The sequence below is a fragment of the Escherichia sp. MOD1-EC6162 genome, assembly GCF_002965125.1.
In the GTDB taxonomy this organism is placed as follows: Bacteria; Pseudomonadota; Gammaproteobacteria; order Enterobacterales; family Enterobacteriaceae; genus Escherichia; species Escherichia marmotae.
Window position 1 is genome coordinate 1 of record NZ_PTSB01000034.1, and the last position, 45,795, is coordinate 45,795.

Consider the following 45,795-nt stretch of genomic DNA (forward strand, 5'->3'; position numbering starts at 1 on the left):
AATTAAAAAACTTAAAACCATTAAATAAATAAAAAACCACTAACTCTATGTGAAATAAATCAAAATTTCTCACTGCAATACTCCTTAGGATGTATAGCAAAAGGAGAAACAGATATACCTCACTCGCAGCCCTTTCTCCCAACTGAAAATAAATGATTACCAACTTGCAACATTCATTGCAAATTGATAACAATACATACCTTCAGGATACGACTTATTATGTTCGGCAATGATATTTTCACCCGGGTAAAACGTTCAGAAAATAAAAAAATGGCGGAAATCGCGCAATTTCTACATGAAAATGATTTGAGCGTTGACACAACAGTCGAAGTATTTATTACCGTAACCCGCAATGAAAAACTTATCGCTTGCGGTGGAATTGCCGGAAATATTATTAAGTGCGTGGCTATCAGTGAATCTGTTCGCGGTGAAGGACTGGCGCTGACATTAGCCACCGAACTAATAAACCTCGCCTATGAACGGCACTGCACACATCTGTTTATTTATACCAAAACCGAATACGAAGCGCTGTTCCGCCAGTGCGGTTTCTCCACGCTGACCAGCGTACCAGGCGTGATGGTACTGATGGAAAACAGTGCCACGCGGCTGAAACGCTATGCTGAATCGCTGAAAAAATTTCGTCATGAAGGGAAGAAGATTGGCTGCATAGTGATGAACGCCAATCCCTTTACTAACGGCCACCGTTATCTGATTCAACAAGCCGCAGCACAGTGCGACTGGCTGCATCTATTTTTAGTCAAAGAAGATTCTTCGCGCTTTCCCTATGAAGACCGGCTGGATTTGGTGTTGAAAGGCACCGCTGATATTCCGCGCCTGACAGTGCATCGCGGTTCCGAGTACATCATTTCCCGCGCCACGTTCCCTTGCTACTTCATTAAAGAACAGAGCGTCATTAACCATTGTTACACCGAAATTGATCTGAAGATTTTCCGTCAGTACCTCGCTCCTGCGCTTGGCGTAACCCACCGCTTTGTCGGTACTGAACCGTATTGTCGCGTGACCGCCCAGTACAACCAGGATATGCGCTACTGGCTGGAAACACCGACTATCTCAGCACCGCCCATCGAACTGGTTGAAATTGAGCGACTGCGTTACCAGGAGATGCCGATATCCGCTTCACGGGTGCGCCAACTACTGGTGAAAAACGATCTCACGGCTATCGCGCCGCTGGTCCCGGCAGCCACGCTGCATTACTTGCAGAATCTGCTTGAACACTCCCGCCACGACGCGGCAGTTCGTCAAAAGACCCCCGCATAAAAAACAGGTGAAAAATGAAAATAAACCAGCCCGCCGTTGCAGGCACCCTAGAGTCTGGGGATGTGATGATACGCATCGCCCCACTCGATACGCAGGATATCGACCTGCAAATCAACAGCAGCGTTGAGAAACAGTTTGGCGATGCAATTCGTAGCACCATTCTGGACGTTCTTGCCCGCTATAACGTGCGCGGCGTACAGCTAAATGTCGATGACAAAGGCGCACTGGACTGCATTTTACGTGCACGACTGGAAGCTCTGCTGGCGCGCGCCAGCGGTATCCCGGCTCTGCCATGGGAGGATTGCCAATGATTTCCGCTTCGTTGCAACAACGTAAAACCCGCACCCGCCGCAGCATGTTGTTCGTACCTGGCGCTAATGCCGCGATGGTCAGCAACTCTTTCATCTACCCGGCTGATGCCCTGATGTTCGATCTCGAAGACTCCGTGGCACTGCGCGAAAAAGACACCGCTCGCCGCATGGTCTACCACGCGCTGCAACACCCACTGTATCGCGATATCGAAACCATCGTGCGTGTTAACGCGCTGGATTCTGAATGGGGCGTTAACGACCTGGAAGCTGTCGTTCGCGGCGGCGCAGACGTTGTACGTCTGCCGAAAACCGATACCGCTCAGGACGTTCTGGATATCGAGAAAGAAATCCTGCGCATTGAAAAAGCCTGCGGTCGTGAACCGGGTAGTACCGGTCTGCTGGCAGCGATTGAATCTCCGCTGGGCATTACCCGCGCGGTAGAAATCGCTCACGCTTCCGAGCGCTTAATCGGTATCGCGCTGGGCGCAGAGGACTATGTGCGCAACCTGCGTACAGAACGCTCCCCGGAAGGAACTGAGCTGTTGTTTGCTCGCTGCTCCATTTTGCAGGCCGCGCGCTCTGCCGGTATTCAGGCGTTTGACACCGTCTATTCCGACGCCAACAACGAAGCCGGATTCCTGCAAGAAGCTGCCCACATCAAGCAACTGGGCTTTGATGGCAAATCGCTGATCAACCCGCGTCAGATTGATCTGCTGCACAACCTCTACGCACCAACCCAGAAAGAAGTGGATCACGCACGCCGCGTCGTAGAAGCCGCTGAAGCCGCTGCTCGCGAAGGCCTCGGTGTGGTTTCTCTGAACGGCAAGATGGTTGACGGTCCGGTTATCGATCGCGCCCGTCTGGTGCTCTCCCGCGCAGAACTTTCCGGCATCCGCGAAGAATAAGGCAATCAAAATGACGCATAAAATTGAACAATCTCAACGACAAGAACGGGTAGCGGCCTGGAATCGTCACGCTGAATGCGATCTTGCCGCTTTCCAGAACTCACCGAAACAAACTTATCAGGCAGAAAAAGCGCGCGATCGCAAACTGTGCGCCAACCTGGAAGAAGCGATTCGTCGTTCTGGTTTGCAAGATGGCATGACCGTCTCTTTCCACCACGCTTTCCGCGGTGGTGACCTGACCGTCAACATGGTGATGGACGTCATCGCGAAAATGGGCTTTAAAAACCTGACCCTGGCATCCAGTTCCCTGAGTGATTGCCACGCGCCACTGGTAGAACATATTCGTCAGGGCGTGGTAACCCGTATTTATACTTCCGGTCTGCGCGGCCCACTGGCAGAAGAAATCTCCCGTGGCCTGCTGGCTGAACCAGTGCAAATCCACTCCCACGGCGGTCGTGTGCATTTGGTGCAGAGCGGTGAACTGAACATCGATGTGGCCTTCCTCGGCGTCCCATCCTGTGATGAGTTCGGTAATGCCAACGGCTACACTGGCAAAGCCTGCTGCGGCTCCCTCGGCTATGCGATGGTCGATGCCGACAATGCAAAACAGGTCGTGATGCTCACCGAAGAGCTGCTGCCTTATCCGCATAACCCGGCAAGCATTGAACAGGATCAGGTTGATCTGATCGTCAAAGTTGATCGTGTTGGTGATGCCGCGAAAATCGGCGCTGGCGCGACCCGTATGACCACGAACCCGCGCGAACTGCTGATTGCCCGCAGCGCCGCGGACGTGATTGTCAACTCCGGCTACTTCAAAGAAGGTTTCTCCATGCAAACCGGCACCGGCGGCGCATCGCTGGCGGTAACGCGTTTCCTGGAAGACAAAATGCGTAGCCGTGACATTCGCGCCGATTTCGCCCTCGGCGGCATCACCGCCACGATGGTTGATCTGCATGAAAAAGGTCTGATCCGCAAACTGTTGGACGTACAGAGCTTTGACAGCCACGCCGCACAATCACTGGCCCGTAACCCGAATCACATCGAAATCAGCGCCAACCAGTATGCCAACTGGGGTTCTAAAGGTGCATCAGTTGATCGTCTCGATGTAGTGGTACTGAGCGCGCTGGAAATTGACACCCAGTTCAACGTTAACGTGCTGACTGGTTCTGACGGCGTACTGCGCGGTGCTTCCGGCGGTCACTGCGATACCGCAATTGCCTCTGCGCTTTCCATCATCGTCGCGCCACTGGTTCGCGGTCGTATTCCAACTCTGGTGGATAACGTGCTGACCTGCATTACCCCTGGCTCCAGCGTCGATATTCTGGTCACCGACCACGGTATCGCTGTTAACCCGGCACGTCCGGAACTGGCAGAACGTCTGCAGGAAGCGGGAATTAAAGTGGTTTCCATTGAGTGGCTGCGTGAACGTGCGCGTCTGCTGACCGGTGAACCACAGCCGATTGAATTCACCGACCGCGTCGTTGCCGTCGTGCGTTACCGCGATGGCTCGGTGATTGATGTTGTACATCAGGTGAAGGAATAAGCCATGCACCTGCTCCCTGAACTCGCCAGCCACCATGCGGTTTCGATTCCCGAGTTGCTCATCAGCCGGGATGAAAGGCAAGCACGGCAACACGCCTGGCTCAAGCGCCATCCTGTTCCACTGGTCTCCTTTACCGTGGTTGCGCCTGGGCCGATTAAAGACAGCGAGGTCACACGCCGTATTTTTAATCATGGCGTAACTGCCCTGCATGCCTTAGCCGCAAAACAGGGCTGGCAAATTCAGGAGCAGGCTGCACTGGTTTCTGCCAGCGGGCCGGAGGGCATGTTGAGCATTGCCGCCCCGGCTCGCGACCTCAAGCTCGCGACCATTGAGCTTGAGCATAGTCATCCTCTCGGGCGTTTGTGGGATATCGATGTGCTGACGCCCGAAGGCGAAATTCTCTCCCGCCGCAATTATTCACTACCGCCTCGCCGCTGCCTGTTGTGCGAACAAAGCGCGGCTGTTTGCGCGCGTGGGAAAACCCATCAACTGACCGATTTACTCAACCGCATGGAGGCGCTGCTGAACGATGTCGATGCCTGCAACGTCAACTAAAACCACAAAGCTTGCTGCGTCATTAATCGATGACTACGCCCTGCTGGGCTGGCGCGCCATGCTGACTGAAGTCAATCTGTCACCAAAACCTGGCCTGGTGGATCGCATTAACTGCGGTGCGCACAAAGATATGGCGCTGGAAGATTTCCACCGTAGCGCACTGGCAATTCAGGGCTGGTTACCGCGTTTCATTGAATTTGGTGCCTGTAGCGCAGAAATGGCACCGGAAGCGGTACTCAACGGATTACGCCCAATTGGTATGGCCTGCGAAGGCGATATGTTCCGCGCCACTGCGGGCGTAAACACCCATAAAGGCAGCATTTTTTCTTTAGGGCTACTGTGTGCGGCGATTGGTCGTTTGCATCAGCTCAACCAGCCGGTAACGCCCAAAACCGTTTGTGCGACGGCGGCAAGTTTCTGCCGCGGTCTGACCGATCGCGAACTACGTACCAATAATCAACAACTGACGGCAGGTCAACGGTTGTATCAACAACTTGGCCTAACCGGCGCGCGCGGCGAAGCCGAAGCGGGTTATCCGCTGGTGATCAACCACGCCCTGCCGCACTACCTCACTCTGCTGGATCAGGGGTTAGATCCTGAACTGGCATTGCTCGATACCTTACTGCTGCTGATGGCGATGAACGGCGATACCAACGTTGCATCACGCGGTGGCGAAGGGGGGCTGCGCTGGCTACAACGCCAGGCGCAAACACTATTGCAAAAAGGGGGCATCCGAACCCCCGCCGATCTCGATTATCTCCGGCAGTTCGACAGGGAGTGTATCGAACGAAATCTCAGCCCAGGCGGCAGCGCCGACCTGCTGATTCTTACCTGGTTTTTAGCACAGATTTAAAAATTTAAACACTTGATAAATTTGGAAATATTAATTTTCGGAGAACCCGTATGTCTTTAGCAAAAGATAAGATATGGAAATTATTGGCCCCACTGGTGGTGATGGGCGTCATGTTTCTTATCCCTGTACCCGACGGTATGCCGCCGCAGGCATGGCATTACTTCGCCGTGTTTGTGGCAATGATTGTCGGTATGATCCTCGAGCCAATTCCGGCAACAGCAATCAGTTTTATTGCAGTAACTATTTGCGTTATTGGCAGTAATTATCTGCTCTTTGACGCCAAAGAATTAGCTAACCCCGCTTTTAATGCCCAAAAACAGGCGCTGAAATGGGGACTGGCTGGTTTTTCCAGTACCACTGTCTGGTTGGTATTTGGCGCATTTATCTTTGCATTAGGGTATGAAGTTTCCGGATTAGGTCGTCGTATCGCCCTTTTCCTGGTGAAATTCATGGGGAAACGCACGCTGACGTTGGGTTATGCGATTGTCATCATCGATATTCTGCTGGCACCATTTACACCGTCTAACACCGCACGTACAGGTGGGACCGTTTTCCCGGTCATTAAAAACCTGCCGCCACTGTTTAAATCATTCCCGAACGATCCGTCTGCACGTCGTATTGGCGGTTATTTAATGTGGATGATGGTCATCAGTACCAGTCTGAGTTCCTCCATGTTTGTCACCGGTGCTGCACCGAACGTGCTGGGTCTGGAGTTTGTCAGCAAAATTGCCGGTATCCAGATTAGCTGGTTGCAGTGGTTCCTCTGCTTCCTGCCAGTTGGCGTTATCTTACTTATCATTGCGCCGTGGCTTTCCTATGTACTGTACAAACCGGAAGTCACTCATAGTGAAGAAGTGGCAACCTGGGCGGGTGACGAACTGAAAACAATGGGTCGCCTGACTCGCAGAGAGTGGACGCTGATTGGTCTTGTTCTGCTTAGTTTGGGTTTATGGGTATTTGGTAGTGAAGTCATTAACGCCACTGCTGTTGGCCTGCTGGCGGTTTCGCTGATGCTGGCGCTGCACGTTGTGCCGTGGAAAGACATTACCCGCTATAACAGCGCATGGAACACGCTGGTTAACCTGGCAACACTGGTTGTCATGGCTAATGGCCTGACCCGTTCTGGCTTTATCGACTGGTTTGCCAACACCATGAGTACGCACCTGGAAGGTTTCTCACCAAACGCGACAGTGATTGTACTGGTTCTGGTGTTCTACTTTGCGCACTACCTGTTTGCCAGCCTGTCTGCGCATACCGCAACCATGCTGCCGGTGATTCTGGCCGTCGGTAAAGGTATTCCGGGCGTACCGATGGAACAACTGTGTATCCTGCTGGTTCTGTCTATCGGTATCATGGGCTGCCTGACTCCATATGCAACTGGCCCAGGAGTTATTATTTACGGCTGCGGCTATGTGAAATCGAAAGATTACTGGCGTCTGGGTGCCATCTTCGGGGTCATTTACATCGCCATGTTGCTGTTGGTTGGCTGGCCAATTCTGGCAATGTGGAACTAATACGTTCGCCAAACGCTGAATAAATCATCACGCCCGCCAGGTAAGCCCACCCGGCGGGCTTTTTTATGATTTAATAGATAGTATTCAGTGTATGTATGAGTCCCACACCCATTATGAAAGCATTCTGGCGTAACGCCGCTTTACTGACGGCTTCTCTGCTCCCCTTCTCTTCAGCTAACGCCGTGGCGTTACAGGCAAAACAGTACGGCGATTTTGATCGCTATGTGCTGGCTCTTTCCTGGCAAACCGGATTTTGCCAAAGCCAGCACGATCGCAATCGTAACGAACGCGATGAATGTCGTCTGCAAACCGAAACGACCAACAAAGCTGATTTCTTGACCGTACACGGCCTGTGGCCTGGGTTGCCAAAGTCGGTTGCGGCACGCGGTGTTGATGAACGCCGCTGGATGCGCTTTGGCTGCGCCACCCGCCCAATCCCAAACTTGCCAGAGGCACGCGCCAGCCGAATGTGTTCGTCACCGGAAACGGGGTTGTCGCTGGAAACGGCAGCTAAACTAAGTGAAGTGATGCCCGGCGCGGGTGGACGTTCCTGCCTGGAACGTTACGAATATGCGAAACACGGCGCCTGTTTTGGTTTTGATCCGGACGCTTACTTCGGCACGATGGTGCGTCTGAATCAAGAAATCAAAGAAAGCGACGCTGGAAAATTTCTCGCTGAAAACTATGGTAAAACCGTGAGTCGAAATGACTTTGACGCCGCCTTCGCTAAAAGCTGGGGGAAAGAGAACGTCAAAGCGGTCAAGTTAACGTGTCAGGGTAATCCGGCATATTTGACTGAAATCCAGATTTCACTCAAAGCTGACGCCATCAACGCACCGCTTTCCGCAAACTCATTCTTGCCACAACCACATCCCGGTAACTGTGGCAAAGCCTTTGTGATTGATAAAGCGGGCTATCAATAATCTGACAGGCAAAACACTGTGGTGCGTTTTTCATGAAACATGGCGATTAAGATTTCTACAATAATGCGCTGCATTGAGGAATTCCCTGAATGTGACGTAAATCACTTCAAAGTGTGAGCAACAGCCAGTATCATCATATGAGTTAAACCCTCGCCGCCTGACGGTGAGGGTTTTCTTTTGGGTATGTTTATCTGCGACACTCGCAGTACCGACGACATGGAGTAAAAATGTCCAGACCAACTATCATCATTAACGACCTGGATGCCGAACGCATCGATATTCTGCTGGAGCAACCCGCCTACGCCGGTTTGCCAGTCGCTGACGCGTTAAACGCAGAGTTGGATCGCGCCCAAATGTGTTCGCCAGAAGATATGCCACACGATGTGGTGACGATGAACAGCCGGGTTAAATTCCGCAATCTTAGCGATGGCGAAGTGCGTGTGCGCACGCTGGTGTATCCGGCCAAAATGACCGACAGCAATACTCAGCTTTCCGTTATGGCTCCGGTTGGAGCCGCACTGCTGGGGCTGCGCGTTGGCGACACCATTCACTGGGAACTTCCGGGCGGCGTTACCACCCACCTTGAAGTGCTGGAACTCGAATACCAGCCAGAAGCCGCTGGCGAATACCTGCTTTAATCCCATCTGCACAAGCGTTAAATCGCTTTGCTCAGAGGATGCGTCCGCATCCTCTTTCCGCTCAAATATCAACCAGATTTATCATTTTGCTCTTCCCCGCTACGTTCTAATCTGAACAGGTTATCAACCTGCGGACTCCATTATGAGTGAAGCTCTTGGTATTACAGCGTTTTATATTTTCATCGCAGCAATAATTGTTGTAGCGGTGCTATACCTTGAGCAACACTGGTAGTGCCAACACGAATACATTTTAAGCATCAATATTTAATAGATATAAAATCAACGTCGCAAATCACAGATCTAAAATCAATAATATGATGTTATGTATGCATGCATGCAACAGCAAGGAGAGAATGCTTATGTACAAAACAATCATTATGCCAGTAGACGTATTTGAAATGGAATTAAGCGACAAAGCCGTTCGTCACGCTGAATTTCTCGCCCAGGATGATGGTGTAATTCATTTACTCCATGTATTACCAGGCGCTGCAAGCCTTAGTCTGCACCGTTTTGCTGCCGATGTGCGTCGTTTCGAAGAGCATTTGCAACATGAGGCGGAAGAGCGCCTGCAGACAATGGTGGGTCATTTCACTATTGATCCCTCCCGTATCAAACCACATGTCCGTTTTGGTAGCGTGAGAGATGAGGTGAATGAATTAGCCAAAGAACTGAATGCGGATGTTGTGGTTATCGGTTCGCGTAATCCATCAATTTCAACCCATCTGTTAGGTTCTAACGCTTCCAGCGTGATCCGCCACGCCCATCTGCCTGTATTAGTCGTTCGTTAACAAATTAACGTATTTATGGTGCCCTGCCCGGAGCCATCCCGGCAGGGTTTTCTATAACGAAAAAAAGCCGCCAGGTTTGACCCCGGCGGCTAAACAATTGCAGGTGAATCTTACTTCTTCTTATGCAGTTTTGGTGCGAATCAGGTAGTCAAAGGCACTCAGAGAGGCTTTGGCACCTTCGCCAGTGGCGATGATGATCTGTTTGTACGGAACCGTTGTACAGTCACCGGCTGCAAACACACCTTTGACGTTGGTTTCGCATTTCGCATCGATGATGATTTCACCCATGCGGTTACGTTCTACTGCGCCTTCCAGCCAGTTGGTGTTCGGCAGCAGACCAATCTGAACGAAAATACCGGCCAGTTCGATATTGTGAATATCGCCGCTCACGCGATCACGGTATTCCAGACCAACAACTTTGCTACCGTCGCCTTTTACTTCAGTGGTTTGCGCATTCAGAATGATGTCGACGTTTTTCAGACTGCGCAGTTTGTCCTGCAGAACCTGGTCGGCTTTCATTTCTGGCGCAAACTCAAGCAGGGTAACGTGTTCAACAATACCCGCCAGATCAATCGCGGCTTCCACGCCGGAGTTGCCGCCGCCAATCACCGCTACACGTTTGCCTTTAAACAGCGGGCCGTCGCAGTGCGGGCAGTAGGTTACGCCTTTGGTGCGATACTGATCTTCACCCGGAACGTTCATGTTGCGCCATTTTGCGCCGGTCGCCACGATAATGCTGCGGGCTTTCAGTACCGCGCCGGAAGCTGTTTCAATCTGATGCAGACCGCCTTCAACCGCGGCCGGGATCAGCTTGCTCGCGCTCTGGCTGTCGATCACATCAACATCGTATTCATCAACGTGAACTTTCAGCGCACCAGCCAGTTTCTGGCCTTCGGTTTTCGGCACGGAGATGTAGTTTTCAATGTCAACGGTATCGAGGATCTGACCACCGAAACGTTCGCCCATCAGACCAGTACGGATACCCTTACGTGCGGAGTAAATTGCCGCCGCAGCACCCGCCGGGCCAGAACCAACGATCAGCACATCATAAGCGTCACGCTTGTTCAGCTCTTCTGCCGCACGTTTTTCAGCGCCAGTATCAATCTTCGCAACGATTTCAGTCAGCGTCATACGCCCCTGACCAAACTCTTTACCATTCACGAATACGGCCGGAACGCCCATCACGTTACGATCGGTGATTTCGTTCTGGAACGTACCACCGTCAATCGCCGTGTGTTTAATGCGCGGGTTCAGTACGCTCATCAGGTTCAGCGCCTGCACCACGTCCGGACAGTTATGGCAGGAAAGCGAATAATAAGTTTCAAATTCAAAATCACCGTCAATGTCGCGGATCTGCTCCAGCAGAGACTGCGCTTCTTTCGACGGATGACCACCGGTCCACAGCAGAGCCAGTACCAGCGAGGTAAATTCATGGCCCAGCGGAGAGCCTGCAAAACGCGGCCCCTGGTTAGAACCTGGGTTGGTGATCAGGAAAGACGGCTTACGCACCGGCAAGCTGTTATCTTCTTTAAAGGTGACTTTGTCTGACAGTTCTGCGATCTCAGCCAACAGTTCCTTGATTTCTGCCGATTTAGCGCTGTCATCCAGCGTGGCAATTAACTCAACAGGCTTGGTCAATTTCTCAAGGTAAGCCTTGAGTTGAGTTTTCATATTTGTGTCGAGCATGTTTATCTCCTGGGCTTTAAACATCATCATGCAAGCGGCCTCTGCGGCTACCTGGATGCAGCTTGCATCATGGTGCGGGGAAGAAAATCGGGTGCCGCAGCACCCGATTAATTAGGTGAATTTCCGAAGTATTTCGCGTCAGAGCAAGGCGGCTAGCCTGTGAACCCCCGGAGCTTACACAAGTAAGTGACCGGGGTGAGCGAGCGACGCCAACACTGCTATGGCGTGAAAGACGAAGAAAATTTAGATTTTACCAACCAGGTCCAGGGATGGAGCCAGAGTTGCTTCACCTTCTTTCCATTTAGCCGGGCAAACTTCACCTGGGTGAGAAGCCACGTACTGTGCTGCTTTGATTTTACGCAGCAGGTCAGATGCGTCACGGCCAATGCCTTCAGCGGTAACTTCGATAGCCTGGATGATACCCTGCGGGTCAACAACGAAGGTAGCACGGTCAGCCAGACCTTCATCTTCACGCATGTTGTCGAAGTTACGGGTCAGGGCGCCAGTCGGGTCACCGATCATTGCATATTTAATTTTAGCGATGGTTTCAGAGCTGCTGTGCCATGCTTTGTGGGTGAAGTGAGTATCGGTAGATACTGCGTATACATCTACACCCAGTTTCTGCAGTTCTTCGTAGTGGTCAGCAACGTCGCCCAGTTCGGTCGGGCATACGAAAGTAAAGTCAGCCGGGTAGAAGAAGAAGACGCTCCAGCGGCCTTCGGTGTCTTTCTCGGTGATTTCGATGAATTCGCCGTTTTTGAATGCCTGGTTTTTAAAAGGTTTAATTTTGGTGTTAATCAAGGACATCTATACTTCCTCCGTGTTTTCGATGAGATGTAAGGTAACCAATTTTTGCCGATTCGGCTAATGCGTTTCCATTATCAAATCGATAAGTTTTACCTTACAACCTTCGTAAGACAACTTTGTGAACTTTGCATCGCCAGTGGCGATAAAAAGTAAAATGGGTCCCCTTTCCAGGTGACCGCATAACCTGAACTACCCTTTGGTATCTTCAGCGCCTGTTCAACAGGCTACGGTGTTGCGATGATAATCGCAACGACGAGAGGGATTACAACACCCTCATAAACAAAGGGCAATCACCTGAGATAAGGTCTTAACTATGACAGTGATAGGTTAAGCCTTTTATTGTGTATTTGCACTGAACGAAAAGGACAAGACAATGTTAAAAAAGATAATTTTTTTTACCCTGCTCCCAGGAATTGCTTACGCCGAAGAGCTTCCTGCGCCCGTTAAAGCGATTGAAAAACAGGGAATTACGATTATTAAATCGTTCGATGCGCCAGGCGGTATGAAAGGTTATCTGGGGAAATATCAGGATATGGGGGTCACTATCTACCTTACGCCAGACGGTAAGCATGCCATCTCTGGCTATATGTACAACGAAAAGGGAGAAAACCTCAGTAACGCTCTTATTGAAAAAGAGATTTACGCACCTGCCGGACGCGAAATGTGGCAGCGTATGGAACAATCAAACTGGTTACTTGACGGTAAAAAAGACGCGCCGGTCGTGGTTTATGTTTTTGCCGATCCTTTCTGCCCGTATTGCAAACAATTCTGGCAACAAGCACGCCCATGGGTTGATGCCGGTAAAGTTCAGATTCGTACTCTGCTGGTTGGCGTGATAAAACCAGAAAGCCCGGCCACCGCGGCGGCAATCCTCGCGTCTAAAGATCCGGCAAAAACGTGGCAAGAGTATGAGGCATCTGGCGGCAAGTTAAAGCTGAACCTCTCAGGGAGCATCACACCTGAACAGATGAAGATTCTCAGTGCCAACGAGACGTTGATGGACGAACTGGGCGCAAATGTTACCCCTGCTATTTATTACATGAGTCCAGAAAACACATTACAGCAGGCTGTCGGATTACCAGATCAAAAAACATTTAATATCATTATGGGAAATAAATAACCTTCATTCTATGGATAACTGGAATATTTATCTCTTTTCAGTTATCCAAAAAATCGCAAGTATTGTTCACCCCTCTCATATCAGCTATGCTATTTTAGAAAAACTTAATCGTGAATTAAGTAAAATAACATAATATATAAAAATACATAAAGCCATATCATTGACTTGATGAATATTATGAGAACAAGCATATGAATGGAGTGCATCATGGCTAATCTTTACGACTTAAAAAAATTCGATTTAAACTTGCTTGTCATTTTTGAGTGCATCTACCAACATCTTAGTATTAGCAAGGCCGCAGAATCATTATATATAACGCCTTCTGCGGTAAGCCAGTCTTTACAACGTCTACGGGCGCAATTTAATGACCCCTTATTTATTCGCTCCGGTAAAGGAATTGCACCAACAACGACAGGATTAAATCTGCATCATCATCTTGAGAAAAATCTCAAAAACCTTGAGCAAACCATCAACATTGTCAATAAATCCGAGCTGAAGAAAAAATTTATTATTTATGGTCCGCAACTTATCTCGTCAACCAACAGTAGTCTTTTGATCGGATGCCTACGACAAGACACATCGGTAGAAATTGAACATCATGACATTATGATGTCAGCAGAAAGCGCCGAAAATTTATTGGCTTATCGCAAAGCAGATCTGGTTATTACATTAATACCAGTCATCAGTCGCTCGGTGAGCTGTGTACCTTTTCAATCGATACGCAACACGCTTATCTGTAGTGCATCTCATCCGAGAATAACGGAATACAGTAGCCGCGAAGACATTCTTGATGAAGAGTTTACTTTTCTGACATCAAAAGCATCTGGCCTTGAAGATTTTCAGATGGAAATAGAAGCGATTCTGGCAAACCGAAAAATAGCATTCCGTAGTTCTTCTCTGTTTACTATTATCAATACTATTGCGGTAACCGATTTACTGGGTATTGTTCCCTTTGAACTATATCGTTGTCATCAGAAAAACCTGCAATTAAAACAAATAAAACTAAAACATAACCTCCCCTCTAATACACTTTATATTTCCTATAATAAATCATCATTAAACAATCTGGCGTTCTCTCGATTTATTGATCGCTTAAATGACAGCTTATCCTGAAAACCTATCAATAAGAACAATATTCATCATAAAAAAATTCACCTAGTGAATATAAAATAAGATATTTCATTTAAGTTTATTAATATTATAATCAGCAAACTATTGCACTTTCTCCCGGTCATGTTAAGAGAGCGTTTACAGATGTCCATTTATAAAATTCCGCTTCCTCTCAATATTCTGGAAGCAGCACAAGACCGTATCACCTGGACACTTAATACACTGCCCCGCGTATGCGTCTCTTTTTCTGGTGGTAAAGATTCTGGCTTAATGCTTCATTTGACCGCAGGTCTGGCCAGGAAAATAGGAAAAAAAATACACGTCCTGTTTATCGACTGGGAAGCACAGTTTTCTTGTACTATTGACTATGTTCAATCGCTACGGGAACAATATGCGGATGTCATCGAAACGTTTTATTGGGTGGCTCTACCGTTAACAACACAAAATTCATTATCCCAATATCAACCTGAATGGCAGTGCTGGCAACCTGATACTGAATGGGTTCGACAGCCACCAGAAGATGCGATAACCGACCCGGCATTTTTCTCGTTTTATCAATCGGGTATGACGTTTGAACATTTCGTGCGTGAATTTGCCGAATGGTTTTCACAACAACGACCAGCCGCAATGATGGTCGGGATCCGTGCCGACGAGTCTTATAATCGTTTCGTCGCCATTGCCAGTTTAAATAAACAACGTTTTGCTGACGATAAGCCGTGGACCACCGCCGCGCCAGGCGGTCATTGTTGGTACATTTACCCCATTTACGACTGGAAAGTCGCTGATATCTGGACCTGGTACGCTAAAGGCCAAAACCTCTGTAATCCGCTGTATAACCTGATGTACCAGGCTGGCGTCCCTCTGCGTCAAATGCGAATTTGCGAACCTTTTGGTCCAGAGCAACGGCAAGGTTTGTGGCTATATCATGTTCTTGAACCTGATCGATGGGCCGCAATGTGCGCCCGGGTCAGTGGCGTAAAAAGCGGTGGAATTTACGCTGGTCACAATAATCAATTCTATGGCCACAGGAAGATCCTAAAACCTGACCATTTAGACTGGCAGGAATATGCCTTATTACTGCTTAACAGCATGCCAGAAAAAACGGCTGATCATTATCGCAATAAAATTGCTGTTTATTTGCACTGGTATCAAAAAAAAGGAATCGAAATTCCTCAGACTCAACAAGGAGATATTGGCTCAAAAGACGTCCCCTCCTGGCGACGTATCTGCAAGGTATTACTCAACAATGATTATTGGTGCCGGGCGTTATCATTCAGCCCTACAAAAGCTAAAAATTATCAACGTTATAACGAACGGATGAAAGAAAAACGTCAGGAGTGGGGAATATTATGCAACAGCGATTAACTCAGGATTTAACGCAATTTCTCGCCAGTTTAGCGGAAGAAGATCGCATTAAGGCGATCAATGAGATCCGGATGGCGATACATCAAGTGAGTCCATTTCGCGACGAGCCGGTGGATTGTGTGTTATGGGTTAAAAATAGCCAACTCGTGCCAAACGATTACAATCCCAATAATGTGGCACCGCCAGAGAAGAAGCTATTAAAAAAATCCATTGAAATTGATGGTTTTACCCAACCGATTGTAGTAACCAACACCAGAGCTAATACGCTTGAAATTGTTGATGGTTTCCACCGCCATGAAATTGGTAAAGGCTCTAACACGTTAAAAACGCGCTTAAAAGGGTATTTACCGGTTACCTGTCTGGAAAGGGATCGTAACGAACGCATCGCTGCAACGATTCGCCACAACCGCGCGCGTGGCCGCCACCAAATCACAGCAATGTCAGAAATCGTTCGTGAACTCAGCCAGTTGGGATGGAACGATAATAAAATCAGTATAGAACTGGGTATGGACAGCGACGAAGTGCTACGCCTCAAGCAAATAAACGGCCTGCAAGAGTTGTTTGCCGACCGTAGATATTCCCGTGCCTGGACGGTGAAATAATTACAACTGGCGCAGGCGTTCAGCCGCCGCCAGCAGCGTCGATTCCTTTTTGGCAAAACAGAGACGAATCAGTTTATGCGGGAAGGGATCGGCACAAAACACCGACAGAGGGATCGCCGCTACACCATGCTCCTGCGTTAACCACTGACAGAACTCGACATCATTTAACGTAGAAACGGCGCTGTAATCCACCAGCAAAAAGTAAGTGCCTTCACAGGGTAAGATCTCCAGTCTGCTCTCTCGTAATGCATTCACAAGAATATCGCGCTTCTGGCGATAAAAGTCCGGTAACGCAAGATAATGTTCAGGTTCCTCCCGCAGCATATCGGCAAGCGCCAGTTGTGTGGGAGTATTGACCGAAAAAGTCAAATACTGATGCACCTTGCGGATCTCGGCGCTGATGGGCGCTGGCGCAACGCAATACCCCACTTTCCAGCCAGTCATATGATAGGTCTTGCCAAACGATGACACCGCCACCGCCCGCTCACGCAGTTGCGGATGCGCCAGTACACTGGCATGGCCCTGCTGTGAAAAATTGATGTGCTCGTAGACCTCATCGCTAATGACAAAAATCTCGCGCTCGGCAATCGCCTGCCACAAGGCTGCAAAATCAGTCTGCTGCCAGACAGTGGCGCTGGGATTATGCGGCGTATTGAGGATCACCAACCGGGTACGCTCGCTCAGTAACGCAGCAAACTCTTGCCAGTCAACGCGAAAATACGGCGGTTGCAGCGCGATGCGTTTCACAACCCCACCCGCTAGCGCGATGGCGGGTGCGTAACTGTCATAGCTGGGATCAAAACAGATAACCTCATCGCCACTACGTACCAACGCGGTAATCGCCGCATATAACGCCTCCGTCGCTCCTGCTGTTACGGTGATGTCATGTTCAGCATCCGGTTGATAGCCATACAGCCGTGCGGTTTTCTCAGCAATCGCCTCGCGCAATGCCTGCACGCCGGTCATTGGCGCGTATTGATTTGCGCCCTGAGCAACGTGATACGCCAACCGCTCCTGCAAATAGCGCGGGCCATCAAAATCAGGAAAACCTTGCGACAGATTAATCGCCTGGTGCTGCTGCGCCAACGCGCTCATCCGGGTAAAAATAGTCGTGCCTAGTTGTGGAAGTTTGCTTTGTGGAATCAGAGGGTTATTTGTCATTTTTATCATGCCTGACGAAGTTGCGTGTTGAAGGCACTATAACACGATGTTAGTATTTGGCAATCAAGACGTTTAGATGTCTAAATAAAACAATAAGGACAACACAACATGCCTCACAATCCTATCCGCGTCGTCGTCGGCCCTGCTAACTACTTTTCTCATCCCGGAAGCCTGAATCACCTGCATGATTTTTTCACCAACGAACAGCTTGCTCGTGCCGTGTGGATTTATGGCGAACGTGCCATTGCTGCGGCAGAAACAAAACTTCCACCAGCGTTTGAGCTGCCCGGCGCAAAACATATTTTGTTTCGTGGTCATTGCAGCGAAAACGATGTGCAACAACTGGCGGCTGAGTCTGGTGACAATCGCAGCGTCGTGATTGGCGTCGGCGGCGGCGCACTGCTCGACACCGCGAAAGCCCTCGCCCGCCGTCTGGGTCTGCCGTTTGTTGCCGTTCCGACGATCGCCGCTACCTGCGCTGCCTGGACACCGCTCTCCGTCTGGTATAACGACGCCGGACAGGCGCTACATTATGAGATTTTCGACGACACCAATTTTATGGTGCTGGTGGAACCAGAGATTATCCTCAATGCACCGCAAGAATATCTGCTGGCGGGTATCGGTGACACGCTGGCGAAATGGTATGAAGCGGTGGTGCTGGCACCGCAACCGGAAACATTGCCGCTGACTGTGCGTCTGGGGCTCAATAGCGCACAGGCCATCCGCGACGTATTGTTAAGCAGTAGCGAACAGGCTCTTGCCGATCAGCAAAACAAGCAGTTAACGCAGTCATTTTGCGATGTGGTGGATGCGATTATCGCCGGTGGAGGTATGGTAGGAGGTCTGGGCGATCGTTTTACGCGTGTGGCGGCAGCTCATGCCGTGCATAACGGTCTGACCGTGCTGCCGCAAACCGAGAAATTTCTCCACGGCACCAAAGTTGCTTACGGCATTCTGGTACAAAGCGCCTTGCTGGGACAGGATGACGTGCTGGCGCAATTAACCGGGGCATATAAGCGTTTTCATCTACCGACCACGCTGGCGGAACTGGAAGTGGATATCAATAATCAGGCGGAAATCGACAAAGTGATTGCCCATACTTTGCGTCCGGTGGAGTCCATTCATTATCTGCCGGTCACGCTGACACCTGATACGTTGCGTGCAGCGTTCGAAAAAGTGGAATCATTTACCGTCTGACATGCAGATTTAGCAACAGCGCGCGCCGCCTTTGCCACCGTAGCGCGCGTCCTGCCGCTCGCGGAAAAACTCTTCATAAGTCATCGGCGTCTGATCAGGATGATTGACCCGCATATGTTCGACATAGTTATCGTAATCGGGCATGCCAATCATCAGCTTCGCCGCCTGACCTAAATATTTTCCGGCTTTTGCCAGTGAATCAAACATCAATACCTCCGGTAATCAGATTGCTGAGATATTGCCGGATGCGGCGTGAACACCTTATCCTGTCTACAAATGTTGCAGCGCATCAGGCAATTTTGCGTTTGTCATCAGCCTTACGCTCTCCCAAAAGAGAGAGCGTAATAGTGATAATTTAGTGCGCGCCTTTCGCCTGCGCCACGATCTCCTCAACATTTTCCGGCATCGGCTCATACGGCGTTTCTTTCGCCGTCGGCTTCGACTCTTTCAATGCCGCCAGTGCCGTCTTAATCGAGAACAGCGCCAGGACCACCACAACCACCATAAAGAAGATGGTCAGTCCGGCATCCAGACGGTTGTTGAACACCAGTTGCGCCAGTTGTGACTCGGTATACTGCGACGGAATATTACCGCTGTCGATCATTGCCTGGAACTTGTTCGCAATTGCCAGGAAGCCGACCTTCGCATCCGGGCTAAACGCTTTCTGCCAGCCTGCGGTCAGGGTACAAATCAGCAACCAGGCCGTTGGCACCAGTGCCACCCAGGCATAACGTTGACGTTTCATCTTGAACAGCACCACGGCACAAAGCATCAGCGCCATCCCCGCCAGCATCTGGTTAGCAATACCAAACAGCGGCCACAGGGTATTAATGCCGCCCAGCGGATCGACCACGCCCTGATGCAGGAAGTAACCCCAGGCCAGTACGCACAGCGCCGTCGCCAGCAGGTTAGCAGGCAGTGAATCCGTCCGTTTCAGACCAGGAGAAACCACGCCCAGCAGATCCTGCAACATAAAGCGCGCAGCACGCGTACCCGCATCTACCGCCGTCAGAATAAACAGCGCTTCAAACAGAATGGCAAAATGATACCAGAACGCCACATCCATCATGCCGCCCAGCGCGCCGTGCAGGATGTAGGCCATCCCTACCGCCAGCGTTGGCGCACCGCCCGCACGAGAAATGATCGACTGTTCACCGACTTCACTGGCAATCTGGTTTAACGTATCCGGGGTAATTGCAAAGCCCCAGCTACTCACCACTTGCGCTGCAGAAGCCACCACATCTGCCGTACCTGCCGGAGCCAGCACCGCCATCGGGCTGTTCATGGCGAAGTACACGCCCGGATCGATGATACAGGCGGAAACCAGCGCCATAATCGCCACGAAGGATTCCATCAACATCCCGCCGTAACCGATAAAGCACGCCTGACCTTCGTTCGCCAGCATCTTTGGCGTGGTGCCGGAAGAGATCAGCGCATGGAAGCCAGACACTGCACCACAGGCGATGGTGATAAACAGGAACGGGAACAGGTTACCGGTCCATACCGGGCCAGTACCATCGATAAATTTGGTCAGCGCCGGCATGGTCAGCGTGGGGCGCATAATCAGAATTCCCACCGCCAGACCAACGATAGTCCCGATTTTCAGGAAGGTAGAGAGGTAGTCACGCGGAGCCAACAGCAGCCATACCGGCAGCACTGCCGCCACAAAACCGTAGCCCACCAGCATCCAGGTCAACTGCACGCCCGTAAAGTCAAAGTACGGTGCCCAGGTCGGACTTTCTGCCACCCAGCCGCCAGAAATGATGGCGAAAATCAGGAACACCAGACCGATGATCGACACTTCACCAATGCGACCTGGACGCAGGTAGCGCAGGTAGATCCCCATAAAAAGCGCCAGCGGAATAGTGAACGCAACGGTGTACGTTCCCCACGGACTATGGGTCAGGGCTTTCACCACGATCATCGCCAGCACCGCCAGAATGATCACCATGATCATAAAGCAGGCCACCAGCGCAATCACCCCGGCGGTTGGTCCCATTTCTTCTTTGACCAGTTCACCCAACGAGCGACCATCGCGGCGCGTGGAAACAAACAGCACCATGAAGTCCTGCACCGCACCGGCGAGAACCACCCCGGCAAGCAGCCAGATCATCCCCGGCAGGTAGCCCATCTGCGCCGCCAGCACCGGCCCGACCAGTGGGCCTGCGCCGGCAATGGCCGCAAAATGGTGACCGAACAGCACTTTTTTGTCCGTCGGCACATAGTCCAGACCGTCGTTATGGCGCACGGCTGGCGTCATACGAGTCGGGTCAACCGCCAGCACTTTTTTGGCGATAAACAGACCGTAAAAACGATAAGCGATGAGATAGATACAGACCGACGCCACCACAATCCACAGCGCGTTAATCTGTTCCCCACGATTTAAAGCAATGTATCCCAGAGCGAATGCTCCCATCACAGAGAGCACTGTCCAGACGAGGTATTTCCCTGACTTGTTCATAATTGTTATCCGTGTACGTATCCATAGAGATGTTACATTTTGTTTCTATAACATCTTTGCAAAATTTAACAACACGATAACCAAACAAATAAGAGTTAAAACCAATAATTAACTTCACAATGTTAACTCGATCACTCCATTAACCGAGTTTTCCTGCAATCTCATTTTATTCTGTCGGGTTCATCCCAAAACCGCCGTACCCAGCCGACAGGTGCAGCAACGCCGTCCCTGTTCATCGAAAACGACAATCTCCCAGCTCTGATTTTGTCGCCCAAGATACAGCGGCTGACAGACGCCGCGCACCTTTCCCTGCGAGACAGGGCGATGATGGGTGGCATTAAGTTCCGTCCCCACCACGCACTGCCCGTCGCGAGTCATCATAAATCCAGCCATCGATCCCAACGTTTCTGCCAGCGCCGCCGACGCGCCGCCGTGCAGCAGACCAAACGGCTGATGAGTACGGGTATCGACCGGCATTTCGGCTTCCAGCACATCATCACCCAGACGGGTGTAAACAATTCCCAGATGCGCCACCATCGTGTTATCGCTGGTAGCGTTCAGTTCATCCAGGGTCAAATGACGTTTCCAGATCACAGTTATGCTCCCAGCGTTGAGCCGCCATCCACCACGATATCCTGTAGCGTGATATGGCTGGCGAGATCGGAGGCGAGGAACAAAATCGTGTTGGCGATCTCCTGCGGACGGGCGATTTTCCCCAGTGGAATGCCAAGCTTAAACTGCTCACCAAAGCCGCGAATACGCTGCTCTTCCGCGTCATCGCTCACCCACAGCGTGCGTTGCATGTCGGTGTCGGTGGAACCCGGCGAAACCACGTTGCAACGTACTCCACTACCTGCCAGTTCCAGCCCGACGCTCAACGCCAGACTTTTCAGCGCCGCTTTCGACGCGCCATAAGCACTCATACCAATACGCGGCGTGTGTGCGGCATCGGACGCTACCGTAACAATCGCTCCCCCCCGCTGACGGCGAAACTGATTCATGGTCTGTTGAAACAGGTTAAACGCACCGCCGACGTTGACCGCAAAAGTCTGCTGCCAGTCCTCTTTACTCAGTTGGTCTGTCGCGCCCATGCGCAAAATTCCTGCCGCATTGACCAGCACGTCCAGGCGCTGCGTTTCGCCTAACAGCCGCTGGCAGACTTGCGCCACCTGCCCGGCATCAGCAACATCCAGCACTTCAGTCGCAAAGGGATAATGCTCCAGCGTGAATGCCCGATCAAAGCCTGTGACTTTTGCTCCCGCTTCAACAAACGCCAGCGCCGTGGCATAGCCGATGCCTTTCCCCGCGCCGGTTACCCAGACATTTTTGCCGCTGAAATTCATTATTTCACCTCGCGAGAGAGTAGCTTCCACCAGGCGTCGATGGTCGGATTTTTCGCCAGCATGACAAAATCGATATCGCCATGCACTTTGCGCCAGCGCGCCGCCAGCGCCATCATGCGCACCGAATCCAGACCGTAGTCGATCAGGTTGTCGTCATCAAACGGTTCATCAGATTCATCCAGCAACGGCAGAACCACCTCGCGCAGCTCCGCTTTACTGGCAGGGATCGGTGCTGGCAGTAACTCTTCAGTCATCACCACCCGACCGGAACGCCCGGCAACATATTTCAGCGACATCAAATGCTCGTCACGGCTGAAATCGGCCAACGCATCAGCCACCATAAACGGTTTAATATCGCGCATAAACGCGTCGGTCGCAGTGGTCATACAACCGATGTGCGCATACACTCCGGTAATAATCAGTTGGTTACGTCCGCTCTCTTTAAGCATTTGCTCCAGCGGGGAACGATGAAACGCGCTGTAGCGCCACTTCACCAGCACTGTATCGTCAGCATCTGGCGTCAGGCGATCCACCACCTTTTGTTGTTCCGGCGAACGCGTCAGGCCCGGCCCCCACATATCATTCAGCAGCGCCCGATCTTCATCGCTCTGCTCTTTTGGCTGGGCAGTGTAATAAACCGGAATATTGTGTTGCTTACAGTAGTCACGCAGGGCGGCAATATTAGCGATCACCTGCTCCATCATCGGGCAGTTATCGCCCCAGAAGCTGACAAAATAGTCTTGCATATCATGGATTAATAGCGCAGCACGTTGCGGTTCAAAGGCCCAGTCGACTTTATTTTGCGGAATATCGTGAGACTCCGGCAGTGCGTAAGCCTGTAATTTTGGAATAGCCATCGTGTTCTCTCCTTCAGGCTGATGCGCGTGACGCCAGCCACTGACGTAATTGTTTTTTATCGACTTTCCCGACCGCCGTCAGCGGAAGTGAATCCACACACTCCACGCGATCCGGTAATTTAAATTCGGCAATACCCTGTTCACGCAGGAAACGACGCACCTGCACCGCACGCAGCGGCTCTTTTACCACCAGATAAGCGCAGCTTTTTTCGCCCATCAGCTCATCTTCCATGCTCACCAGCGCGGCATAGATCACCACCGGATGGCGCAGTAACAGGTTTTCGATCTCTTCGGCAGCGATCTTCTCACCGCCACGGTTGATCTGATCTTTCTCGCGCCCCTGCACAGTGATGTAACCGTCTGGATCTATGGAGATCAGATCACCGGAACAGTAAAAACCGTTGGCGTCAAAGGCACTGGCATTGTGGTGCGGGCTTTTGTAATAACCGCGGAAGGTGTACGGCCCACGCGTCATCAGACGCCCGACTTCCCCTTGTGGCAATGGATTTCCGTCGGCATCGGCAACCCACACTTCATCGTCCGGAGACATTGGGTAGCCCTGGGTATGGATAATTTTCTCCGCGCTATCATCAAGACGGGTGTAGTTCACCAGCCCTTCCGCCATGCCAAACACCTGCTGCAACTGGCAGCCAATCTCTGCGGGAATACGCGCCGCCAACGTGGCAGAAAGACGCGCGCCGCCGACCTGTAACAGTTTTAACGAGGCGAGTTGCGCCCGGCTTTCGCCCTCGCTCAATGCCTGTAACCACAGGCTGACTGCCGGTGGCACCAGTGCGGTAACGTTAACCTGATGTTTGGCAATCAATGGGAAACAGAGCGTGGCGCTGGGATCGTCCGCCAGAACCACAGTGCCGCCTGCGAGAAAAACCCCCAGCGATCCAGGCGAACTCATGACGTAATTGTGAGCCGCCGGAATCGCGCACAGGTAGCGTGTCTGTTGCGTGAACTGACAAATCTCGACGCTACGGCGCACACTGTAGTAATAGTCATTATGGGTACGCGGGATCAACTTCGGCGTGCCGGTCGTGCCGCCGGAAAGCTGGAAATACGCCACTTCATCGGCAGGCGACGGCGTGGCAGTAAAACCGTCTGCCGGGTGGTTAATCGCATCCTGCAAATTGTGCTCGCCGCTGTCGTTCAGCAGTTGCACCACGCGAATGGAGGAATGCTCTGCAACAAATGTATTGAGGAAATCATCCCCGCTAAACAGCGCATGTTGGCGATCGGCAATCAGTAATGCCGGTTCAATCTGGCTGGCATAGGCGTTCAGTTCGCTACGCTGATGGCTGAACAGCGCCAGCACCGGCGCAACGCCCAGTTTCAGCAACGCGAAAAAGGTAATGTAAAGTTCAGCGACGTTACCTAAGTGTACCAGCGCGGTTTCACCAGGTTTAATGCCCTGACGGCGCAAACTACACGCGAGGTTATCAGCCGCTTGATTCAACTGGCGATAACTCAACTGCCGCTCGCCGTCGATAACCGCGACGCTGTCACTCTCAGCATGTCGCGTCAGAATGTCAGTTAGTGGCAAATCCTGCCAGTAGCCTTTTTCCCGATAGCGACGGGCAAATTCTTCCGGCCAGCGGGTGAATGGAATGCTCATCCTCACTCCTTAATGCAATCCAAAAACATTCAACATGGTAGAAAGTTTGACGCCCGTTTCGCGCCACTCCCCCAGCGGTGACGACGCAGGCACAATCCCCGCACCGGCAAACAGACGCACCTGATTTTCCCGCAGCTTCGCGCAGCGGATGGTCACCACCCACTCGCCGTTACCTTCGCTGTCGCACCAGCCAACAATGCCGCCAAACAGTTCGCGGTCGAACGGCTCCAGTTCAGCAATAACCTGGGTCGCGGCCTGATGCGGGAAACCGCTCAGCGCGGGGGTCGGATGCAGCAGACAGGCCAGCGTCAGTGCGTTTTCTTGCAAATTCGCTTTACCTTCAAAGGGCGTTGCGAGATGCCACAGCGTCGGCGTGGTGATCAATTGTGGAGAGGAGGGAACGTGTAACTCACTGCTGCGCTCGCGCAGTACCTCTTTCATCGCCTGGGTCACCAGTTCATGTTCATGGCGATCTTTTTCCGACGCCAGCAGACGATTACCCGCTTCGCGATCGAGCACTTCATCCGGCTGACGACGCGCGGAACCGGCTAACGGAATCGAGCTAAAACGCTCGCCATCTTTACGCAGCAGCAGTTCCGGGCTGGCTCCGAGCAGGACGCCACCATCGGCCAGCGGCACATGGAAGTTGTAACTAACTGGGTTTTGCGCGATCAACCGTTCCAGCAGTACGCCGCTGTCGATGGCGGCATCGGTGGTGATATCAATCAACCGTGACAACACCACTTTGTCGACTTGCGGTGTGGCAGTAAGTACGGCGGCGCGGGCAACCATCTGTTCAAACGTGGCTTGTTCCGGAATTGCCTGCCGTTCCACCACATTCAGCGACTGGCTGCGGGTAAAACGGCGCGCAGAAGCTTGTTTTTCCTGGCGGGAGAATGGCTGCCAGGATTCGGGAATATACAGCGATGAAGGTTGACGTGGATCGAAGGGGATTGCCCCGACCATCACTGGATTTTTAATGCCCTGCGATTTGGCATTAGCAAACAGGGCGGTGAGTCTTTGCTGGAAGGGACTGTCTGGCGAATCCCCGTTCACAGCCGGTTCATCAAAGCGGGCGAAACATCCTGACGTCGTAAAACTGCGGTACGGCGACATAAAGAAAAAGCGATTGGGCGCAAGTGTTGCCATGGTCTGCTGTACTTCCTCAGCCAGTGACGTATCCATATCATCCTCCACAAAATGATAAAGGCTTTAATAATGATTATCATTTATATTTTCGGTCGCTAACCTAAAAGCAAACAGCCACTATGTCAACTCTTGCCGCAACACAATCTACGACTCGGGCTTGCATCTGCTTGTCGTTATAATGAAAATGAGAAGCATTAACTTCACTAATAACAGGACGCTGATTCGTGAGACTCGCCCCGCTCTACCGTAAGACCCTTTTCTTAGCAGGACTTTTGCTTTCAGGAATATCCGCAGTGCAGGCCGCCGACTGGCCGCGTCAGGTGACTGACAGCCGCGGCAGCCATACGCTGGAAAGCCAGCCACAGCGCATCGTCTCAACCAGCGTCACGCTGACGGGGTCGCTGCTGGCGATAGACGCTCCGGTGATTGCCAGTGGTGCAACTACGCCGAATAACCGCGTCGCGGACGACCAGGGATTCTTGCGCCAGTGGAGCGATGTTGCGAAGGAACGCAAACTGCAGCGCCTCTATATCGGAGAACCGAACGCCGAAGCGGTAGCCGCACAAATGCCGGATCTGATTTTGATTAGCGCAACCGGCGGCGATTCTGCAATGCCACTGTACGATCAGCTTTCCACCATCGCGCCGACGTTAATTATCAATTACGACGACAAAAGCTGGCAGTCGCTGTTAACGCAACTTGGCGAAATTACCGGGCATGAGAAACAAGCGGCAGAGCGGATTGCGCAGTTTGATAAGCAACTGGCGGCAGCGAAAGAGCAAATCAAATTACCGCCGCAGCCGGTCACTGCCATTGTCTATACCGCCGCTGCACACAGTGCCAATCTCTGGACGCCGGAATCAGCACAAGGGCAGATGCTGGAACAACTCGGCTTTACGCTGGCGAAACTGCCAGCGGGCTTAAACGCCAGTCAAAGTCAGGGCAAACGCCATGACATCATTCAGCTTGGTGGAGAAAATCTGGCTGCCGGGTTAAACGGTGAGTCGCTGTTCCTGTTCGCCGGCGATCAGAAAGATGCCGATGCAATTTATGCTAATCCGCTGCTCGCGCACCTGCCTGCAGTACAGAACAAGCAGGTTTATGCACTGGGAACCGAGACGTTCCGTCTGGATTACTACAGCGCCATGCAAGTGCTGGAACGACTTAAGGCGCTGTTCTAAGCATTAACTGTCGGACGCTGCCGCTTGTGGTGGCGTCTGGCGAAAACGGCGCAACTCCACCAGCACCAGCAACAACAATACACCGATAATCAACAAGCCAAAGCCACTGACGCTGGCGGATGTAACCGGTGTCATCATCGCCCCCAGACCGCCCAGCAACGCCGCACCAATCGCATCGCCCGTCACGTTCTGCGCCGTCCACAAACCGTTAATCCGCCCTAACATCGCTTCCGGAGTTTGCGTTTGCAGCATTGTATATTGCAGCAACGAACTGACCGCGCTCAGCCAGCCGAACAGCGCCAGACAAACCACGCCCGGAATCCACATTGGCATCAGGCCAAACAAACCAATGGCGAGAAATGAACCTAATGTGGAAAGCAGCATTAACAATCCTGGCCGCACGCTATGCGCCAGTTTCCCGCTAGTCAACGCCCCGATTGCCGCACCGAGCGGAATTGCCGCATAGAGAAAGCCAATCTGCGCCGCCGACATCTGCCAGTTGATTGCCAGCGCCGGATACAGTACCCGCACCGCACTCGCCATCGTCAACAACCCACCCAACAGCGCAATGCCGCCCACCAGCGGGCTGGCGAGCAGAAAACGAAAGGCTGCCAGAAGCGATTTCAGCGGATGCTCACGCGGCTGCGGTGGCGGCGGCAGTGCCGGAAGACTTAACAGAGGCAGTAAAGTGATGAACGTTCCTGCCGCCGCCAGCCCGTAGTTCCAGGCGACGCCGCCAGTCGCCAGCAGTAAGCCACCCATCATGGGCGAAATTACCGATCCCAGGCGCACGGTCAACATGGTAATCGCCCCGGCCTGCATTAAGTTTTCCCGCCCAACTAGCGCAGGCGTTGCCGCCAGCAGCGCCGTAACGCCCAGCGAGGCAAAAAAACCATCCCATAAACCGAGTAAATAGATTGCCAATAGTGATGACTCCGGCAACAGCGCGTTCAGACACAGACCAATAAAGCCAATGCCACAGGTGCCGCGCGCCAGCAAAATCACTTTTTTGCGCTCATAACGATCCGCCAGCACACCACCGACCATCAGACCGACAAACATCGCGCCGCCGGTCAGCGTCACTGAAAGCCCAACCTGCCAGGTGGAATTCGTCATCATCTGGATCTGCACCGGCACCGCGACGCCGAGCAACCCCAGAGAAACAATTGAGATAAAACGAGCGAGGAATACTGCGCGAAACGCCGGGTGCGTTTTCAACAGGCTGAGGTTAAGCAGCCAGGATTGTTTATTCATTACAATGCCTTGCCATCAAATATTTTAAATACCTATTCTTAGGCTGCACATGCTAACATATCCAAATAAGATCGATAACGATAATTAATTTCATTATCATGGAAGTTCGTATGTCTGGTTCTGTTGCCGTGACACGCGCCATTGCCGTGCCCGGATTGCTGTTATTACTGATTATCGCGACGGCATTAAGCCTGCTCATTGGGGCAAAATCACTCCCCGCCTCCGTGGTCCTGGAGGCACTCTCCGGCACCTGCCAGAGCGCCGACTGCACCATCGTGCTCGACGCCCGACTGCCGCGCACCCTTGCCGGATTGCTGGCGGGCGGAGCGCTTGGCCTTGCCGGGGCGTTAATGCAAACCCTCACCCGAAACCCGCTTGCCGATCCCGGTTTGCTTGGCGTGAACGCCGGAGCCAGCTTTGCCATTGTGCTCGGCGCAGCGCTGTTTGGTTACTCTTCCGCCCAGGAACAACTGGCGATGGCTTTCGCTGGCGCGCTGGTGGCCTCGTTGATTGTTGCCTTTACCGGCAGCCAGGGCGGCGGGCAGTTAAGTCCGGTGCGTTTAACCCTGGCGGGCGTGGCGCTGGCGGCGGTACTGGAAGGGCTGACCAGCGGCATCGCCCTGCTTAATCCTGACGTCTACGATCAGTTGCGTTTCTGGCAAGCCGGTTCACTGGATATTCGCAACCTCCATACCTTAAAAGTGGTGCTGCTCCCGGTGCTGATCGCCGGAGCAACCGCACTCTTACTGAGTCGTGCGTTGAATAGTTTAAGTCTGGGAAACGACACCGCGACAGCGCTGGGTAGCCGCGTAGCGCGCACACAGTTGATTGGTCTGCTGGCGATTACCGTGCTTTGCGGTAGTGCGACGGCAGTGGTGGGTCCAATTGCCTTTATTGGCCTGATGATGCCGCATATGGCACGCTGGTTGGTAGGAGCAGATCATCGCTGGTCACTCCCCGTTACACTACTCGCCACGCCTGTCCTGCTGCTGTTTGCCGATATCATCGGGCGTGTGATTGTGCCCGGCGAGCTGCGCGTTTCCGTGGTCAGCGCCTTTATTGGCGCACCGGTATTAATCTTCCTCGTCCGACGTAAAACGCGAGGTGGCGCATGATTTACGTCTCTCGCAGATTACTCATAACCTGTTTGTTGCTGATTACCGCCTGTATCGTGGCGGGCATCTGGGGATTACGCAGTGGTGCTGTGACACTGGAAACATCGCAGGTATTCGCCGCGCTGATGGATGATGCTCCCCGCAGTATGACAATGGTCGTCACCGAATGGCGCTTACCGCGCGTGCTGATGGCGCTGTTAATTGGCGCGGCGCTGGGCGTCAGCGGCGCTATTTTTCAGTCGCTGATGCGTAACCCACTCGGCAGCCCTGACGTGATGGGCTTTAACACCGGGGCGTGGAGCGGCGTGCTGGTGGCGATGGTACTGTTTGGTCAGGACCTGACGGCTATCGCCCTGGCAGCAATGGCGGGTGGCATTGTCACTTCACTACTGGTCTGGCTGCTCGCCTGGCGTAACGGTATCGACACCTTTCGCCTGATTATTATCGGTATCGGCGTTCGCGCCATGCTGGTGGCCTTTAATACCTGGCTATTGCTTAAAGCCTCATTAGAGACGGCGCTAACGGCGGGTTTGTGGAATGCCGGCTCGCTCAACGGCCTGACATGGGCGAAAACCTGGCCTTCCGCGCCAATCATTATTTTGATGTTAATTGCCGCAGCCTTGCTGGTAAGGCGGATGCGCTTGCTGGAGATGGGCGATGATACCGCCTGCGCGCTGGGCGTCAGCGTCGAACGCTCGCGTCTGTTAATGATGCTGGTGGCGGTGGTGCTTACCGCTGCTGCAACTGCACTGGCGGGGCCGATCTCCTTTATTGCGCTGGTCGCGCCGCATATTGCCCGACGCATTAGCGGCACCGCTCGCTGGGGGCTGACCCAGGCGGCGCTATGTGGCGCGCTGTTACTGCTGGCAGCAGACCTCTGCGCTCAGCAACTGTTTATGCCGTATCAACTTCCGGTTGGCGTCGTCACCGTCAGCCTCGGCGGTATTTACCTTATCGTCTTGTTAATTCAGGAGTCTCGCAAAAAATGACCGAATCAGTAGCCCGTTTGCGCGGCGAGCAGTTAACCCTGGGATATGGCAAATATACCGTTGCGGAAAATCTGACCGTAGAGATCCCTGACGGTCATTTCACGGCGATTATCGGGCCAAACGGCTGCGGTAAATCCACGTTGCTGCGCACGTTAAGCCGTCTGATGACACCCGCTCACGGGCATGTCTGGCTGGATGGCGAACAGATTCAACGTTTCGCCAGTAAAGAGGTCGCACGCCGGATTGGTCTGCTGGCGCAAAACGCTACCACGCCGGGCGACATCACCGTTCAGGAGCTGGTAGCGCGTGGGCGCTATCCGCATCAGCCGTTGTTTACCCGCTGGCGGAAAGAAGATGAAGAGGCGGTTACAAAAGCGATGCAGGCCACGGGAATTACTCATCTGGCGAATCAAAGCGTGGATACCCTCTCCGGCGGGCAACGACAGCGAGCGTGGATCGCGATGGTGCTGGCCCAGGAAACGGCGATTATGTTGCTCGATGAGCCAACGACCTGGCTGGATATCAGTCATCAGATTGATTTGCTGGAGTTGCTCAGTGAACTAAACCGCGAGAAAGGCTATACGCTGGCTACGGTGCTGCACGATCTCAACCAGGCCTGTCGTTACGCCAGCCATTTGATTGCGCTGCGAGAAGGAAAAATTATCGCCCAGGGTGCGCCTAAGGAGATTGTCACTGCCGAATTAATTGAGCGTATCTATGGTTTGCGCTGCATGATTATTGATGATCCCGTGGCAGGAACACCATTGGTGGTGCCGCTCGGACGAACGGCACCTTCAACCGCGAAGATTTAAACTAAGTGGCCTTCCATCATGGCATCCTGTTTTCTGGATGCCATTGCATGGCGCAAAAGCACGCTGCCACACGCAACCATACCGCCGACCAACGCGGCAAGGATCACAATAATCGCTTTGCCAGGACCGTCTTTTTTCACCGGCAAACTCGGACGCAACTGATATTTAAACGGCGTAAAATTGACATCGCTGACATTTGCTTTTGTTAATTGCTCAACAAGATACTGGCGATTACGTAAATCACCGTTCAGTTCGGCAACATCGGTGACCGCTTTTTCAATTTCCAGTTTACGCTCAATACCGTCTGCGCCGAGAGAAATAGAGAACTCAGGGTCGTCTTTTACTGCCTGACCATTACTGTAAACGGGTTTTTTAATTCCTGCCGCATTAGCAATATCGAGTGAGTAATTGAGGCGCTGAATGTTTGCATCAAGATGGTTTCTGGTTTTAATCCGATCCTGGGCCAGTTTTTCTTTTTCGAACTGGGTTTTAATTTCCAGTTTATTACGCACATTTTCTAGCGACTCTTTCACCACCAACGTAGAGATATAATCGATATACCCTGCCAGAACGGTCTGGGCTTCTTCACTGGTGGGCGCGGTAAAACTTAGCGTCCAGGAAGTATAAAGTGTCGGCTCATCTTTTTTCTTACTGGCATTGTCATCAACCGCTTTCATTTTTTCGCTCAATGCGACAATAGCGCGATGCAAATCCAGTTCGTCGATTTTCGCCTCTTTTAGTTGGTCCATAACATAAGGTGATGAACGCAGATACTCTTCCAGTAAGCTAACCGACTGAAACTTTTTAATAAAAAGATTGAAAACACCGCCGCGGTCGATATTGACATCGAGATCCAGCACGCGGAGTTTAGTGAAAGTTTTCTCCAGGTCTTGCCACTGAACAGCCTCTGCGGGGGTGATGACAGCCGAACTGGTCCATTTTTGCGGCAGGATGAAAGAGATAAGTAAACCTGCGCAGGCAAACGCAAAAACGACTGCCATGACCGTTTTTTTTGCCTGCCATAAAATGTCGATTAGATTAAGTAAATCAATTTCATTATTACTGGGCGACGCCAGGTGATAATCGGGAAAATGAGAGTCACTTCCCTGCTTAATATTCAGTGATGACATGCGGTATAACCTGAAAATGAGTCCAATATGAGTAAATCTCCATAGCGCTCACTTTACCAGTTGGTGAGAATTATCCGAAGCTGAAGTTTGTAAATTACACGCACGAACGCAATATTTGGAGCATTTTCAGTCAATCCACTCAGGGGGTATTAATATGATAAATAATAAAATCCATAATTATTTATCATAATTATGGATTTGTATTTAAGATAAAGTTATTTATTTAGTATCGTATGAATTATTGGCCCGATTTTTTCAAACGTCATTGGCGATATAATATCCACGTGCGCGCAATCCTGGCGATAAATATCCAGATCTGCAATCCACGGTGACCAGGCGCGCTCCGGGCTGACACCTTCCGGTAATGTACGCTCAGCAACAAACAGCGTGGCTTTACCATCAAATGGCACACTATGAGCAGTGGTCAACAATCGCACCGCATCAGCATAGTTGCCTTCAATGGAGGTAAACAGCTCCGTTGAAGTACTTCCCTGCTGTGCCGCCAGGAACGCCTCGCGCTCGCGGTTAATCTCCGCCAGCACTTCCGGATCCAGACCGTTGGCTTCTTTTTCCTGCCAGTTTTGCGTTTCTGGTGGCCAGGTATCCAGCAAACCAAGAAATGCTACCTGTTCGCCACGAGCACGCAGTCGCGCCGCGATACCCTGCGCCAGCGTACCGCCCAGCGAATAACCCAGCAAGTAATAAGGGCCACGAGGTTGTTGTGCCAGTAATGTTGCCAGATGCGCTTCGCATACTTCATCCAGGTTTGTCGCCGTCTGCATGGGGCCATTGGGGCGCGGTGACTGAATACCGATAATCGACCATTGTGGGTCGAGATAACGCGAGAGCACGCTAAACTGCCAGGCAAAACCGGACGCCGGATGGAAACAGAACAGCGTCGGGCCATTGCTTTCACGCAGTGGAAGAACGGTTTCAAATCCCAGACGCTGGGCGTTTTCTGCTCCGCCATCAATAATCATTGCCAGTTTAGCGACGGTTGATGCCACCATCACCTGCCCCGGTGTGACCTGGCGAGCAAACTGTCGACTTAACTGCGCTGCCAGTTTCATCGCCAGTAGCGAATGACCGCCAAGAGCGAAGAAATCAGCGTCGGCATCCTGCACGTCACAACCCAGTAATGACGAAAACGCTTCAGCAATAATCGATTCACTGCCCGTTTTCAGCGCACGTCCCGACGTATGGGCTTTTAGTTCCGGCAACGGCAGAGCTTTGCGATCCAGCTTGCCATTGGCGCTGAGCGGCAACTGCGCAAGTTGCAGCAGAACTACAGGCACCATATGCGGCGGCAATGTTTCGCGCAATTGCGCCTGCAGTGCAGTGGTATCCAGCGGCAAACCTGATTGCGACACCAGATACCCCACCAACTGACGCGCATCACCGCCGGTTGCTGCCGCCTGGTTAATGACACAAGCGTGGGTAACGGCCTGCTCGACATCTGGCAGCGCCTGCATCACGCGATCGATTTCACCCAGTTCAATACGCTGACCACGGATTTTTAGCTGATCATCACTGCGCCCGAGATACTCCACCGCGCCATTTTCCAGCCAGCGAGCCACATCGCCAGTACGATACATGCGTTCACCAGGAGCGAACGGATCGGCAATAAAACGGCTGGCTGTGAGATCGGGTCGTCCAAGATAACCCTGCGCCAGTTGGATGCCGGTGAGATAGAGATCTCCCGCAACACCCGGCGGTACTGGATGCATCATTGCATCAAGAATGCGCAGCCCCGTGTTCCAGACCGGATAGCCAATCGGTACGCTGCTACCACTCACCGCCGCCAGTTCATCGCCAAAGGCCGGATACCAGCTCACATCCACCGCCGCTTCTGTAGGGCCGTAGAGATTATGTAACGGCGTGCCGGTTAATTGCTGCCACTCACGGCATAAATCGGTCGGTAATGCTTCGCCACTACAGAACACCTGTTTCAACGTCGCGCAACTTTGGCGAGCGGTTTCCGCTGTCAGCGAAGCAACAAACGCCGCCAGCATCGACGGTACAAAGTGTGTGGTCGTCACGCCGTATTCGGCAAAAAACCGTTGCATAGCGAGCGGATCGCGGTGCGCTTCCGGCTCTGCCATTACCAGTTTTGCCCCAGCGATAAACGGCCAGAAAAATTCCCATACTGAGACATCAAAACTGCACGGCGTTTTTTGAGCAACGACATCTTCACCTGTCAGCGGGTAATGGTTTTGCATCCATAACAGGCGATTAACGATAGCCTTCTGCCCGACCATCACCCCTTTCGGCCTGCCGGTAGAACCGGAAGTAAAGATGATATAAGCGGTGTGGTGCGGCTGCGAAAGTTGCAGTGGCGCACTGTCGTGAGGGGTAAGTGGGGCGTTATAGCAAAGGCGGGTTAAATTTGCTACATCGCTAAAGCGCGGCAGTTGATCGTCGCTAGTGATTAACAACGACGGGCGTGCATCTTCCAGCATCATCTTCAGACGATCGTCCGGATAGCCCGTATCCAGCGGTAACCAGGCCGCGCCTGCTTCAACAATCGCATGTAATGCCAGGGTCAAAAAGACCGAGCGCGGCAATGCCACCGCTACGCTGTCGCCGGGTTTAACGCCGCGCTCACGCAGCAGATTAGCCAGCGCCACCACCTGCTCGCGCATTTCCCGATAGCTGAACTGGTAATGTGCATCTGCCAGTGCCGGAGCATCCGGCGTTTTCGCTGCCTGTTCTGCCACCAGCGCGCTCAGTGTGGTTTCAGGAATATCGACCTGGGTGGCGTTGATCTGCGCCAACTGAGCATATTCGTCTGGCAGCATAATATCGACATCGCCACACAACAGCGTCGGATCCGCGGCAAATTGCGCAATCAGCATTTTCAGGCGTTCAGCGTGCTGGATTAACGTTGACTCATCGTAACGTTGTTTATTGGCGAGGATTTCAATACTCAAATCACCGTGCTCATCCGGGAACAGCGCCAGTTCAAGGTCATTAACCGGACCGGTTGCCAGGGTGTGAGTTTGCGACTGCACGCCAGGAATATCCAGTTGATAATCAAATACCTTGATATTGAGTACCGGGCCGAAAAGCGGTTCCTCTCCCGCCGCACGTCCGCTGTCACGCACAATTTGTTCCGCATCATAACGTTGATGGCGGCGCATCTTTTTCAACTGCCCTGCCAGCCGGATTGCCAGTTGCGGCAGCGTTTCTTGCGCTGCAATGTGAATACCCAATGGCAAAACGTTGAGCACAGGTCCGGTTGCCGTCAACGCCGCCGATCCCAGGCGACGCATAAAAATAAATCCGGCGGCATAGTCCATGCGGTTGCATAATCGCCCCAGCCACAAGGCTGCCAGTGCAAGAGCCAGATCGGTACGTTGTACCTCTGGTAATTGCGTAGCCAGTTGGCGGAATTCACCGTCAGTAAATTCCAGTTTCAGGCGCAGAATATCCGCCGAAGCGTTACGCCCAGGCAAAGGTGCGGAAGAGAGTGAAGCTGGCGGCGGCAACTGACAGCGCTGTTCTGCCCAGAATGCTGCATCACGCTGCCAGGCGTCGCTTTCGCGGTACTGCTGGTACTCTTCCACCACTTCAGCAAAAGGAGTAAACGGCGAAACAGGCGTTGGTTCGCCCCGCAGCCATGTGCAGTAAATGTTGGCAATTTGGCGGGTAATCGCCGGGAAACTGAAGCCATCAACCAGCAAATGGTGATAACGTTGATACCAGTACCAGCGGTTATCCGCAATCTGAATGAGCTGATGAAACACCAGCGGTTTACCGCTATCGACGCGCAGGTTTTGGTGTAAATCAGCCTGCATCAATGCCAGCGCAGTGCCGTGAGGATCAATGTTGGTACGCAGGTCGATAATTTCTGGCTGTTCGAACGTCATCGCGTCATCGACCCATTGCCAGACTTCGCCGTTATCTTCCGTAAAACGCATCCGCAGCGTATCAGCCTGTGCTACCCCGGCAACCACCGCGCGGGCCAGTAATGGCGCATCAATATCTCCGGTTAATTCAACGTAATGCGCCACGCTCCAGGCGGAAGGTAAATCAGACAGTTTTTCTGCCATCCAGATGCCAGATTGCGCTGCAACCAAAGGTAAATGCTGACTCATTGCGCCTCCTGCGGCTGGGTGAAATTCGCGGGTGTCAGTGTATGCCAGTTAGCTTCCAGCCACTGCTGGCAAGCTTGCTGCGACTGCGGTTCACAAACAACGTCCCAACCCGCCGGTAACGCGCACGGTTGCGGCCACAGACTGAATTGCCCCTGCGCATTGCGCAAAACGTAAAACGCTCCCTGTGGATCATCGAAGGGATTACTGAATGCCATATTCAACTCCTGTCATGGAAAAGCGGTTGCCAGAGGTCGATTAGCCCCTGCATCAAACCGCCGCGCCAACAAAGCGCATCATGTCCGCCGTCAACCTGACGCCAGAAAATGGATTGTTGTGTGGTCTGTAATTGTGCATACAGCGCCTGGTTAGCTCGCATAATCACCGGTTCGCGAATCCCGGCCTCCAGCACTATGCGCAAGCCTTCAGCACTAACATCGCCTGATTTAAGCTGTTCGATCAGTTGCCCCTCCGGCTGCCCACTCCGATGCGGCCACCAGTACGATCCCGACTGGCTTAATACACAGCCAAAACGTTCAGGCCAGTGCAGTCCGGCATACAGTGCTGAAAGGCCGCCAAAACTTTGCCCGGCGACCACAGTACGATCAGCACGATCGCTGAAAGGGGTAATGGCTTTCACCAGGGGTAATAACTCTTGCTGTACTGCCAGCCAGAAATCAGCATTACACGGAAGTTCGCGTGCACGATGCGCGGTGTCGATGGCATCGATCAACACATACACAGCAGGTGGAAGTTGCTGACGGCGGGTCAACGAAGTCAGCGGCGACCAGACGGGCATGCTTTGCGCCCAAAATTCACCATCGAGCAGAATGGCTAACGGACGCTCTTCGGCTGGTACATCGCCGGTGGTAAAAATCCATACACGGCGTGAATTTCCCAGCCGTTCACTTCTCCAGGTAATTTCCCTGGCTGAATTTTCTGGCGTTTGCCGGCAATCCCAACCAGGTTGCAGGGGTGCTTGCGGCATTTCGAGTGCGGAAACAGCGTGCCCTCGCCCTCCTTTCCAGCTTTGCGGATTCAGCGGATCGGCTATCGCCTGAGGGAGTAATTTTTGCCATCCCTCGCGTAATTCGAGGCGATCTGGTGATGGTGTAGAAAAAATGTCAGCACGTTCGGTGGGAATAAAACAGTAGCTGCCGCGCCAGTTGGCATTAAGTTGTGTCGTCCACTGCCAGACATCGGTGCCTGCTATGCGTTGCATCGACTGGGGCTGGCTGTTCTGATGATGATCGGTAACACCAGTGATATAGACCCATACGCGCTTTATCGCTGAGCGTTCTTCAGAACCTTGTGGGTCACGCCACCAGAAAGTGACCTGATACATTTCGTCATTAAGACGCTGCCATTGCGGGCCATGTTTCGACTGCCACCAGCTATCACTTCCCACCTTTAACGCCGTCACATCATAACCTTATGTTTATTGTGAATTTTTTCATTGATTACAGAAATATATTGATAATATTATTGATAACTATTTGCATTTGCAATAGCGTATTGGCGCGCTATGTCAAGCGCGGGCATTAATTAACCAACTGCACTGCGTGTCTTTCAGGAATCAAAGGTTTTCGCAGTGACGGGCGACATCAATCCAGCTTACGTCTCTTTAGACCGTTGGAATTCGTGGCAAAAATGCAGGAAAAAAAACAATGAACAAGAAGATTCATTCCCTGGCCTTGTTGGTCAATCTGGGGATTTATGGAGTAGCGCAGGCACAAGAGCCAACCGATACCCCTGTTTCACAGGACGATACCATTGTCGTGACCGCCGCCGAGCAGAACTTGCAGGCTCCCGGCGTTTCGACCATCACCGCAGATGAAATCCGCAAAAACCCGGTGGCCCGCGATGTATCGGAAATCATCCGTACCATGCCAGGCGTAAACCTGACGGGTAACTCCACCAGCGGTCAGCGCGGTAATAACCGCCAGATTGATATTCGCGGCATGGGTCCGGAAAACACCCTGATTTTGATTGACGGTAAACCGGTCAGCAGCCGCAACTCGGTGCGTCAGGGCTGGCGCGGTGAGCGTGATACCCGTGGCGATACCTCCTGGGTGCCACCTGAGATGATCGAACGTATTGAAGTTTTGCGTGGTCCGGCGGCGGCCCGTTACGGTAACGGTGCGGCAGGTGGCGTGGTTAACATTATCACCAAAAAAGGCAGTGGCGAGTGGCACGGTTCCTGGGATGCTTATTTCAATGCCCCTGAACATAAAGAGGAAGGTGCCACCAAACGCACCAACTTCAGCCTCACCGGTCCACTGGGCGACGAGTTCAGCTTCCGTTTGTACGGCAACCTCGACAAAACGCAGGCCGACGCGTGGGATATTAACAAAGGTCATCAGTCCGCACGTGCAGGAACCTATGCAACTACCCTACCAGCCGGGCGCGAAGGGGTGATCAACAAAGACATTAACGGCGTAGTTCGCTGGGACTTCGCACCGCTGCAATCGCTGGAACTGGAAGCAGGTTACAGCCGCCAGGGCAACCTGTATGCGGGCGATACCCAGAACACCAACTCTGACGCTTACACTCGCTCTAAATACGGCGATGAAACCAACCGTCTCTATCGCCAGAACTACTCGCTGACCTGGAACGGCGGCTGGGATAACGGCGTGACCACCAGCAACTGGGTGCAGTATGAACACACCCGTAACTCGCGTATCCCGGAAGGTCTGGCGGGCGGCACCGAAGGAAAATTTAACGAAAAAGCGACGCAGGATTTCGTCGATATCGATCTCGATGACGTGATGCTGCATAGCGAAGTTAACCTGCCGATTGATTTCTTCGTTAACCAGACGCTGACGCTGGGTACGGAGTGGAATCAGCAGCGGATGAAGGACTTGAGTTCCAACACCCAGGCGCTGACCGGAACGAATACCGGCGGTGCTATTGATGGTGTGAGTGCCACCGACCGTAGCCCATATTCAAAAGCAGAAATTTTCTCGCTGTTTGCAGAAGACAATATAGAACTGACCGACAGCACCATCGTAACGCCGGGGCTGCGTTTCGATCATCACAGCATTGTCGGTAATAACTGGAGCCCGGCGTTAAACGTATCGCAAGGCTTAGGCGATGACTTCACGCTGAAAATGGGTATCGCACGCGCCTATAAAGCGCCGAGCCTGTATCAGACTAACCCGAACTACATTCTCTACAGTAAAGGTCAGGGCTGCTATGCCAGCGCAGGCGGCTGCTATCTACAAGGTAACGATGACCTGAAAGCAGAAACCAGCATCAACAAAGAGATTGGTCTGGAATTCAAACGCGACGGCTGGCTGGCGGGCGTGACCTGGTTCCGTAACGACTATCGCAACAAGATTGAAGCGGGCTATGTGGCTGTAGGGAAAAATGCGGCAGGCACCGATCTCTATCAGTGGGATAACGTGCCGAAAGCGGTGGTTGAAGGTCTGGAAGGATCGTTAAACGTGCCGGTTAGCGAGACGGTGATGTGGACCAACAACATCACTTATATGCTGAAGAGTGAAAACAAAACCACGGGAGACCGTTTGTCGATCATCCCGGAATATACGTTGAACTCAACGCTGAGCTGGCAGGCGCGGGAAGATTTGTCGATGCAAACCACCTTCACCTGGTATGGCAAACAGCAGCCGAAGAAATATAACTACAAAGGCCAGCCAGCGGTTGGCCCGGAAACCAAAGAGATTAGCCCGTACAGTATTGTTGGCCTGAGTGCGACCTGGGACGTGACGAAGAACGTCAGTCTGACTGGCGGCGTGGATAACCTGTTCGACAAGCGTTTGTGGCGTGAAGGGAATGCCCAGACCACGGGTGATCTTGCCGGTGCGAACTATATCGCAGGTGCTGGCGCGTATACCTATAACGAACCAGGACGGACATGGTATATGAGCATTAATACTCACTTCTGATACTAACGTCAGATTGTTGACAAAGGGCGTGTCGTTCATGCCGGATGCGGCGTGAACGACTTATCCGGCCTACAAAATCTTGCCAATTCAAATATATTGCAGAACCACGTAGGTCTGATAAGCGTAGCGCATCAAGCAGTTTTGCGTTTGTCATCAGTCTCTAATATGGGCGAAATGAAAACCACGCATACCTCCCTTCCCTTTGCCGGACATACGCTGCACATTGTTGAGTTCGATCCTGCAAGTTTTCACGAGCAGGATTTGTTCTGGCTGCCGCATTACGCACAACTGCAACATGCCGGACGTAAACGCAAAGCCGAACATTTAGCCGGACGGATTGCTGCTGTTCATGCGTTGCGGGGATATGGCTATAAATGTGTGCCCGCAATCGGTGAACATCGCCAACCACTTTGGCCTGCGGGCTTATACGGCAGTATTAGTCACTGCGGGGCTACGGCTATAGCAATCGTCTCTCACCAACCGATTGGTGTGGATATCGAAGAAATTTTTTCTGCACACACAGCCAGAGAATTGACAGATAACATCATTACCCCCACTGAACGCGAGTTTATTACAGGCTGCAATTTACCTTTCCCTGTGGCACTTACACTGGCATTTTCAGCAAAAGAGAGTGCATTTAAGGCAAGCAAGATACAGACCGACGCAGGATTTCTAAATTATCAGGTGGTTAACTGGAATAAACAGCGAATCATTATTCGTTGGGAGGACGAGATGTTTGCTGTGCACTGGCAGATAAGAGGAAAACACATCATAACGCTGTGCCAACACGATTAATGGATAACTCTTGCTGTGGCTCGCCCGCAGCCATCACTGAGCGCGGGCGAAAGTGTAAAGCAGGTGCCCTACCATTCCTGACCTGACAACCGGATATGCAGGGATTTCTCCCCGCACAGCGGCGATTTCTTCGGTTCGTAAGCGAGAACAGCCTTAAACTCAATATTACGTTCCTTTACGGTGAACTCACACAGCGAGTCTCCGACCAGAAGCGTAAATCCCAGTACCGTCAAACACAGTACTATGACTGCCACAAGGGCATATTTCGTCAGCGTGTTTATATTGCCTCCATGCGAAGAAGGGACTAGCATCCAAATTGTTCAGGTTTGGGTAGGTAGCCCCAGGGTTGATAGAAATATCTCCTGGGCTTCATCTTTCCAGACCTCAGAGTAAACCTGAAACCGGAAAGCTTCAGGCACCCGCGGTTATCTTACCCTTCCTTAGCAAAATAACTGTTTGTTTATACAGCAAATCCTGTTTCGGGCTTTCCACAATTCATCAGATCAACTGAAGCTGAGCCAGTTTTTCTGTACGCCCCAATCGTCAAAATTCTTCGCCACCAGCCAGCTCAGCCATAACTTGTCACATTGCAAAAGTAGCCAAATTGCTTCAGTAGTAAGTAGCAATCAGTTCATCATCACCAAAAAAAGAAACATTCCAGAACTTCCGCATCTCGCCCAGCCGCGCCCACTTCTATACTGAAACGAAAACGCCCACATAAGAGAAACCTATGTCATTACCCGATTTTCATATTTCTGAACCTTTTACCCTCGGTATTGAGCTGGAAATGCAGGTGGTTAATCCGCCGGGCTACGATCTTAGTCAGGACTCTTCAACGCTAATTGATGCGGTAAAAAGTGAGATTAGCGCCGGGGAAGTGAAGCACGATATCACCGAAAGTATGCTGGAACTGGCAACTGGTGTTTGCCGTGATATCAACCAGGCTGCCGGGCAATTTTCAGCAATGCAGAAAGTCGTTCTGCAAGCTGCGGCGGAGAATCATCTGGAAATTTGCGGTGGCGGTACGCACCCATTTCAGAAATGGCAGCGTCAGGAGGTGTGCGATAACGCACGCTATCAGCGGACGCTGGAACACTTTGGTTATCTCATTCAGCAGGCGACTGTTTTTGGTCAGCATGTTCACGTTGGCTGCGCCAGTGGCGATGACGCCATTTATTTGCTACACGGCTTATCGCGCTTTGTGCCGCACTTTATCGCCCTTTCTGCCGCGTCGCCGTATATGCAGGGAACAGATACCCATTTTGTCTCCTCACGGCCAAATATCTTTTCCGCCTTTCCCGATAATGGTCCGATGCCGTGGGTCAGTAACTGGCAGCAATTCGAAGCCCTGTTTCGCTGCCTGAGCTACACCACGATGATCGACAGCATTAAAGATTTGCACTGGGATATTCGCCCCAGCCCTCATTTTGGCACAGTAGAAGTTCGGGTGATGGATACCCCGTTAACCCTTAGCCATGCGATAAATATGGCGGGATTGATTCAGTCCACCGCTCACTGGCTGCTGACGGAACGCCCTTTTAAGCATCAGGAAAAGGATTATCTGCTGTATAAGTTCAACCGTTTCCAGGCCTGCCGCTATGGTCTGGAAGGCGTTGTTACCGATCCACACACCGGCGATCGTCGGCCACTAACAGAAGACACCTTACGATTGCTGGAAAAAATCGCCCCTTCTGCGCATAAAATTGGTGCGTCGAGTGCGGTTGAGGCCCTACATCGCCAGGTCGCCAGCGGTCTGAATGAAGCACAGTTGATGCGTGATTTCGTTGCCGATGGCGGCTCGCTGATTGGGCTGGTGAAAAAGCATTGTGAGATTTGGGCCGGAGACTAAGTCGGGAATTGCCTTACAGAAGAATATCCCTGACAATGGTGTTTTAACTTACATTTAACAATGTTATGAAACATCCTTTAGAAACCTTGACCGCCGCAGCAGGCATTTTGTTGATGGCTTTCCTCTCTTGCCTGCTGCTGCCCGCCCCCGCGCTGGGGCTGACGCTGGCACAGAAACTGATGGCCACGTTCCATCTGATGGATCTGAGTCAGCTTTACACTTTGTTATTTTGTCTGTGGTTTTTAGTGCTGGGCGCTATTGAATATTTTATTCTTAGATTTATCTGGCGACGCTGGTTCTCGCTGGCGGATTAAACATCGATTATCGCCGCGGTTCGCGGCATACTTTGCTTATTCTCCTTCGCCTTAAGGAAAGTTTATGGATAAGCAATCACTGCTTGAAACGGCGAAACGCCTGGCGCTTGAGCTGCCTTTCGTCGAGCTTTGCTGGCCGTTTGGCCCGGAGTTTGATGTTTTTAAAATTGGCGGCAAGATTTTTATGCTGTCGTCAGAACTGCGCGGCGTCCCCTTCATAAATCTGAAGTCCGATCCACAAAAATCCCTGTTAAATCAGCAGATATATCCGAACATTAAGCCTGGATATCACATGAATAAAAAGCACTGGATTTCGGTGTATCCCGGCAAGGAAATCTCCGAAGCGTTACTTCGCGATCTGATCAACGATTCATGGAATTTAGTGGTTGATGGCTTAGCCAAACGCGATCAAAAAAGACTGCGCCCAGGCTAAAACGTAAATCTATAGAGCATTTTTCTCGCTTACCATTTTACTTCGATCCTTGTAATCTGCTGGCACACAAATGTCTTTCACAAGGAGTCTTTATGGATATTATTTCTGTCGCCTTAAAGCGTCATTCCACTAAGGCATTCGATGCCAACAAAAAACTTACCCCAGAACAGGCAGAGCAGATCAAAACCCTGCTGCAATACAGCCCTTCCAGCACCAACTCCCAGCCGTGGCATTTTATCGTTGCCAGCACTGAAGAAGGCAAAGCGCGTGTCGCCAAATCCGCTGCCGATAATTACGTGTTCAACGAACGTAAAATACTTGATGCCTCGCACGTCGTGGTGTTCTGCGCGAAAACCGCAATGGACGATGCCTGGCTGAAGCTGGTTGTTGACCAGGAAGATGCTGATGGCCGCTTTGCCACGCCGGAAGCGAAAGCCGCGAACGATAAAGGCCGCAAATTCTTCGCGGATATGCACCGTAAAGATCTGCAAGATGATGCAGAGTGGATGGCAAAACAGGTATATCTCAACGTCGGTAATTTCCTGCTGGGCGTTGCGGCACTGGGTCTGGACGCGGTGCCAATCGAAGGTTTTGACGCCGCGATCCTCGATGAAGAATTTGGTCTGAAAGAGAAAGGCTACACCAGTCTGGTGATCGTTCCGGTGGGTCATCATAGCGTCGAAGATTTTAACGCTACCCTGCCGAAATCTCGTCTGCCACAAAGTATCACTTTAACCGAAGTGTAATTCTCCCTTGCCGGGCATCCGCCCGGCTATTTATCCTCAGATTTTACTTATTTGCATAACCCCCTTTCACCCGTCATCATAGGCCGCTGTTGTATAAAGGAGACGTTATGCAGGATTTAATATCCCAGGTTGAAGATTTAGCGGGTATTGAGATCGATCACACCACTTCAATGGTGATGATTTTCGGTATTATTTTTCTGACCGCCGTAATAGTGCATATTATTTTGCACTGGGTGGTACTGCGTACCTTCGAAAAACGCGCCATCGCCAGCTCACGGCTGTGGTTGCAAATCATTACCCAGAATAAACTCTTCCACCGTTTAGCTTTTACCCTGCAGGGGATTATCGTCAATATTCAGGCGGTATTCTGGCTGCAAAAAGGCACCGAAGCGGCTGATATCCTGACCACCTGTGCGCAGTTGTGGATCATGATGTATGCGCTGCTTTCAGTCTTCTCCCTGCTGGATGTTATTTTAAATCTGGCTCAGAAATTCCCGGCGGCAAAACAGTTGCCGTTAAAAGGGATATTTCAGGGGATCAAACTGATCGGCGCGATTCTGGTCGGCATATTAATGATCTCACTGCTGATTGGTCAGTCACCGGCAATTCTGATCAGTGGTCTTGGCGCGATGGCTGCCGTACTGATGTTGGTGTTTAAAGATCCGATTCTTGGTCTGGTTGCAGGGATTCAGCTTTCCGCGAACGATATGTTGAAACTGGGCGACTGGCTGGAGATGCCAAAATACGGCGCGGATGGCTCAGTGATCGATATCGGCTTAACTACCGTCAAAGTGCGTAACTGGGATAATACCATTACCACTATTCCCACCTGGTCGTTAGTATCCGACTCCTTTAAAAACTGGAGCGGGATGTCAGCCTCTGGCGGTCGACGTATTAAACGCAGCATCAGTATTGATGTCACCAGTATTCGTTTTCTTGATGAAACCGAAATGCAGCGGCTGAATAAAGCGCATTTGTTGAAACCCTATTTAACCAGCCGCCATCAGGAAATTAACGAGTGGAATCGCCAGCAAGGTTCTACGGAGTCAGTATTAAACCTGCGCCGAATGACCAATATTGGAACGTTTCGCGCCTATCTGAACGAATATCTACGCAATCATCCGCGGATTCGTAAAGATATGACCTTAATGGTGCGCCAGTTAGCTCCCGGCGATAATGGTTTACCGCTTGAGATCTATGCGTTTACTAATACTGTGGTGTGGCTGGAATATGAAAGCATTCAGGCTGATATATTCGATGAAGCGGCGCACGAAAAACGCGAAAACGTTTCACGATAAATGCGAAAACTTTACTTTTCGCGCTTCAAACGAAACAGCGGCATTGGCCGCTGCTTTTTTATTCATTAAGTGGAATCACTTCGGGTA

General features: G+C 51.8%; 41 protein-coding genes and 3 pseudogenes. 28 read left to right on the plus strand and 16 right to left on the minus strand.

The genetic code is table 11. The features are described from left to right. The first annotated feature begins 219 nt into the window (after nucleotides 1–219). The 11 genes from citC to uspG all read left to right on the plus strand — a co-directional run bounded on the left by citC (nucleotide 220) and on the right by uspG (nucleotide 9,308). Entirely contained in the window at nucleotides 220–1,278 is a 1,059-nt protein-coding gene (gene citC, locus A9587_RS20760; RefSeq protein WP_000467718.1) for a [citrate (pro-3S)-lyase] ligase, read from the plus strand. Nucleotides 1,279–1,292: 14 nt separating this feature from the next. Then, nucleotides 1,293–1,589, plus strand: a complete 297-nt coding sequence (gene citD / locus A9587_RS20765) for a citrate lyase acyl carrier protein (RefSeq protein WP_000700699.1) — start codon at nucleotides 1,293–1,295, stop codon at nucleotides 1,587–1,589. Then, complete coding sequence (citE, locus tag A9587_RS20770; protein ID WP_000622357.1) at nucleotides 1,586–2,494, plus strand: citrate (pro-3S)-lyase subunit beta; 909 nt, start codon at nucleotides 1,586–1,588, stop codon at nucleotides 2,492–2,494. The genes citD and citE overlap by 4 nt, the downstream gene beginning before the upstream one ends. Before the next feature lie 10 nt (nucleotides 2,495–2,504). Next, nucleotides 2,505–4,037: a citrate lyase subunit alpha gene (citF, locus tag A9587_RS20775; protein WP_000149038.1), complete on the plus strand. Its 1,533-nt coding sequence runs from the start codon at nucleotides 2,505–2,507 to the stop codon at nucleotides 4,035–4,037. Between the two features lie 3 nt (nucleotides 4,038–4,040). Next, nucleotides 4,041–4,592, plus strand: a complete 552-nt coding sequence (gene citX, locus A9587_RS20780; protein ID WP_000550392.1) for a citrate lyase holo-[acyl-carrier protein] synthase — start codon at nucleotides 4,041–4,043, stop codon at nucleotides 4,590–4,592. Beyond that, a complete protein-coding gene (gene citG, locus A9587_RS20785) occupies nucleotides 4,567–5,445 on the plus strand; it encodes a triphosphoribosyl-dephospho-CoA synthase CitG (RefSeq protein ID WP_000062439.1) in 879 nt (292 codons plus the stop codon). Before citX ends, citG begins: the two co-directional genes overlap by 26 nt. 50 nt (nucleotides 5,446–5,495) lie before the next feature. Continuing rightward, nucleotides 5,496–6,959: a citrate/succinate antiporter CitT gene (gene citT, locus A9587_RS20790; RefSeq protein ID WP_000050312.1), complete on the plus strand. Its 1,464-nt coding sequence runs from the start codon at nucleotides 5,496–5,498 to the stop codon at nucleotides 6,957–6,959. Nucleotides 6,960–7,072: 113 nt separating this feature from the next. After that, complete coding sequence (gene rna / locus A9587_RS20795; protein WP_010380708.1) at nucleotides 7,073–7,882, plus strand: ribonuclease I; 810 nt, start codon at nucleotides 7,073–7,075, stop codon at nucleotides 7,880–7,882. Nucleotides 7,883–8,109: 227 nt separating this feature from the next. Continuing rightward, the gene (gene rnk, locus A9587_RS20805; RefSeq protein ID WP_000089740.1) at nucleotides 8,110–8,520 is read left to right on the plus strand and encodes a nucleoside diphosphate kinase regulator; all 411 of its coding nucleotides are present in this window, start codon (nucleotides 8,110–8,112) and stop codon (nucleotides 8,518–8,520) included. A 142-nt stretch (nucleotides 8,521–8,662) separates the two neighbouring features. Next, entirely contained in the window at nucleotides 8,663–8,752 is a 90-nt protein-coding gene (gene yldA / locus A9587_RS25720) for a small membrane protein YldA (RefSeq protein ID WP_353889723.1), read from the plus strand. Nucleotides 8,753–8,879: 127 nt separating this feature from the next. After that, entirely contained in the window at nucleotides 8,880–9,308 is a 429-nt protein-coding gene (gene uspG / locus A9587_RS20810) for a universal stress protein UspG (RefSeq protein WP_001515959.1), read from the plus strand. Nucleotides 9,309–9,428: 120 nt separating this feature from the next. Here the strand turns inward: uspG and ahpF are convergent, their stop codons facing one another. Together ahpF and ahpC are read right to left on the minus strand one after the other, a co-directional pair. Next, nucleotides 9,429–10,994, minus strand: a complete 1,566-nt coding sequence (gene ahpF / locus A9587_RS20815; RefSeq protein WP_010380701.1) for an alkyl hydroperoxide reductase subunit F — start codon at nucleotides 10,992–10,994, stop codon at nucleotides 9,429–9,431. Nucleotides 10,995–11,237: 243 nt separating this feature from the next. Continuing rightward, nucleotides 11,238–11,801, minus strand: a complete 564-nt coding sequence (gene ahpC / locus A9587_RS20820) for an alkyl hydroperoxide reductase subunit C (protein ID WP_000052796.1) — start codon at nucleotides 11,799–11,801, stop codon at nucleotides 11,238–11,240. Nucleotides 11,802–12,174: 373 nt separating this feature from the next. Between ahpC and dsbG the strand changes: the two genes are divergently transcribed. The 4 genes from dsbG to A9587_RS20840 all read left to right on the plus strand — a co-directional run bounded on the left by dsbG (nucleotide 12,175) and on the right by A9587_RS20840 (nucleotide 15,998). Continuing rightward, complete coding sequence (gene dsbG / locus A9587_RS20825) at nucleotides 12,175–12,921, plus strand: thiol:disulfide interchange protein DsbG (RefSeq protein WP_000913734.1); 747 nt, start codon at nucleotides 12,175–12,177, stop codon at nucleotides 12,919–12,921. 207 nt (nucleotides 12,922–13,128) lie between these two features. After that, nucleotides 13,129–14,034 carry a DNA-binding transcriptional repressor CitR gene (gene citR / locus A9587_RS20830; RefSeq protein WP_000002459.1) on the plus strand — a complete coding sequence of 302 codons (906 nt, stop codon included), beginning with the start codon at nucleotides 13,129–13,131 and terminating at the stop codon, nucleotides 14,032–14,034. Nucleotides 14,035–14,175: 141 nt separating this feature from the next. Further along, the gene (locus A9587_RS20835; protein WP_000029788.1) at nucleotides 14,176–15,396 is read left to right on the plus strand and encodes a phosphoadenosine phosphosulfate reductase; all 1,221 of its coding nucleotides are present in this window, start codon (nucleotides 14,176–14,178) and stop codon (nucleotides 15,394–15,396) included. Then, complete coding sequence (locus A9587_RS20840; protein WP_105263420.1) at nucleotides 15,369–15,998, plus strand: IbrB-like domain-containing protein; 630 nt, start codon at nucleotides 15,369–15,371, stop codon at nucleotides 15,996–15,998. Before A9587_RS20835 ends, A9587_RS20840 begins: the two co-directional genes overlap by 28 nt. Here A9587_RS20840 and ybdL read toward each other — a convergent pair whose 3' ends face one another. Beyond that, complete coding sequence (gene ybdL, locus A9587_RS20845) at nucleotides 15,999–17,159, minus strand: methionine-oxo-acid transaminase (RefSeq protein ID WP_105263421.1); 1,161 nt, start codon at nucleotides 17,157–17,159, stop codon at nucleotides 15,999–16,001. A gap of 108 nt (nucleotides 17,160–17,267) precedes the next feature. Here ybdL and hcxA point away from each other — a divergent pair, with 108 nt between their 5' ends. Further along, nucleotides 17,268–18,356, plus strand: a complete 1,089-nt coding sequence (gene hcxA / locus A9587_RS20850; RefSeq protein ID WP_001515956.1) for a hydroxycarboxylate dehydrogenase HcxA — start codon at nucleotides 17,268–17,270, stop codon at nucleotides 18,354–18,356. A 9-nt stretch (nucleotides 18,357–18,365) separates the two neighbouring features. Here the strand turns inward: hcxA and A9587_RS20855 are convergent, their stop codons facing one another. The 7 genes from A9587_RS20855 to entC form a co-directional block, all read right to left on the minus strand. After that, nucleotides 18,366–18,563, minus strand: a complete 198-nt coding sequence (locus A9587_RS20855; protein ID WP_000460431.1) for a YbdD/YjiX family protein — start codon at nucleotides 18,561–18,563, stop codon at nucleotides 18,366–18,368. 148 nt (nucleotides 18,564–18,711) lie between these two features. Further along, on the minus strand, nucleotides 18,712–20,817 hold the full coding sequence (gene cstA, locus A9587_RS20860; RefSeq protein ID WP_001043117.1) for a pyruvate/proton symporter CstA: 2,106 nt from the start codon (nucleotides 20,815–20,817) through the stop codon (nucleotides 18,712–18,714). Between the two features lie 180 nt (nucleotides 20,818–20,997). Continuing rightward, nucleotides 20,998–21,411 carry a proofreading thioesterase EntH gene (entH, locus tag A9587_RS20865; RefSeq protein WP_000637956.1) on the minus strand — a complete coding sequence of 138 codons (414 nt, stop codon included), beginning with the start codon at nucleotides 21,409–21,411 and terminating at the stop codon, nucleotides 20,998–21,000. A gap of 2 nt (nucleotides 21,412–21,413) precedes the next feature. After that, nucleotides 21,414–22,160: a 2,3-dihydro-2,3-dihydroxybenzoate dehydrogenase EntA gene (gene entA, locus A9587_RS20870; RefSeq protein WP_001011656.1), complete on the minus strand. Its 747-nt coding sequence runs from the start codon at nucleotides 22,158–22,160 to the stop codon at nucleotides 21,414–21,416. After that, nucleotides 22,160–23,017, minus strand: a complete 858-nt coding sequence (gene entB, locus A9587_RS20875) for an enterobactin biosynthesis bifunctional isochorismatase/aryl carrier protein EntB (protein ID WP_001515953.1) — start codon at nucleotides 23,015–23,017, stop codon at nucleotides 22,160–22,162. The genes entA and entB overlap by 1 nt, the downstream gene beginning before the upstream one ends. A gap of 13 nt (nucleotides 23,018–23,030) precedes the next feature. Further along, nucleotides 23,031–24,641: a (2,3-dihydroxybenzoyl)adenylate synthase EntE gene (gene entE, locus A9587_RS20880; protein ID WP_105263422.1), complete on the minus strand. Its 1,611-nt coding sequence runs from the start codon at nucleotides 24,639–24,641 to the stop codon at nucleotides 23,031–23,033. A gap of 9 nt (nucleotides 24,642–24,650) precedes the next feature. Continuing rightward, entirely contained in the window at nucleotides 24,651–25,826 is a 1,176-nt protein-coding gene (entC, locus tag A9587_RS20885) for an isochorismate synthase EntC (RefSeq protein ID WP_105263423.1), read from the minus strand. A 188-nt stretch (nucleotides 25,827–26,014) separates the two neighbouring features. On the opposite strand from entC, the gene fepB reads away from it, so the two are divergent. Next, on the plus strand, nucleotides 26,015–26,971 hold the full coding sequence (gene fepB / locus A9587_RS20890; RefSeq protein ID WP_001515950.1) for a Fe2+-enterobactin ABC transporter substrate-binding protein: 957 nt from the start codon (nucleotides 26,015–26,017) through the stop codon (nucleotides 26,969–26,971). A 3-nt stretch (nucleotides 26,972–26,974) separates the two neighbouring features. Here the strand turns inward: fepB and entS are convergent, their stop codons facing one another. Next, nucleotides 26,975–28,225: an enterobactin transporter EntS gene (gene entS / locus A9587_RS20895; RefSeq protein WP_061090779.1), complete on the minus strand. Its 1,251-nt coding sequence runs from the start codon at nucleotides 28,223–28,225 to the stop codon at nucleotides 26,975–26,977. A gap of 110 nt (nucleotides 28,226–28,335) precedes the next feature. On the opposite strand from entS, the gene fepD reads away from it, so the two are divergent. From fepD to fepC, 3 genes are read left to right on the plus strand one after another with little or no spacing between them, the layout of a single operon-like run. Beyond that, nucleotides 28,336–29,340, plus strand: coding sequence for a Fe(3+)-siderophore ABC transporter permease (gene fepD, locus A9587_RS20900; protein ID WP_010380679.1), 1,005 nt, complete (start codon nucleotides 28,336–28,338; stop codon nucleotides 29,338–29,340). Beyond that, nucleotides 29,337–30,329: an iron-enterobactin ABC transporter permease gene (gene fepG, locus A9587_RS20905; protein ID WP_000640983.1), complete on the plus strand. Its 993-nt coding sequence runs from the start codon at nucleotides 29,337–29,339 to the stop codon at nucleotides 30,327–30,329. The genes fepD and fepG overlap by 4 nt, the downstream gene beginning before the upstream one ends. Beyond that, the gene (gene fepC, locus A9587_RS20910; protein WP_105263424.1) at nucleotides 30,326–31,141 is read left to right on the plus strand and encodes an iron-enterobactin ABC transporter ATP-binding protein; all 816 of its coding nucleotides are present in this window, start codon (nucleotides 30,326–30,328) and stop codon (nucleotides 31,139–31,141) included. The genes fepG and fepC overlap by 4 nt, the downstream gene beginning before the upstream one ends. On the opposite strand, the gene wzz(fepE) is transcribed toward fepC, so the two are convergent. The 4 genes from wzz(fepE) to fes form a co-directional block, all read right to left on the minus strand. Further along, a complete protein-coding gene (gene wzz(fepE) / locus A9587_RS20915) occupies nucleotides 31,138–32,271 on the minus strand; it encodes an LPS O-antigen length regulator Wzz(fepE) (RefSeq protein ID WP_001515946.1) in 1,134 nt (377 codons plus the stop codon). The genes fepC and wzz(fepE) overlap by 4 nt on opposite strands. A 215-nt stretch (nucleotides 32,272–32,486) precedes the next feature. Then, entirely contained in the window at nucleotides 32,487–36,368 is a 3,882-nt protein-coding gene (gene entF / locus A9587_RS20920; protein ID WP_105263425.1) for an enterobactin non-ribosomal peptide synthetase EntF, read from the minus strand. Further along, the gene (locus tag A9587_RS20925) at nucleotides 36,365–36,583 is read right to left on the minus strand and encodes an MbtH family protein (protein WP_000885802.1); all 219 of its coding nucleotides are present in this window, start codon (nucleotides 36,581–36,583) and stop codon (nucleotides 36,365–36,367) included. The genes entF and A9587_RS20925 overlap by 4 nt, the downstream gene beginning before the upstream one ends. Nucleotides 36,584–36,585: 2 nt before the next feature. Further along, nucleotides 36,586–37,788, minus strand: a complete 1,203-nt coding sequence (fes, locus tag A9587_RS20930) for an enterochelin esterase (RefSeq protein WP_001515944.1) — start codon at nucleotides 37,786–37,788, stop codon at nucleotides 36,586–36,588. 244 nt (nucleotides 37,789–38,032) lie between these two features. Here fes and fepA point away from each other — a divergent pair, with 244 nt between their 5' ends. Next, nucleotides 38,033–40,273, plus strand: coding sequence for a siderophore enterobactin receptor FepA (gene fepA, locus A9587_RS20935; RefSeq protein WP_001034945.1), 2,241 nt, complete (start codon nucleotides 38,033–38,035; stop codon nucleotides 40,271–40,273). A 174-nt stretch (nucleotides 40,274–40,447) separates the two neighbouring features. Beyond that, nucleotides 40,448–41,068 carry an enterobactin synthase subunit EntD gene (gene entD, locus A9587_RS20940; protein WP_105263434.1) on the plus strand — a complete coding sequence of 207 codons (621 nt, stop codon included), beginning with the start codon at nucleotides 40,448–40,450 and terminating at the stop codon, nucleotides 41,066–41,068. A gap of 125 nt (nucleotides 41,069–41,193) precedes the next feature. Here the strand turns inward: entD and A9587_RS20945 are convergent. Beyond that, a pseudogene (locus tag A9587_RS20945) lies at nucleotides 41,194–41,379 on the minus strand (Hok/Gef family protein); the annotation flags it as partial. Here A9587_RS20945 and A9587_RS25575 point away from each other — a divergent pair. The 6 genes and pseudogenes from A9587_RS25575 to ybdG form a co-directional block, all read left to right on the plus strand. Next, a pseudogene (locus A9587_RS25575) lies at nucleotides 41,312–41,579 on the plus strand (hypothetical protein). The pseudogenes A9587_RS20945 and A9587_RS25575 sit on opposite strands and share 68 nt — an antisense overlap. A gap of 219 nt (nucleotides 41,580–41,798) precedes the next feature. Further along, nucleotides 41,799–42,917, plus strand: a complete 1,119-nt coding sequence (locus tag A9587_RS20955) for a YbdK family carboxylate-amine ligase (RefSeq protein WP_000056358.1) — start codon at nucleotides 41,799–41,801, stop codon at nucleotides 42,915–42,917. 65 nt (nucleotides 42,918–42,982) lie between these two features. Continuing rightward, nucleotides 42,983–43,231 carry a DUF1158 domain-containing protein gene (locus A9587_RS20960; protein WP_000682506.1) on the plus strand — a complete coding sequence of 83 codons (249 nt, stop codon included), beginning with the start codon at nucleotides 42,983–42,985 and terminating at the stop codon, nucleotides 43,229–43,231. 64 nt (nucleotides 43,232–43,295) lie between these two features. Then, nucleotides 43,296–43,664, plus strand: a complete 369-nt coding sequence (locus tag A9587_RS20965; protein ID WP_000360970.1) for an MmcQ/YjbR family DNA-binding protein — start codon at nucleotides 43,296–43,298, stop codon at nucleotides 43,662–43,664. A gap of 92 nt (nucleotides 43,665–43,756) precedes the next feature. Then, nucleotides 43,757–44,410, plus strand: a complete 654-nt coding sequence (gene nfsB / locus A9587_RS20970; RefSeq protein WP_001515940.1) for an oxygen-insensitive NAD(P)H nitroreductase — start codon at nucleotides 43,757–43,759, stop codon at nucleotides 44,408–44,410. 107 nt (nucleotides 44,411–44,517) lie between these two features. Beyond that, nucleotides 44,518–45,669 (plus strand): annotated as a pseudogene (gene ybdG / locus A9587_RS20975) (mechanosensitive ion channel YbdG); the annotation flags it as partial. Between the last annotated feature and the right edge of the window lie 126 nt (nucleotides 45,670–45,795).

What these genes read in the sequence shown, in the direction of transcription:
- A9587_RS20960 (WP_000682506.1), top strand. Translation starts at nt 42,983, where the DNA reads ATGAAACATCCTTTAGAAACCTTGACCGCCGCAGCAGGCATTTTGTTG.
- ybdL (WP_105263421.1), bottom strand. Translation starts at nt 17,159, where the DNA reads ATGACAAATAACCCTCTGATTCCACAAAGCAAACTTCCACAACTAGGC.
- A9587_RS20925 (WP_000885802.1), bottom strand. Translation starts at nt 36,583, where the DNA reads ATGGCATTCAGTAATCCCTTCGATGATCCACAGGGAGCGTTTTACGTT.
- fepC (WP_105263424.1), top strand. Translation starts at nt 30,326, where the DNA reads ATGACCGAATCAGTAGCCCGTTTGCGCGGCGAGCAGTTAACCCTGGGA.
- ahpF (WP_010380701.1), bottom strand. Translation starts at nt 10,994, where the DNA reads ATGCTCGACACAAATATGAAAACTCAACTCAAGGCTTACCTTGAGAAA.
- yldA (WP_353889723.1), top strand. Translation starts at nt 8,663, where the DNA reads ATGAGTGAAGCTCTTGGTATTACAGCGTTTTATATTTTCATCGCAGCA.
- ahpC (WP_000052796.1), bottom strand. Translation starts at nt 11,801, where the DNA reads ATGTCCTTGATTAACACCAAAATTAAACCTTTTAAAAACCAGGCATTC.
- citE (WP_000622357.1), top strand. Translation starts at nt 1,586, where the DNA reads ATGATTTCCGCTTCGTTGCAACAACGTAAAACCCGCACCCGCCGCAGC.
- uspG (WP_001515959.1), top strand. Translation starts at nt 8,880, where the DNA reads ATGTACAAAACAATCATTATGCCAGTAGACGTATTTGAAATGGAATTA.
- citC (WP_000467718.1), top strand. Translation starts at nt 220, where the DNA reads ATGTTCGGCAATGATATTTTCACCCGGGTAAAACGTTCAGAAAATAAA.
- A9587_RS20965 (WP_000360970.1), top strand. Translation starts at nt 43,296, where the DNA reads ATGGATAAGCAATCACTGCTTGAAACGGCGAAACGCCTGGCGCTTGAG.
- citR (WP_000002459.1), top strand. Translation starts at nt 13,129, where the DNA reads ATGGCTAATCTTTACGACTTAAAAAAATTCGATTTAAACTTGCTTGTC.
- entF (WP_105263425.1), bottom strand. Translation starts at nt 36,368, where the DNA reads ATGAGTCAGCATTTACCTTTGGTTGCAGCGCAATCTGGCATCTGGATG.
- citD (WP_000700699.1), top strand. Translation starts at nt 1,293, where the DNA reads ATGAAAATAAACCAGCCCGCCGTTGCAGGCACCCTAGAGTCTGGGGAT.
- entC (WP_105263423.1), bottom strand. Translation starts at nt 25,826, where the DNA reads ATGGATACGTCACTGGCTGAGGAAGTACAGCAGACCATGGCAACACTT.
- citG (WP_000062439.1), top strand. Translation starts at nt 4,567, where the DNA reads ATGTCGATGCCTGCAACGTCAACTAAAACCACAAAGCTTGCTGCGTCA.
- entB (WP_001515953.1), bottom strand. Translation starts at nt 23,017, where the DNA reads ATGGCTATTCCAAAATTACAGGCTTACGCACTGCCGGAGTCTCACGAT.
- citX (WP_000550392.1), top strand. Translation starts at nt 4,041, where the DNA reads ATGCACCTGCTCCCTGAACTCGCCAGCCACCATGCGGTTTCGATTCCC.
- cstA (WP_001043117.1), bottom strand. Translation starts at nt 20,817, where the DNA reads ATGAACAAGTCAGGGAAATACCTCGTCTGGACAGTGCTCTCTGTGATG.
- rna (WP_010380708.1), top strand. Translation starts at nt 7,073, where the DNA reads ATGAAAGCATTCTGGCGTAACGCCGCTTTACTGACGGCTTCTCTGCTC.
- rnk (WP_000089740.1), top strand. Translation starts at nt 8,110, where the DNA reads ATGTCCAGACCAACTATCATCATTAACGACCTGGATGCCGAACGCATC.
- nfsB (WP_001515940.1), top strand. Translation starts at nt 43,757, where the DNA reads ATGGATATTATTTCTGTCGCCTTAAAGCGTCATTCCACTAAGGCATTC.
- entA (WP_001011656.1), bottom strand. Translation starts at nt 22,160, where the DNA reads ATGAATTTCAGCGGCAAAAATGTCTGGGTAACCGGCGCGGGGAAAGGC.
- fepD (WP_010380679.1), top strand. Translation starts at nt 28,336, where the DNA reads ATGTCTGGTTCTGTTGCCGTGACACGCGCCATTGCCGTGCCCGGATTG.
- entD (WP_105263434.1), top strand. Translation starts at nt 40,448, where the DNA reads ATGAAAACCACGCATACCTCCCTTCCCTTTGCCGGACATACGCTGCAC.
- entS (WP_061090779.1), bottom strand. Translation starts at nt 28,225, where the DNA reads ATGAATAAACAATCCTGGCTGCTTAACCTCAGCCTGTTGAAAACGCAC.
- hcxA (WP_001515956.1), top strand. Translation starts at nt 17,268, where the DNA reads ATGCCTCACAATCCTATCCGCGTCGTCGTCGGCCCTGCTAACTACTTT.
- dsbG (WP_000913734.1), top strand. Translation starts at nt 12,175, where the DNA reads ATGTTAAAAAAGATAATTTTTTTTACCCTGCTCCCAGGAATTGCTTAC.
- fepA (WP_001034945.1), top strand. Translation starts at nt 38,033, where the DNA reads ATGAACAAGAAGATTCATTCCCTGGCCTTGTTGGTCAATCTGGGGATT.
- citF (WP_000149038.1), top strand. Translation starts at nt 2,505, where the DNA reads ATGACGCATAAAATTGAACAATCTCAACGACAAGAACGGGTAGCGGCC.
- A9587_RS20955 (WP_000056358.1), top strand. Translation starts at nt 41,799, where the DNA reads ATGTCATTACCCGATTTTCATATTTCTGAACCTTTTACCCTCGGTATT.
- A9587_RS20835 (WP_000029788.1), top strand. Translation starts at nt 14,176, where the DNA reads ATGTCCATTTATAAAATTCCGCTTCCTCTCAATATTCTGGAAGCAGCA.
- A9587_RS20855 (WP_000460431.1), bottom strand. Translation starts at nt 18,563, where the DNA reads ATGTTTGATTCACTGGCAAAAGCCGGAAAATATTTAGGTCAGGCGGCG.
- citT (WP_000050312.1), top strand. Translation starts at nt 5,496, where the DNA reads ATGTCTTTAGCAAAAGATAAGATATGGAAATTATTGGCCCCACTGGTG.
- entE (WP_105263422.1), bottom strand. Translation starts at nt 24,641, where the DNA reads ATGAGCATTCCATTCACCCGCTGGCCGGAAGAATTTGCCCGTCGCTAT.
- fepG (WP_000640983.1), top strand. Translation starts at nt 29,337, where the DNA reads ATGATTTACGTCTCTCGCAGATTACTCATAACCTGTTTGTTGCTGATT.